This is a genomic window from Pseudoalteromonas rubra (genome assembly GCF_000967655.1).
In the GTDB taxonomy this organism is placed as follows: Bacteria; Pseudomonadota; Gammaproteobacteria; order Enterobacterales; family Alteromonadaceae; genus Pseudoalteromonas; species Pseudoalteromonas rubra_A.
Genome location: NZ_JXYA01000031.1, coordinates 57,672 through 114,171 on the forward strand (window position 1 = coordinate 57,672; position 56,500 = coordinate 114,171).

The following is a 56,500-nucleotide window of genomic DNA, read 5'->3' on the forward strand; positions in this document are numbered from 1 at the left end:
AATCGCCACTTTCATCCAAGTAGTAGGTAGTTTTGTAGGGGTCTGGTAGACATGGCGATAAGTCGGTCATGACGGAAAGACCAATCACAAATGCCAGATGAGTATGTGGCTCAATAAACCCAGGCATTAGTGTCTTGCCCGCTAAATCCAGTTTACGTACGCCTTGTCCTGCCTGTTGTTCGAGTGTGTAGAGGTCGCCGAAGGCCTTAATAATGCCATCTTGTATCCATATCGCATCAGGGTATGGCTCTTGTGTTGCTGATTCATACGCCATAGTGACTATCTTTCCATTATGGATGATGTAGCTGTCAGAGCCCGACGGTTCGTTTTGTTCTGCGGTGCCATTACTCATACAGGCTGTTAAGAGTGGGGCAGTACAAGTGACTAGCAGTGCACTTTTGAGGTGCCTTAGCAGCGGCTGGGTTATAGAATGTAGTGTTAGTTTCATACTGTGATTTCCTTGTTTTACGTTCATTTAAACCTTGATGATTGACCCGGGATGGGGCCTTGCTGTGTGGTCATCAAGTCTGGTCGTAAGTTGGCAGAAATGACATTACATTTTATTACGTGGAGTGTGCATATAAGGCTGTCAGATTTTGCTATCACAGCCAATCTAGCAGGAACAGTGGGCAATCTGGACTATGTAAGTCTGTTGCACTATCTGAGGGGGCAAGCTGGTATCAAGTTCAGTGGTTTAAATCATCGAACTTTTACTTGCCTTTTCTGGTTTTGCTTGTCTTTTATTACTCTCTGATTCAGTCTTCTGGTCCGTCTAAAGTAAAGGTTAAATGCTTACGCATATCTTTGAGGATCACCCCTTTTTTCAGCATTGCGGCGCTCAGGCGCTTTTGCCATTTGAGTAAGTCGGACTTAGCAGCATTCAAAGTGGCTTGATCTTCAAATTGAAAACACAGAAGTAGGGATCCAGGAAAGAGGTGGTATTCCACATCAAACCAGCATTGCACCATGCCTGGGATTTCTGCGCGGGCTTGTTCTTCGATTGCATCGGCCACCGTGAGCACCAGTGCCTGTTGTTTTTGCTGAACTTTAGAGAGCTTTTTCATGAGGTTTCCAAATTTAAAGCCTGTATGGCGATAACCTCGAATTATACCTAACACTCTATTGGTAAAGAAAGTGAGAAGTAAGCCTGGCTGATGGAACCCGGGCGTTGCTGTCCGGGAATGAGCACCACCCAGCATGGTATTGATGATGAACTGAATATTTTTATTATCAGAGGAAGCATAACAATCAACATGAGTGTTGTGCGATAAATGTCCGATGTTGGTGCAATTAATCATCGATAAATGCTTGAGGTGCTTAGCCTGTCTCAGCAAGTTCACGTACTTCTGCTCTTGTGGGCGCTGCTGTTGCGTCGTAGTTGTTCAACTCAACACCGTCACCAAATACCTGGTTTAATAGCGCTTGATAGTCTTCAGGTGAACGCTCAGGAGAATATCTGAATAGTTCTTTGAGCGTTTCTCTTTCTATGCCTCGCGCATCTGCTTCGGCTAGCAGGGGCTGGCCAACGTCGACAAAGCCTTTTTCATCTCTGCTTGCCACTACCCGGCCATCAACGCTGAACACGCTGGTTTGTGGCGTCTGCTCAAACATCAATTTTCTACGGTAGTTTTCTTCGGCATTAATTTGGTCGGTCAGGTAATGGTCTCGATGGTTTTGCACCTGCTCACGCACAAAGCCTTCATAGGTTTCGCCATAGCGTAGCTCAAACACGTCGGCATTGGTTGGCCCTTTGCCCTCGGCGTAAAATTCGACGCGGGCATCGGGGAAGTGTTGGGCAACGAGTTGTTTTATTTTTTCAGGATTTTGACCGGCCTGATTGAAAATATCGGCCACAGAACCCTGACCATATATGGTACCGTCATAGCCTTGAGATGCGACCGCTTTGCCTTGTACAAAGATAATGGTACCCACATCTCGTTGCAGGCCTTTTTGGGTGTATTGTTGTTCCAGCTCTTCCGGGCTTCTTAAAGTGATATCAAAATCGGCCAGAAAATTGTGTTCATCAGAAAGCTTGGTAATGTCTTCTGGCTTGAGCAAATAGACCAGGTTGACCTGTCCGCGTACATCGAAGCCATTGTTTGGCGCATTTACCTGCTCTGACTGTTGTTCGGATTGCTGCTGTACATAATCCGTGCTTTGTGGCGTTTTAGCGGGTTTCTGATATGCGTTGTTTACCTGATAGGGATTGGATGTAACTTGCATGTTCAGCTCCTTTGATGAGGTTAGAGTGAACGACAAGTGTTCCAGCACTTGTCTTATCTATATCAAATACAGCAAGTTACATACCAGAAATGAGAGTGCGTAATGAAGCCGCTGCCGCACAATAATAAGGTTTTTATGGCATGAGTGTATGAGTGAAGAGGCAAGAGCTTGCCGCTTGGACGTTGCAGTCACGCTAGCGGCAAGCCTGTTGAGATTAGTCTTTTTGCTGTTTTAACAGCGCATCCAGCTTGGCTTCAACTCGCTCAATATCTTCGCGAGTTGCCAGTACTTGATCCGGTTTGCCTTCTTCTTCATGCATTACCTGCATGGCGTCGACTATGATACCAATAAAGAGGTTCAGTACTGCGAAGCTGGTAATAATGATAAAAGGTACGAAGAACAACCAGGATTGCGGGAACAGCTCCATGGTCGGGCGTACAATGCCCATAGACCAGCTCTCTAACGTCATCACCTGGAACAGGGTATAGGCAGAAGCGCCGATACTGCCAAACCACTCTTGCATATTTGGATCCGGATGCTGACCAAATAGTTTAGTGGTGAGTACGGCTGAAACGTAAAACACGATACCGAGTACGCCAATGACCGATGCCATCCCCGGCAGTGAGTGACCAAGCGCACCAATTACCCGACGCATTTGTGGTACGACTGAGAACAGCCGTAGCACCCGCAGGATCCGAAAAGCACGCAACACGGAGAGTGGGCCACTGGATGGAGCCCAGGAAACGGCAACAATGATTAAGTCAAACCAATTCCACCCCGACTTGAAGAATTTAAGGCGATATACCATCAGCTTAAGTATTAACTCGATGGTAAAAATTATCAGAATAACCAAATCAATTTTATGCAGGACTGCGGCATTAGCTTTACCAAACTGAGTGGTTTCCAAGCCTAACGTGAAGGCATTGAATAAAATGACAGCAATCAAAAAGTTCTGAAACCATCGGGCTTCGACAATCGCCGTCAGTTTCGACATAAAGGAGTTAGAAGATGTCATGGTTCTTTTTTAGGTAATTTTCAGAGTGAAATATGATGTCGGGAAATTGCGATTTTTTCAAGGTTTGTGGTGCTTGCTAGCACACAAAACTATTTCAACCCGGCTTAACATAAATTGAGCCCTAATTAGGTATATTTTGAAATTTGAAATGGGTGTCTTCGTTATTGTTCCGATTTTTTCAAGGTTTGTGGCGCTGCCGGCGCACAAAACTATTTCAGCCCGGCTTTACATAAATTGAGCCCTAATTAGGTGTGTTTTGAAATTTGAAATGGGTGTCTTCGATTTCTTCGTTCATGTGTTCGGTGATCTCAGGCCTAGCTTTATAACAACCTGTGTACAATTTAGGTAGATTTTGACATGGGTGTCTTCGTTTTTTGTTCTTTTTCGTTTTTTGTTCTTCGTTTTTTGTTCGTTTTTTTCGTGTCGAGACAGCCTCTGTACGTAATGAAGTGTACTAATAACAATTCACTTAGAACTTCGTTACTATAGAACTGCTGATATTGACGATTAAATCAACAGGATAGTTTCTTGATGAATTTGCAATTTAAACTTGTTACGCGCCTTTTCCTTTGTGTTTTGGCAATCAATCTGGCCGCCTGCGGTGGCAGCTCGAATTCAGGCTCTGCACAGCAAGGCTTGTCTGGACAACCCGCACAGCCGTTTTTGCCGGGTGAGCGATTGCAGCTGGAGGCGTTTTCTTCGAGCTATACCGGTGTATCGTATCCGCTGAGGGTTTATCTGCCGCAAAATCGCATTGCCAATAAACGTTATCCGGTGATTTATGTATTAGATGCAGAGTGGCGTTTTGACACCATTGCCGATAGTCTGGACGATAATAAAATGGCGGTGATCTTGGTCGGAGTAGAAAATTATGTCGATGAAGGTTATAAGCACCGGGAGGCTTATTCACAGTGGCCGTTGGCACAAGACTACTTTGATTTTATTCGCAAAGAGCTGGCAGTAGAGATAGAAGCTCGCTACCCGGTGGAGCAATCCGACAGGACAATTATGGGCCATTCCTATACAGGGTTGTTTGTTGGTCTGGCATTATTAATGGACGATCCGCAGCAGCCTTTTTTTCATCGTCATGTCTCGTTTGATGGCAGCTTTTGGGCACATACCGAGACTACCTCTCAGTTGATAGATGACAGACGAGGGCAGAGTTCAACATTAAAGAGCCGCACTATTTTAGTCGGAGCCAATGGCAAAGTTGGTAATGTGCTCTATGTACGCGAGTTTGATGAGCAACTTACACGTGCCAATTTTGCTCAGCTAGATACGACCTACCTGGAATACAAACAAGAACATATTCCGGTCGTCGCATATTCTGTGGATGAGGTGCTGAATGCTTTATATCGGGAGTAATCATCATGCTTACCTTAGGCGAGGCTATTGAGTAATCAGTTGGTACTAATTGCTTGTTTATCTGTGGTTTATCTAAACCTATCTTGCTATTATTGGGTTTATGGTGTTCCCAAGTTGGGTCCTTGGTTGCGTAAGCCAAGGCAGAGCGTGATGCAATATTATCAAAGCAAAATTGAACTCAATAATTTTAATTAAGGAAAATTATGAAAACTTCAGCAATCACATTGTCGGCTCTATTGTTCGCGGGAGCTGCAAATGCAGCGACGGCAGAGGACTTTGGCGCGACTCAGGATCTGCTTATCAACGAAGACGTAAAAACGTTACACATCGTTGATATCAATGCCGATAACAGAAAAGACCTGGTTTGGGTAACCAGTACTGGAGCGGTGAAATATAAGCTGAAAAACAACGATGGGCTGGCTTCACTGGAATCTTTACCGGGCACCCGTTGGCGTTTAGAGTACAATCATCGTAATGAAGTGAAGTTTATCAACTTTACTGTTCAGGGTGGTGTACTTGAAACGCACGACGACAAGTTTTATAGCATTTCAGACATAACTATGAGTAATACTGGCACACTGGACTTCTGTACACCGCTAAGTTACGGCTTAGATAAAACGGGTTGTCAGTGGCAATACAGTGTCACCGAAATTTTACCGAATGTGATGAAAGGCGTAGATAAGCGTTTAAATGCCACTTGGGTTGCGTATAAACTGGTGAACTAACCCAGTATAACCCGCAGGCTTGCAGCAGTGAGTATGCTGCAAGCTATGCTGTGATCTTTGTCCTTTCTTAATACTCTTTTTTAGTATTTCACCCTGCGGTAGTCTTACATAATGAATCCATCGGACTGGTGGCGTAACCTCATTGTATTGATGTAGCCGGACACTAACCTGATATTGAGTTGCCAACCCTAACACAGTTGATTTAACCTGCCCAGCCAGTCTGCAGGCGTTTTAGCTTGAGTAAGGGTCTTGTCATCATCATCGCCAACTCTGTGACTCCGACCGCCAGTAAAGTGGCACTGAATTTGAAAATCAAAAACGGTGTGAAGGCCAATATCATGGCCATGTTGATCAAACAAAGTACGGAAACCAGCCACACCATTGCAACTTTTTGTACCTGAGTTTTGTTTGCTTCTAATGCGTTCAGCATAATTATCTCCTGATTGTTAGTTGTTTGAGTTTTTCTACATGAGGGTTAGTCGGGGTGACAGGGCGGTTATTACAAAAAATTCTTTCTTTTAGTGACTATGTTTTACCTTTTTGATTGGTAATGGTTTTTTCTTATTTCGAAATGAACCAAAGCGGCGCTAGAAAAAATAATGAGATTTTTGTAATGAACTAAGAATTGGCCCGACTAACAGGACAGGATTAACCTAAAAAACATTTTGAAAAGTTTAAAATGATTGTCAGCAGAATTACACCTTTGGTCTCCTAAAGTTATGGGAGCATTTGATAAGTTCAATCTATTGATAGAAAAAGACTTAACAGATAGGCTCTAAATCCATCGATATTGGTATTGAGCAACGAGAAATAGCCCAACTTGTGATCAATGCCGATTTACCCCGACGAGTACAGACAAGTTTATTGTAAGTGGAGCAGTATACAGTGACTGAGCAAATCAAGGAGCAGGACAGGCAGCAAGTTGTTGAAGCGTTCTGGCCGCAGATCAGGCGTGCGGCAAAGGGCTATGAGCGACGCGCTGCGCTGTGTGAAGAACTGTCACAGGATATGGCCTTTGCACTGTGGCGGGCGCTGAACAAGTTTGATGGACAATGCAAATTAAACACTTATGTATACCGAGTGATCCATAACGTGGCGGTTGACCACATTCGCAAACACAGCAAGCAAAATGAAGATGAGCTGGCTGATGAGCATGCCCACAGTCCGGATTCACCCGAGTCAAATATGCAAAAACAGCAGCAACAGCAACGGCTGGAGAGGGCCATCCATCAGCTTCCTTTGAGTCTCAGACAGGTGATGATGCTCAAGCTTGAGGGCATAGACACGGCCGAGATCAGCGACGTTTTGGGGATCAGTGAAGCCAACGTGGGGATCAGGCTACACCGTGCCAAAACACAACTTACCGAACAATTGATGGAGAAATATTAATGGATAATCAAGAGTTTTCGGACTTAGCGCAGCTGTGGCAGTCAACGCCTGCATCACCACCACCAGCATTAGAGCAGTGTATACAGCGCCATAGAAAGCAACGGCTTGGGCTCTTTGCGGGGATTGCCATCGAAACTCTGATCATGCTGCTAGTGAGTGCCTGGTTTGTACTGGCTTTATTTGAGCCAGCCCCTTTGGTGACACAACTTTGGCTTGGCTTTGGCTGCGTGTGGGGCGCGAGCATGTATACACTGGTGAATAGGAGTCGCATTACCAGTTTACGCATATTGAAAAATCAGCAGCTATCACAAGCACTGGAGGCACATCAGCAGCTGCTCAGACAAGAGATCTGGCGCTGGGACCTGAGCATAAAAGCCACTTTGCTATTTGCGCTGGTGCTCGTGCTTTTTATTCTGGTTCAGTACGCAATGAGCTCGGTATTTTTGTCTAACGGCTTGTTAGGTTTGCTGGTCGTGGCCATCCTGTTACCTGTGTTTAAGGCCAAAAAACGCCGGGCAGGAGAGGTATTAAAAACTTTGAGTGAGTAATCACTCAGTGTGCCTTGTTGTGTATCTCAAAGGTGTATAGCAGCTCCTTTGGCCAATTTCGTGGAGCTGCGATATTGTAACCTACTTTTGTTTAATTAACTTTGGCTGGGCGTTTACGTACCTGTGTCGACATTTAGTCGCTGGCTTCATAAACAAATAGGTCGACGGGCACGTCGGGAATAAACGCCACATTGACGGTTTTTTCCTTTTTAAAGCCAAACTTTGACAGTACTTTTTTAGAGGCTTGGTTATCAGGGTGAATGCACCCTACCAAACGGGTACAGTGTTTTTCTTCCAGTGCCCAGTCCAGGACGGCTTTTACAGCTTCGCTTGCCAGTCCTTTGCCCCAAAACGCGGGTAAAAACCGGTATCCAATTTCAATTTCATCGATCTCATCCATATACTTTAAACCGCAAAAACCAATGAGCTGATTAGATTGTATTGTCAATACACGCCAGCCTGCCAAAACCGGTTTCCCGGTAGTCATTAAGAGGGTGGGCTTTTAAGTAGTTTTCTGCGTCTGTTAAATGTTTAAACGGTGCATTACCGACATATCGAATGATCCGGGGCACAGAGCCGAGCAGGTACATATCGGGTGCGTCTGTTAATTCAAAAGGCCTTAAAATCATTCTGTCGGTTTCTAACGTTTTTATCATGGGAGTTCTAATTTATGTGTTTTATTATTATTTTTTATCACTAATTCGCTCGGCCTGCTGAAAAACTTAAAGTGAATAAGTCGCAGCAATCACATGTTAGGTTCGTAATACCAAAACAGTGTAGATACCCCGCTGCTCGGTTGCGCTAAACCTGGCTGGATGCTTCTGCACTTTCTCTGTCCATGTTTAGTTTGATGCGTTGATTTTGCGAGTTTGCCAATTCTGCTGATTGAATTGTTGTGGCTATCAGATTTTCAAACAATGCGAGCTGCCCTGCGGGTATCAATTGATTTTGTATGGCTTTTCGCTTGTTTGAATCAAACAGCCGCTCGGCCAGCCAACCAATTAAATACATCAGTGAAAGACAGCCACCAGCCGTTGCTATATTGCCTTCTATTACGAGCGGTGTGTCCTGAACATCTCCACCCAAACTTTGCAGGGCAGTCTTAGCGTCTGGGTTTGTTGTCAAAGGCTTACCTTTTAGTAAACCAAGCTCGTGAAGAATAAATGAACCTGCACAAATCGAACCAATTAGCTGCTTTTTTGGGTCAAGGTTCAACGCCGACATAAACTCTGTATTCTTCATTGCCGCTGGAATACCGCGCTTGCCACTTGTGATAAGCACGGCATCTTGATCCGCCACCGCACAAATGTGTCCGTCGGTTTTGACTTTCATACCAAGGTGGGAGCGATGTTCAGGTTGAGTGCCAAGTATGCTAACCGTCCAGCTATCGGCTGTGCGACCTAACAAGTCATACATCAAAAAGAAGTCCACATCCGTGAAATCATCAAACAAAACAATCCCAACTTTATACATCATACTTGCTCCCTTGCTGCGCTTTGTTACGTGTTACTGACCAGGCCACTCTTATCAAGCAAGCCGAGGAGACTAAAATACCCGTGAACGGTACTTTAAACCAATCTTTTTTTGCCAACAGGCAATAACTAACGCTCACAATTGATGGCAAGGAGATTTCCCGGGACACCCACCGCAGCATAGATACATAGCGCTCGGTATTTTCAGGTTTGGCTGCATGATTAACTGAGGATTTCCCGGGACACCCACCCCAGCATAGATACATAGCGTTCAGTATTCTTAGGTTTGGCAGCATGATTAACTGTGTCTAAGGCCAATTGGCATCGAGTTCAGGGGAGATTTTCCGAGACACCCACAAGGAGATTTCCCGGAGATTTTCTGGGACACCCACCGCAGCATAGATACATAGCGCTCAGTACTCTTAGGTTTGGCAGCATGATTATCTGTGTCTAAGGCCAGTGGGCATCGAGTTCAGCGGATGTGGCAAACCCATAGTGAACTGCGCCTTACTCAGCACCACGCACAGCAAACACAAACTCGCTGCCTTCGCCGAGTCGACTGTTGACCTTAATGTCTGACTTGAGCAGCTGTAATAATCTGGCAGTAATTGCCAGGCCGAGTCCGGCATGGGTTTTTTTGCAGCCTTTGCTGTTACTGGCTTGATAACGTGCTTCAAAGATATACGGCAGCTCTTTTTGGCTGATCCCAACTCCGGTGTCCTGCACCGCAATGTCGAAGCTGCCAGCTTTGGGCGTCACAACAATGGTAATAGAGCCACCAGCGGGGGTATGACGCAGCGCGTTTTCCAGCAGGTTACTTAGTACTCTTTCCAGCTTGGCGATATCTGAGTAGACCACAAAGTCGCATTCGGTGGGGGTTACTTGCAATGCTATTTCAGCCTGTTGCGCCCTGAGTGCAAATTTGGCAAGCACGTCGTAAATAAGCTCCCCCATATTGAAGGTTTCAAAGTGCACCTGGGTTTGCCCGGACTCCAGATGAGCCAGCTCAAAAATTTGGTCGATAAGGTTTTTCAGTTGTGTGCAGTTTTTTAAAGCGATATCCATGTAGCGCTGCATGTCGCCCGATGTGTCGCATTGGCGCTCAACCAGCTCCAGATAGCCCTGTAAAGAGGCCAGAGGCGTGCGCAGGTCGTGCGATAGGTGTGCCAGTAGCTGGCGGCGTTGTTCATCTACCGCTGTCAGCTGTGACATTTGCTGATTGATGGTTTGTAGCATGGCGTTGATGCCGTTGCCCAGCCGATGAATTTCATTGTTGTGTTGTTGCCAGCTCAGCAGTGGCACCTGCTGAATATCAAATTTGTGCTGCTCCGTACTGCGAATATACTGAGTCAGGCGCTTCAAGGGCTGAGTCATAAAGCGGAATAACAGGAGCAAAGTAATAAACAGCAGAAGCAGAAAAACGCCCAGCCACACAGCTTGTTTGACCAGTTGATCAGAGCTGTTAAGTTGCGCCACTATGGAGTCGTAAATAGAGGAGCCAATAATGACATACAGGTAGCCCTGTAATTTTTGTTCGTTGTACACCGGGGCAACAGAAAATATTTTTTTGCCGTCAGGCGAGCGAGGATCGTCTCCATATACTGGCAGCCTGGTGGGCGTTTTAATCAGTTGCACCAGAGGGCTCAGATCAATTGACGCGCGCTTGACTGCGCCGGGTTTGGCCGAGTAAGTCAGCAACTTGCCGCCGGGGTCAACAAAATAAAACTCAAACGCCGGGCCCAGCACCATCAAAGTATGAAACAGGTTTTCCAGCGCTTCATAGTCATAGACGCCTTGTTGTAGCAGTGGGTTATCCTGGGCCAGGTGCGCCGCCAGACCAATGTGCAGTTGTTGCTCCGCCTGAGCGCGCGAGACCGAAGAGAGGTTTTGCGTCCACCAGACGAACACCGAAACGATGAGCATAAACATGGCCGTGATTGTAAGCGCCAGACGGTGATAAAGAGACAGTGTCATTGCATTTCCTGCTGAAGTGGTTTGGCATTAAGCTTGTAGCCTACGCCCCACACGGTTTCTATGATGGTGTGCTCGGTGATCTGCTCAAACTTATTGCGAATGCGATTGATATGGGAGTTGACTGTGTGCTCATAGCCAAGATGATCATAGCCCCAGACCGACTCCAGCAGCTGAGCCCGGGAAAACACCTGATTGGGATGACGGGCAAAAAACAGCACTAAATCAAATTCCGTGGCAGTGAGGTCTACCGGCGTTTGTCTGAGCGTCAGTTCATGAAAGTGCGGATCAATTTGCAGCTGACCAATTACCACCGGGCTGGCTGTATTTTCAGTTTGTGGTTGTGGCTCGTGCAGCAGTTTGATGTGTCTGAGCTGTGCCTTCACTCTGGCCTGAAACTCTCTGTAACTAAATGGCTTACAGATGTAGTCATCAGCGCCCATTTCGAGGCCAATGATGCGGTCCATTTCACTGCTTTTTGAGGTCATCATGATCACACTGATTTTGGGGTAACGGGTTTTAATCTCCCGACACAGTGTCAGGCCGTCGACTTCTGGCAGCATAATATCGAGTATCACAATGGCATAATGCTGGTGGGTCAGTTGTGGCATAACCTTGTCTCCACTGGCAAGGTGATCAACGTCGAGAGCTAACTCGTTCAGATGAACGCGTAGCAGATCGGCAATATCGGCATCGTCTTCAACGATAAGCACTTTTTGCTGCATAGCAGGTCTCCGCACCGGTATGGATTACCGGCTGTTGTTGCTCCATCACCACAACGGTCACGGAGCGGCTCGGAGACTACTTGGTTCTGGTTATGGTAACCGTCATCAATGGATTGTTGAATTTATGGCTGCTCGTCAGTACCGACGTTGTCAGCCCGTCGTCGACGCCAACCACACCCGGGTGCATGGCTACCTTGTTTAACGCTTCTCTTTCGGCACTAAACCCTGTGCCACCATCGGCCGGACCAGGGATCGTACCCTGAGCTTCACTATTGGCTTCTGTGCCTGCGTCATAGGCATGTGTCGTGTAGGTCATCGCCTGACCAACAGTCATTGCAGACACATCCAGAGCATTAAGACCGGTAAAGCCGTCGTTTGTATTCACCATCATGGAAATCAATGACAATTTTTGCCCATCCAGGGAGTCATGGGTCAGAGTCAGCTCGGTTTTTTGCCCCGGCGCTAAAGGCGCCGCAGCAGAGGTCTGGCTTTGCACTACATCCAGTGCGAGCAAACCACTGTTGTCGCCGCCTTCAGCCAATACTTCTAATGCATCGCTTGCAGGGGTACCCAGTTGCCAGAACTGACCTTCCTGATGCAGCGCAACACCAATAGGCGATAACGGCTGAGCGTAAGTCAGGTTTGTTGCTGTGATCATTAACTCCACTGTGGTTGGCGTGGGGTCGGTCGGATCCGTTGGGTCCGTTGGATCAGTTGGGTCCGGGTCCGCAGGATCTGGATCAGCAGGAGCCGGCTCATCAACCATGCTCATATCATCATCGGGCATTGTGATAGGCATGTTATCGTCGTTATCGCTGCCACAGGCGGCCAGTACTAAGCAAGCCGCAGGCAGGGTGAGTCTGAATAATTTCATGGCAGGCCCCTTACTTAACGGTTACGGTAACTTTGGCAACGGGGTTCAACCAGCGGTGCACGGTATTATGCAGGTCGCTCTTGCCGCCGGTTATCTCATCATCGCCCAGATTGCCGCGATGAATATGTACGTGAGTATTTTCTTCCATCTCAGTCACGCCCATCCCCTGAGTACCTGGTGCAACGCCAGGCGATGCGGGTATCCCTGGTGTGCCCGGTGCACCTGAGCCCTCTACAACCAACTCATTATTTGCTTCAGTGCCTGCATCATAGGCGTTCAGGTAGATATGATATGTGCCCGGCGTGGTCGGGATTGGCCAGCTGTTCAGACCGACAAAGCCATCATTGGTGGGCAACATCATCGCCACAATAGACAAGCGGTCATTACCTGCGTCGGTTTCCAGGCTGGTCATGGTCGAGGTCACTGGTGCAAGCAGGCCGCCAGCCGGATTCTCCATAGTGTTTGCATTGATGCCTGTGAGTATGTCACTCAAGCCAGTCAGCGATCCGCCTTCTGCCATAGCGGCAAGTGCGTCTGACGCTTTTTCGCCAGCCTGAAACACCATGGCGTCGCTGGTATGCGCGCTCACCAGTAAAGGGGTGAAGTAGATCCCTTGCGTCAGATTAGTGACTTTCACATCAAGTGATGCCGCGCTGGTTGTACCGGATGCGAATAATATGCCTGTGATGAGGGGGAGGATGCGTGTTTTCATAATTTACTCTTGTTGTTTGGATTTGACCCTGACAAGCATGCAGGTAAATTATTGAGGAAGGCTCGCGTAGTTATCACGAAATCATCACAAGAGCGTGACGTTTTATTCCCGGGCATTGTTGCTTGCCAAAACGGGCTTGTGTACGACTCTGTTCTTTTGAGTTTTCAGCGAGTTTTTTTCACTCAGTTGTTAGAGTGTGGCCCTGAGCAGCCATAGGCATAAAGTAAGTCAGACTCTGACTGGTGCGTATTTAAACTGTGATTGGTTGAGAAGGAAAAGCGAAGCGCATGTGACAGGAGGTGATATAGAGCAGGGAGTGATCATAAGCCCGCTTTTTAGCGGGCAAGGGCTTTATCGGGTGATTAGCACGCCCGCGATGTTAGTGTGCCCGGACAGCGATGATCTGACCAACAGTAGTAAGTTTGTTCTACACCACCGGCTACTTGCGGTGTCATGTTTGCAGGTACGCCTGCTTTGTCGTTAGATAGGGCTTTCATTGGTTTCTTTTTTAGTTTTAGTAACATGATTATCTCCTTTGATAGTTACATCTAGTAACCTAGCACAGGATGGAAGTGAAAATAAAGTAAAATATTTACTTTATTTTTATATCAAAATTAAATTATTTCCTGTCTTAAGTAATCGTCGTGATCTGACACAGGTAGTCGGCCAGGTTTGAATGTCATCAAGACAGAGTTAGCATGGGCGTGGTGGGGTACTGTTTATGGCTGTACACGGCACAAAGAAAAAGGGTGCGCACAAGGGTGTAAAGCCACCCTTGTGCGCCTTTGTCCATACCGGAGCTTAGTCGTGCAGTAACAGTTGCTCAAGGTCGCGATGCAGTACGTCGTCATCTCCCAGGTTCAGCTCAATCAGGCGCTTGAGGTGGGTCACACTGTCAAGATCTATCTGATTGCAGTGCACGCCAAGGTGGCCTTCTTCTATATGACGAACCTGAACCTCCATTGCGATTTGAATATCGCTTTGTGGCAGGGCAAAGCGCAAACTGGCTGGCTCATCCTTGAGGGGCACATACCCCACAGGTAACGTCAACAGCGCGCCATTGAGTGACAGGTCAATCACTTCGCACTTGTAATCGCCACTGGCCGTCATAAGCAGGGCCGGGTTAGAAAACAGTACGCGTGAAAATCGTCTACGTTCTTTCATCGGTATTCTCTTAGCTTGTTTCTCTATAGCTTAGCCAGTTTTTTGCCGACTCTCCACTTTGCAGAGCAAATTCCAGTTCAGAGCAGGTATAAAAAAGCCCCGAAAATCAGGGCTTTTATCTGGCGCTATGGGTTATCAGCCAATTTTCTTGTATTTAATACGCTTTGGCTCAGCGGCTTCGGCGCCATAGGTCTTTTTCAGCCACTCTTCGTATTCGGTGTAGTTACCGTCGAAGAAGTTCACCTGACCTTCGTCACGGTAATCCAGAATGTGTGTCGCTATCCGGTCGAGGAACCAGCGGTCGTGCGAGATACACATAACGCAGCCCGGGAATTCCAGAATGGCGTTTTCCAGTGCTCGCAGGGTTTCTACATCCAGGTCGTTGGTAGGCTCATCCAGCAAGATCACGTTACCACCTGCTTTGAGCAGTTTAGCCAGGTGCAGTCGGTTGCGCTCACCACCGGAAAGCTCTTTTACGAACTTCTGCTGGTCGTTACCCTTGAAGTTAAAGCGGCCCACATAAGCACGGCTGGGTACTTCAAAGTTGCCAATTTTCAGGATGTCCTGACCGTCTGACACTTCCTGGAATACGGTATTATTGCCGTCCATGTCATCACGGAACTGCTCAACGGTGGCCAGCTGCACGGTCTCACCCAGTACAATCTCACCGCTGTCTGGCTGGTGTTGGCCGCTTAACATTCTGAACAGCGTCGACTTACCAGCACCGTTGGCACCAATGATCCCAACGATTGCGCCTTTTGGTACCGAGAAGCTCAAGTTGTCGATCAGGACGCGGTCGCCAAAGCTCTTGGTCAGGTTGTTCACTTCAATGACCTGATCGCCCAGACGCGGACCCGGTGGAATAAACAGCTCGTTGGTTTCGTTACGCTTCTGATAATCCGACTGCTGCAACTCGCTAAACTGTGCCATACGGGCTTTTGATTTAGCCTGACGGCCTTTCGGATTAGAGCGAACCCACTCAAGTTCTTTCTCAATCGACTTCTGGCGTGCTTTTTCAGACTTCTCTTCTTGCTTCAGACGCGCATCTTTTTGCTCCAGCCATGAAGAGTAGTTGCCTTCCCATGGAATACCATGGCCACGGTCCAGTTCGAGGATCCAACCCGCAACATTGTCGAGGAAGTAACGGTCGTGGGTAATGGCAACCACAGTGCCTTCGTAATCGTGTAAGAAGCGCTCTAACCAGGCAACCGACTCGGCATCCAGGTGGTTGGTCGGTTCGTCCAGTAACAGCATGTCTGGTTTTTCAAGTAACAGACGACAAATTGCAACCCGGCGACGTTCACCCCCTGACAGGTGCTCAATTTTAGCATCCCACTCCGGTAAGCGCAGTGCATCGGCAGCACGCTCCAGGGCGTTGTCCAGATTGTGACCATCATGGGCCTGAATAATCGCTTCCAGTTCGCCTTGTTCTTTGGCCAGAGCATCGAAGTCGGCGTCTTCCATTGCGTACTCGGCGTAAACTTCGTCCAGGCGGCTCAGTGCGCGTTTTACTTCACCCACTGCTTCTTCAATGGTTTCGCGCACAGTTTTGCTTTCATCCAGCACTGGCTCCTGCGGCAGGTAACCAATTTTGGTGCCAGGTTGTGGACGTGCTTCTCCTTCAAACTCGGTATCGACCCCGGCCATAATGCGTAACAGGGTTGATTTACCCGCACCATTTAGACCGAGCACACCGATTTTGGCACCCGGAAAAAAGCACAGAGAAATATCTTTTAAGATTGTGCGTTTGGGTGGCACTACTTTGCTCACCCGCGACATTGTATAGATATATTGAGCCATGAATTTTGCTTCTCTTTGTTTAGATGTGGTTATTTTAGTGAATGCGGTGCATGGGGGCAATGTTTGTCTGGCATACTGCATTAAAGAAGCAATCTATTGTTGTTATATTTACTTTTGTTATTTTATGTTTCAACTTGTTTTCGTCTGGTGGCTTTATTACTCAATCTTGAATTCAACTTGCTTGATTTTTTTAACTTTATAATTGTTAGGGCATTATTGACCTGTTTTGAATCGGGGGAACGGGTATTATGTGTCTAAGCTTGATAAAGCTACGACATGGAGTTGTAAACATGTGATGCGATATTTGCACCAGTGCACATCACGTCCAGTGGGTGTACCACTCAATGAATTGGGACAGCAAACCGCCCATTTTTAGCGTACTAACACCCGGTCCGCTCTCGCATCAACTCAATAACCCAAAAAATGACAGTGACGAAAGACGCCAGGGATGACACAGCATGCTAGTGGCTGTCTGTCAGGGAGCGTTCTGTTTAACAAATGACTTCACAGTATAAGGAAAACGATGAAGCAATTTATGCACGCACAGTCGCGGCTTACACCGCAACGAAAAACGCCTTTGGGTGCCGATATTCTTCGCTTTGCCCGGCGTCTTCGAGGTTATACGCAGGCCGAATCGGCTGCGCACTATGGTGTTGAGGAGCGTACATTAAGGCGTTGGGAAAACAAAGAGTACAGCCCCAGATGGAACGATGTAGTCGGTCTGGTGGAGGATGTGTACTCGCTCGATATTTTAGAAGTAATAGGAAAGATCAATGATGATGACACAACCAACCATTAAGCAGCTGCGCACCGCGTTAAAGCGCTGGGGTCGATTCTGGCGTACCAAAGAGCTGGGTAAAGGGTTTAGCCGTCAGGCTGTGACCGAACGGGTAGGTGATTCTGGTGCAGGCTACATCAGCAGCGACATGATGACGGTGCCTGAAGAAATTGAAACACTGACACAGTGCATTGCCAGGTTGCGACCTGAATGTATTCGGGCGCTGCGAGGCAAGTATCTGGTTGAGGGGGATATTGCCCTGGTTGCTAAAACTCTGGGATTTGACTCCAAACGGTCGATGGAGTTTTGGCTGGTGAAAGCAGAAAGAAGCCTGCTCCAGAGCTTATGTCATCCATAAGGAGCAAGTATGACCATTATGAACACGGTTGAGCAGTTAAAGAAGCATGAAGGGTTTCGCCGTTTCCCTTACTACTGCACAGCGGGCAAGCTGACCATAGGGTATGGCAGAAATCTGGAACAGAACGGCATCGCAGAGGAAGAAGCGGAACAGTTGCTGGCACAGGATGTGGCCAATGCACAGGCCGGCGTGCGGCGCCGCATAGACACAGTGCACTGCAACGAGGCCAGGCAGGCCGTACTGACCAATATGGCGTTTAATTTGGGGATGCAGGGATTGCTGGGCTTCAAAAAGATGCTTGAGGCAGTGCAAAGTGGCGATTTTGAGCGTGCTGCACTGGAAATGCTGGACAGCCGCTGGGCTCGCCAGGTGCCAGAGCGGGCGCAGGAGCTGGCTCAGCAAATGCTCAGTGGCCAGTGGCAGTCTTAAATTGCTGGGGGTAACTATGAATGAGGAGGTGGCCAAACCATGCAAGCCGATCAATGGCAAATGAAAAAGGAGCTGAATCTGGCTCATATCCTGACCACCATTGCATTGGTGGTGTCGGGCATTTTATATCTAAACGATCTGGATAAACGGATCACCACAAACTCACAGGAGCTGGCACATTTAAAGCAGATCCGCAAAGAGGACCAGAAGCGCATCGAAAAGCGTCTGGATTCTATCGACAAAAAACTCGACGCCCTGTTGAGTGCAAAACGCAATAACGGCTAGCTAAGGGCACAGTCGATGCAGCACATCTGCATCAGGTTGCACCGCCAAAGCATTCTGCCTCGTCCTTTTAATGACTGAATTGACCTGAACAATCTTGTCCGGGCGGGACGATTTTGCCTGAGGAATTGACTTATGAATACCGCGATTGACTTATCACGCCTGGCTCCCCCAGCGGTGATAGAAACACTAAATTACGACGAAATCCGCCAAGCGCTCATAAGCGCTATCACCGAACGCCTGCCGGAACACACGCTATTGGCGTCTGATCCGGCAGTCAAAGTCCTGGAGGTTGCCGCTTATCGGGAATTACTGTTAAGGCAAAGAGTTAACGACGCTGCCCAGGCTGTGATGCTGGCCTTTGCGGCAGGAAGCAACCTGGATCACTTGGGTGCCCTGTTTGGTGTTGTCCGCTCGCAAGGGGAGAGCGATGAACGTTACCGCGCCCGCATTCCCCTGTCATTAGAAAGCCACAGTATGGCTGGCACCAATGGGGCTTATCAGTTTCAGGCGATGTCGGCTGACCCGCGAGTGCGGGATGTGCATGTGGCCTCAAATACGCCGGGTGTGGTGGAGGTCACGGTGCTCACTGAGTTGGGGGCAGATCGGACGGCGGTGCAGGCTGCGGTGTCGGCACATCTTAACCATGAAGATGTTCGGCCACTGACAGATCAGGTGCAGGTAACGGTTACACGGCCAACCAATGTGGTGGTTGATGCACATATCTACCTCAATCCGGGTGTGAATGAGGCTCAGGTCAGGCTGGCAATTGATACGGCTATGGACGATTTCAACCGCGCACATACCCGCCTGGGCAAAGAGATCCCACATTCAGCCATTATCGATATGTTGCACCAGGGCGGGGTGCGCAAAATCAAGCTCTTGTCGCCCTCGGATGACATAACGCCTGAGGCAACACAGGCCGTGAGTTTGTCACTGCAACTGTCGTTTTTATAGGAGGGGCAATGACTGCGACAACACAATTATTGCCGCCCGGCGCAAGCGTACTGGAACGTGGCTTGAGCGAAGTAACACAGTGCACCGAGCGTGGGGTTGTGCCAGAGCAGATAGCCAAACTGTGGGATCCACAAAGCTGCCCGGAATCATTGTTGCCCTGGCTGGCCTGGGCGCTGTCGGTGGATGAGTGGGATGAAAGCTGGCCGAGCGAGACCAAGCGGGCATTGATCGCCCGCTCAGTGCCTATCCATAAGCATAAAGGAACAGTGGGCTCGGTTAAGCGGGCACTGTCCTCACTCGGTCTGGAGCTGGAGTTTTTCGAGTGGTTTGAGGATACCGATGATGTCTACCTGGCTCCTTACCTAAGCAAGGAGCCGCATACCTTTGTGTTTATCGCCTGGGCCAATGCACTGCCTTACACCAGCCGGGCTATCAAGCTGGACCAGACGCTGTACGACGCCATTTATCGGGTGACTAACCAGACCAAGCCACAAAAGGCCCATTTTGATTTTCTGGTTGGGATGAAAATGGCCAGTGGTGCGGCGGCAGGCGCAATCGTTCACCCGATCACACACAAGCGGATGTATGCGGCGGTGGAGCCCTGTATTGGCGACAAAGCCAAACAGCGAAGCAGCCAGGCTGGTTTGTCTGTGGCGGCTAACCTGTCGCGCAGCCGCTATCAGGTGCTCAGGCACCGAAGCGGGGTGGATAAACTGCGCCACCGTACCGCACATGGTGAGTTGCCGATGGCCGCCAATTTATCGCGCACGCGCTATCAGGTGCTCAGACAGGTTATCGAGAGCGCCAAAGTGCGCCGCTGTCACTGGCGCGGTGCGCTGGATCAGACACTGAGCATTACCCGCAAACCGCTTCAGGTGGTTCGTTTCAGGGGACTTACGGATCAGCGTATTCCCGATCATTTTATTAATAGTACCAGTTGCGCTGCGCCCTTGCTGCACATCAGCCGCCGTCGGGTGAGTGCTGTGCGTTGCTATGGCACGCTCGGCGCACCTGCATAAAGGAGTTAGGACTAATGAGTATTTTGTTACAGCCCGTGATCACCTCGGCGGGCTTATCGGCGCTGTTCAGGGCGCAACAAGGCGGCTTTAAGGCCAAGATCAGCAAAGTGGGCCTGGGCAGCGGCAGCTATCAGCCACATGAAGGGATCACCCGCTTGCAGGATGAAAAGTACAGGCTGGACCTGGCCAGTGCTAAAACCCTGGCTGATGATAAACAGCTTCATCTGACCGTGCGCGATGCCGAGCAGGTGGAGGGAGACGGGTTTTTCGTCAACGAAATTGGCTTTTACACCGAGGAAGAAGTGAATGGAGAGATCCAGTATGTGTTGTTCGCTGTGTACTCTTCCGATGAACCTATTGCTTATAAATCCAATGATATTGAGCTATTGCTGGCGTTCGACTTAACCCTGACAGGGGTGCCTGCCGACTCGATCACTGTGATCGATCAGGGCGTGGAGTTCAATATTTTGGTGGCCCCGGAGCTGGCCAAGATGGGCGCAGCGCAAATTGGCAACATGAACCGCCATCTTAAGCTGAAATTTGCACTGATGGACAACGGGGTGCTGTAAGCATCCGCTCAGCGCACCAAAGGAAGCAAAACAATGACAGAACATAACCCGTTCGCAAAAAATGCGCCGCAGCGCGCACAACAGCTGGCCGAGGAAGCCATTAAACTGCTCAAACAGGCCAAAGCACTGCAGCATCAGGCGCAGGTGGATGCCGCCCGGATACAGGGATATCAGCAGCACAGCGATGGCCTGGCTTTTCAGTTTCTGGCTGCCTGCGCGGAATACGGCGAACACAGTCCACAAGCGGGTAAAGCCCGTGAGCACTGGCTGGGGGCGCGTAACGCCATTAAAGCCCAGTTTCCAAGAACCTAATTTTATTTAACTTTTTAATTCCAATTTTAAATGGAGAAAACTATGGCATTAGAACACGATATTGCCAGCCTGGTTGAAGCCTCTGAAGCGCTGACCAGCACGGTAGATAACAAAATCCAGAGTATTGATAGCGCGCTCAGTGCAGCACTCAGTGCAAGTGAGACAAAAGCAAACCAGCACCTTGCAAAAGTAGATGCGCAGCTGAGTAGGTACACGGAGTCTCAGTCGCATTTTCGGGTGACAAAGAACCAGGCATTAGTCCCTAAAGAAGACGGCTCGTTTCCCAAAGATTGGAGTGCGGGCTATCTAAAGCAAGCTAGGTTGGTTGAAACCGTAGAAACGGGCGTTGAGCCGCAGAACAGAACTGATCTTGCGCGCGAGTTTTTACGCGCAATTGGTTCAGATACCAAGTACTTTGCCAAAAACTTTAATATCTGGGAAATGGAGTATCTGCCTTATCGAAACGTGACCAACGAGAACGGAGACACGGTTAAAACCTATTCCTACATGATGTATCAGTATCTGCGTCGTCCTACCTACGTGACTTGTGCGGCGGTAGTAAAGCACATTCGTGGTGCGGTTCCAACCGCATTTTGGTGCAGTGGTTTAGAAGCAAATGCACCGGCTAAGGTATGCGGTGGTGGCATATCCCATAGTAATCGAAACTTATATACACATTGCCATCCCTATATCCATGGTAAAGACCTCGACTTGTCTGAAACAACGGTGATCCAGATCGCATTACCTGCGGTGGTAACGGGCAATGTGCCAATTGCGAACGCCTGGGGCCAGTTCCCTTATCTGGGAGACAGTGCAGTGTCTGCCTATGAGCATCAACCAACCCCAACTTTACCCTAGGAGTGAAACATGGCACAACTTATCGTGAATAATCAGGTCGTAGAGCAATTCCTTGACCCCTTTACACCACCGGCCGTGGTTGCCCAGTTTGTGGAAGAAAACTACGGTCAGCACAGCGAGTATGCAATTGAGCTAAGCGACTCAGAACAGCAATTGAAGGATCGTGTTCAGATCCGTAGCGAGCTGGAAAAGCAAGTAGCCGATACTCAGTCTTTGCTTGGCACAACGTCGGACACCACCCATCTGTTGCTCAATGAACTCAGTGTGTTTGTGAATAAACTGGCTGCGGCACGCACGCTGGATGAGGTCATTGGCTCGGCTACTGACATCCAAACTGCCATTGGTGATATTGGAGGCCAGGTGGCAACAGGTGAGCTGACCTTCCCATATCAGACTAAAGGTCTGGCGTCGGTTAAACAGGAAATACTGGAGCGTGCCAACGGTGTAAACAACCTGCTTAGTGACTAATCACCTTACCACCTTCAGGGCTTCATGCCTGAATACCTGATTTCCTCAGGTATTCCTTTTTAAACGTATTGATTAAAAATCAAATCCTATCGGAGAGAACGATGGCATTAGAGCATGATATTGCCAGCCTGGTTGAAGCGTCTGAAGCGCTGGCCAGCACAGTAGATAATCAAATTGAGAGTATTAATAACACCGTCAGTAGCAAAATGACGGAAGTAAACAGCTTTGTTGCACAGCAAAAGGCCCGAGTGGATAGTTCACTGGATGATTTAACGGTCATCGGTGACGGGGGCTTAGGCACTTTGTCAATGGGCATAGCACATTTCTTTACAAGTGGCTCAGGACCCACGAAAGTGCATTTGCGTTTGCCGCTGAACGTTAAAACACATGATGAGATGTTTCACCTCAAAGTGCGCGGTTATGCTTACCATGAAGGCAAGGTTGTGGATGCAACCTTTGTTGGCTATTCCTACGCGCGTATTGGAGAGTTAATAAAAAAGCAAGCAATAGGAAGCCACTTACCGACTTTGTATGTCGGTAGTGATGACCATGTTTATTGTCGTTTGTCATTTACACACAAACATTTCTTAACCTTCAGTGTTGACGCAATGAGAGTGGGTAACGGCCGGTTGCTCAAAGCGGGTGATATTGAAGTGATTGAGTCTGATGCTGAGCAAGTACAAGGAGGACATGATGCTGAATGAAAATATAACTGAAAAACCACAGCTGGTGGATCATGATGGGGTAGAGCAGGCAAAGAATACCTTGCGTAATAAAATTAACTATTTTGTTGCGGATAGTGCCTCACTGACCGGCACGGCCACCGATATTGCCCACGTTTTACTGCATGAACTGAGCGGCTTTGTCAATAAACTGTCAGAAGCCCGTGATATGGACGAGGTTAACGCGTCGGTTGTGTCTATGAAACAAGCCATTGGTGATATAGAAACCAAAGTTGGCAACAATGAGTTGCGCTTCCCTTATCAGGTCAAAGGATTGGACGTAGTGAAAGAAGAGGTGATTGAGCGCGCGAATGGTGTTAGTGAGCTGCTGTAAGTTGCCTATATTCTAGCGTTTTCTTTCCTTTTACCTGCTTGTTTTCACCTATTTTATCGGAGCTGCTATGTCTCTGACCAACTTCAGTGCCTTCGACCTGGCACGATTGCCAACCCCGGCGTTAATTGAACCTTTGAGCTTCGACGACATTAAATCTGCCATACTGGCGGATTTTAAGCAGCGCTATGGTGAGGCGATGCTGGATTATGCCAGCGACCCGGCTGTTAAGCTGATAGAAACCTTTGCCTATCGTGAGATGTTACTGCGCCAGCGCATTAACGAGGCGGCAGAGTCGGTGTTGCTGGCCAAAGCCAGCAGCGCTGAGCTGGACTATCTCGGCGCGCGTTTTGGTGTGGAGCGCGTGGTGATTTCGCCGGGTGATGCTGCTGCCTCGCCGGCTGTACCATCGAGTTACGAAGCGGATGAACGATACCGTGAGCGGATCCGGCTGGCACTGGAGGGCTTCAGCACGGCCGGTCCTCTCGGCGCCTATGTGTTTCATGCAATGAAAGCATCGCCACTGGTGCGGGATGTCTATGTGTCAGCACCGGAGTTTGAACGAGCAGATATAGCTGACTCGACAGAAGCGTTTGTGCTGAATTGCCGGTATAACGCCGGGCTGGTTGACCCTATGCCCGGCGATGTTGCAGTGACAATCCTCAGTGATGAAGGCTCCGGGCTGGCATCGACTGCTTTACTGAACACGGTTCAGGCCTATCTCAATCAGGATGAGATCCGGCCGTTAACCGATCGGGTGCGGGTGAAGCCTGCAACAATCAAACCCTTTACCATTGACGCTCGTTTGTATCTGTATCCGGGCATGGATGGTGATGCCATTGTGCAGCAAGCTAAAGAAGTGACTGCGCGGTGGCTTGATGAACACCGTCAGCTCGGCCATGATATTTCCCTGTCTGCCTTGTATGCAGTATTGCATCGCGAGGGCGTGCAACGGGTTGAACTGCTGGAGCCTCAGTGGGATATCACCGTTGGCCAGGATGAAGCCGCCTATTGCTCCGCGATTGAGGTGAATATCGGAGGCGAGCATGTCTGAATCCTTGCTGCCTAACCAGGCAACCAAACTGGAGCAGACCCTGGACAGGGTGGCAGCGCGCATCGAGCAGGTCCCGGTGCCGCTTGCCACCTTATGGGATCCCTGGCATTGCCCGGCACATTTTCTGCCCTGGCTGGCCGATGGCCTGAGTGTAGATAGCTGGGACAGTCGCTGGCCTGAACAGATACAGCGTCAGGTCATCGCGGACAGTGTGCCGAATCACAGGATCAAAGGCACCGTCGGTGCCATCAAACAGTCACTCAGCAGTCTGAATGTCAGTGTTGAGCTACACGAGTGGTGGCAAACTGGCGGTGTGCCGCACAGTGCTGAGTTACTGGCACTGGCCCATGACAACCTGGACCCACAGGGCAACACTTTACTTACGCCAAAACTTCAGGCTCAGCTGTGGCAAAACGTCGCTGCAACCAAACCCTGTCGTAGCCAGATCCAGTTTAGTGTTGGCGTGACGCAAACTCAGACGCTGGGTCTGGCTTCGGGCGCAAACTCACTGAGCGCTCAGACAGGGCAATGGTCTGAGCATTACGATTTTTCTTTTTCACCTTCATCAACACACCTGTCAGGGGCTGGTCAGTCTCTGTCAGTATCCACCCCCTGTTTTCGTCAGACTGCGCAGGTGCAACTGAACAGCGGCGTGTGGATGGCTGACGGGATGGCGATTACACAGCTGCAACAGGTCATGATGACAACTGTTTAGGCTACCTATGAGTATCTATACACCCATTATTACCCAGGCGGGGATCAATGCCGCCGTGAATGCCCAGACCCATGGTATTCAGCTTGAGATTGGGCGCATCGGCGTGGGCGACAAAGGCTATGTGCCAACCCGCACCCAGACACGTCTGCAAAATGAACGTAACAATGTGCCGGTCACCGATGGCCGGGTGGTTGGTGACGGCCAGTTTCATCTGTCCGGTGTGTTCACTGACGATAAGGAATATGCCGTTCGCGAAGTGGGCTTTTATCTCAACGACCACTCCGACGATGCACGCAAAACCTTGTTTGCAATCTGGTCTCACCCTGAAAACGTCTTATTTTATCAGACTCCGGTTGCCCGGGTGGTGCAGGGCTTTGACCTGACAGTCACGGCGGTGCCTTATGAGCATTTAACCGTCAATACCAGCGGTGATCTGAATCTCTTTTATGCACCAGAATTCCTGGCGATGACCCAGGCGCAAACCAATATGGCGATTGCCCAGGTGCAGTCAAATCATCGACAAATTCAATTTAACGATCGCTTACTGAAACTGGGAGTTTAAAATGAGCAGTACAGACAACAAATCTATGGAGCAACGGATCTCTGAGCTGCAACAAACCAACAGTGAACTCGTGAGTGCCAACAACGCTCTGACGGCAACGGTCACTGGCAAAATGGGCGAAATTAATACCGCACTGAATGAAGCCAGAACCGAAGTGACCAGTAAGCTGGCGCAGGCGAGCAATACAGTCAATAGCTATGTGTCGGATGCACGCCAGGAAATGCCCTTTATTCGCCTGACCAAAAATCAGTTTGGTCACCTGACGACAGATGGCAAATTGGCTGATCACACTATCAACCCTAATGTTGATATCAGCTTCGAGGAATATCGCACGATCGAAACCGATATACCGTGGGCCAGCAGGGACGATGAAGAGAAGGAAATATTAACCGCCATGGGCATGGCCGGGTACAGGCATATGAAGCCTGCTCCGATTAGAATCATTAAAATGCGCTGGCAGGATCTTGTTGTAGATCCAGAAAAAGAGGCCTATGCGTTCTATCAGATCATACATGGCTCTAACAAAGTGACGGTTGCTTGCTATGCCAAACTGCTGTCTGGCTCGGCGTATGGCAATGGTTTTAATGGTCTCACGAACGAATGGGGTCTGTGTGGTAATCATTATGGTGGTAACCCCGGCGCTTATGTACACAGCCATCCTATTTTAAACAGTCCCAGCGGCGAAGTTTTGTTTGCCTGGTATGGCGCCGTGGCGGGGTTTGCACCATTAGACCGCAATAACCCTAAATGGGGCTATTTCCCGCATATTGCGTCTGCCCATGGTGAAGACATTTCAGTGTAAGGAGAATCGCGAATGAAAATTTATGTGAATGAGCGCCTGGTGGCGCTGCATGGTGGCATGGTATCGCAGCAGCAGGCAGTAGATATCGCTAGATCTGCAATGGAAGAGCCGGTCAACCCCGATGAGGTCAAGCGGGTCTGTACGACCTGGTGTGAGGTTCGTCAACAGCGAGATAATGCACTGGCTGACAGTGACTTTACTCAGGTTACAGACAGTCCACTTAGTAATGAGCAGCAACAGCTCTGGGCAACTTATCGTCAGACATTGCGCAACCTGCCGGAAACATTTGAAACGCCCGAGCAGGTGATATGGCCACAACGGCCTGCCTAACGGTTTTTAATTGCACAGGCCAAAGAATAAACAAGGAGAGAAGTTAATGAGCACTTCTAATTCACTGTCGCTTGACCAAAGGATAGCGGCATTACAACAAGCCAATGGCGAACTGGTGGCGGCCAATAATACCCTCACCGGCGAAGTAACGGCAAAAATGGGCGCAATTAACGCCACGGTTGCTGGTGCTGAGGCACGTATGGATCAGGCTATCGCTAACCTGGCTGCCAGTCATTCGGATATGCGGATCAATTATTATGATGGGGTTGTACACTCCAAAACATCTCTGGGGATTGAAGCAGACCCGGATCAGCCGCATATGTCCAAATGGAAACGTATACCAGTGACTGGCATTGGCTATCACCAGTATCCGATTAATGGTGCGCTTACCAAGTTACATCTGAAACATGGTTTAAGCTTTGATGGCGGTTATCACAAAGACTCGCCTACATATGATAGTGACTGGAGCCGCACTTTTATGCAGTTTGTGCTGACCAATGAGGAGGCATCCAGCGAGCAGATCAATGCAGAGTTGGAGCGTCTGGGCACGACTCTTTACCCAACAGGGTCATGGACTGACAATGCCATTATGGTGACAATTCCGTTCCTAAAAATTGCTGAACTGCACCCTTACACAAAGCTATTTGTGCGCTTCGTTAACCGCCCAAGTGCTCTGTTTTCAAGTGGTAAACAGCCACAGAATATCGTCGAGTTTGGTGGCAATGCCAAATTCGCGGTTGATCGCGTTGTTAACTATCCGCACATCAAAGTATAGGAGCACAGACATGGAGCAATTTCCGACCCCAGAAGCACATCAGGCAATGCTGGCAAGCCTGGAAAAGCAAGTCAAGCGAGGTCAAATTACACAACGGGTAGCAGATAATGAGTCTTTGCTGGGCACCACATCAGATACGGTACACCTGCTGCTGGTTGAGTTTGCCAATCTGGTTAAAGCAATCTCAAGTGCACAGTCGCTTGAAGATCTTAAATCAGCGGCACAAAGCAGTGCACAACTGCTGGGCACCATCAGTGACAAAGTCTCGGCAGGTGAGCTGCAATTTCCTTATCAGGGCAAAGGCACTGAGGCGGTATTGCAAGAGATCCAGCAACGTGCTCAGGGCATTAGTAATATTTTGCAAGATCCCCCTAAATAGGTCACTTTTGACCGGTTTTCTGCCCATAAAATCAGTAAGATACACCTAAGCTTGAGAAACTTAAGTCAAGCAACCAGGTAAACGGTTACTTTGTAAGTAAAGCATCCGCAAGTTAAAAACCACCGGCTCGTATTTCGACTGGTGGTTTTTTTATGCCTGGTCAACGGTGGCTTACTCTGTGGCATTTAAACCGGTCAGAATTGACCGTTTTTAATTCCATAAAATCAGTAAGATAAACCTAAGCTTGAGAAAGCTAACAGAGATTAAAACAGACTTCCCGTGATAAACCCGATGCGGTGCTGCACTGATGCAGAGCCAAATCGGGTTTTTTTATTCCTTTTTGTAAAGACCGAGGATGAGATGAGCCAATTTGCAACACCAGACCTGTCTCGGGTGCCTTTACCGGACCTGCTGCAGGATGTGGATTTCGAGCAACAGTTTAGTGAAATCAAACAGCGTTTTTTGGCGTCTCACCCTCAGTATGCCGATGCCCTTAAGCTGGAAAGCGATCCGCTGACGGCTTTACTACAAACACTGGCCTATCAGCAGGTGTTAAACACTCAGCAGACAAATGAGGCGGTTCGGGGTGTGATGCTGTCAACCGCCAGTAGTGCGGATTTGGATGCCATTGCATCGCGCTACAACCTGCTGCGCGGCGAGGGTGAAAGTGATGCCCGGTTTCGCCAGCGTATTCAGCTGGCCTTCGACGGGTTAAACACCGCGGGCAGCGCCTCGGCCTATACCTTTCATACTTTGTCGCTCGACCCGGCCATTCGGGATGTGACGGTGCACAGTCCGGCGCCGTGTGAGATCACCCTGACTATTTTGAGCAACGAAGGGGGCGGTACGCCCACGCAGGCGTTGCTCGACAAGGTGGGTAAACATTTTGCTGCCCAGGGATGGGAGCACCAGGGTGCCTCGCAAGTGAGACCACTCGGAGACAGAGTAACTGTACATAGCGCACAAATTGTGCCCTTTACGGTTAACGCCCAGCTGATTGTGTTACCCGGACCGTCTGCCGAAGCTATCCGTCAGGCGGCCGAGGACGCATTACAAGCTTACCTGACAAGTCGCTGGGCACTGGGGAAAAAAGTGACCCGCGCTGGTTTATTCGCGGCGCTGCACCGTGAAGGAGTAGATGAAGTGAACTTGCTGTCTCCCGCCAACAATGTATCCGTCACACAGACTCAGTCGGCCTGGTGTGAGCATACGCAAGTGACTGTGGTGGTCAAAGATGAATGAATTATTGCCAACCAATGCATCGGCGCTGAGCCGGGCGATAGCGGACGAGATGGCAAGACCTGAGCGGGTACGCGCATTACTGCTAGATACACTGGATATCAGCAACAGGAGCCAGGCGCAGCGCCAGCGCCTTGCCACACAGTGGCGGTTAAATAGCACGACCGACATCGCCTTTGTCAGTGCGGATATCAGTCTGCTACTGACCTTGCTGTGGGATCAGGCGATTTGCCCGGCGCCTAAGCTTGCAGAGCTTGCCCGGGCACTCAAGATCCCTAACTGGCACCACTACCTGGATGAACAAGCACAGCGCCGGGCGCTGCAGGATGCCTGTATTTTACAGGATATCCGCTTGCTGCTTCGTGCGCTTTGGGATCCCATGCTCTGTCCTGAGCCTTTGTTACCCTGGCTGGCCTGGGCGATGTCAGTGGATGAATGGGATGAAGCCTGGTCAGAAACACTCAAACGCCAGGTTATCCGTGATGCCTTTGCGGTGCACCAGTACAAGGGCACCCCTTACGCGCTGCAAAAAGCGCTCGACAGTTTAAACATTGCTACTGAGATCAAGGAGTGGTGGCAGTCCGAAGGAGCGGACACCCCTTCAGGTGAGGTCATGCCGCCCGGGACGATTAAAGTCTGGGCACTGGTGAATCAGAATTTGGACGACCATCAGCAAGGACTGCTGACTCCCCTGATGCTGAAAAAAATCCGCCGGGTGATCAATGCCGTTAAGCGCGGCACTATTCATGTGGATTTAAAGCTGGGTATCGCACTGAGCGAATCCGTGGCCCCTTTTGGAGCTGCACAATCGGCGCTTAATCTTATCGACTATAAAGCCACGGGTTTGGGGGTGACGCCAGACTCGACACAGGGAGCTGTGGCTACAGCCGCAGCGGGGCACTTACTTAATTGTCAGCGCTGGCGTACAGAGGGCGAGGGGATCACTCCGGATCCGAGCGAGGGGGTAATGGCAGCGCATGCACAGCTGCAATCCTTAAATACTGCCAGCCTGAAGGCCGAAAGCTCGGGTGTGACGCCCGATTCTATGGTCGGCGCACTGGCGCTGTCTTCAGGACTAGATGCGCTGAATATTCAATCTTTTCATTTCCAAGGAGTGACGTAATGTCAGCATTAACCTTGCAATTTACTCAGGTGGGGCTGGATGCGCTGTTGTCGGCGCGTGCCAGAGGCTTTAAGGGGCAAATCAGCCATATGGCCTTTGGCGATGCAAGCTACACCCCGTCTAAAAATCAAACCACGCTGCGTTCTCAAAAAGAGTTGGTGGAAATTGCCGATTCGGATTACACCGACGGCGAAAGCAGCAGCCTGAAAGTGGCCGCCAAATTCGAAGCGCCGCTGGAATACGCCATTGGTGAAATTGGCGTGTTTCTGGATTCCGGCGAAAAGCTGGCAAATGGTCAGCCCAAGCTGATTTTACTGGGCGTGTATTCTAAACCCAACACCACGCTTGGGTATCGCACGCCAGACGTCAAAGTGTTGCAGTGGCTCACTCTGAGTCTGACCCAGCTGCCCTCCGACAGTGTTGAAGTCAAACTCGGTGTCGATAACCTCAACCTGATCCTTGACAACGAACTGGCCGAGCTGACCCTGGCTCAGATTGATACCATGCATCGTCAGATCAATCAGGAATGGCGCTTAGTGGCGCTGGAACAGGCGTAATATAGGACTTTTTAAGGATTTAATATGTCAACAGACAATACCACTGAATTACTCACCCAGGTGGCCGTACGTGCTAATGCCCTGTGCCAGAGTGTGCAAGATCATGCCGGTAATATCAACGCCACGGTGAATGCCAAAAAGGCCGAACTGGATGTAGCAAAACAACAGGCGCAGGCGGATATACAAAATTATATTGCCGATGCACGCGCTGAGCAGTCCCATATTTTGCTAAGCCGAAACCAGCAGATGGAGCCGCTGGGTAGTAATGCGATTAAAGGATTTACCACTACAGGGCTTGAGTCCTTTGAAGTTGTCAAGGAGGCAACGATATATGGTCAGGTAGGCAAACATGATGAAGACCATACCGGAGGCGGGGTCGCTACAAGTTTTAGGGATAATGTTTACAGAGGCTATGTCAACAAGAAGTTCCATATTCTCAGAGTTAAATGGAAAACGAGTCCAGGTAAAACAGTGCGATTAGATAATACCTATTCTCATGGGTACGATCAGGGTACGCTCACTAAAGGCTGCTATATCAAAGTAATAGAAGGGCAACTGGCAGGAGACCTACAGCCTGTGACTGAGTTTAATGACGGGTGGAAGCTCCATGCTTACCGGCAAAAAGCAAATTCGTCAACCGGTGGCTTTTACGCCCCGCACACCGCGCTGTCATTTTCGTCTGAGACGGGAGAGGCTTTGATCTGTCTATATGGTTCAGTGTCTGGGTATGTAAACCTGGAAGGTAATGCATGGGGCTGCTATCCGGAATTTGCAAGGCCCAGTGATATTGAAAGCCTGACTGGCAGTATCGCGACCCTGAATTCACGAGTGAATGAACTCGAAACCCCTACAGCCTAATACGTAAGCAAGGATCAACACATGCAATTAATCCACAACGATACTGTACTGGCGACTTTGGGTGAGCTGATGAATGAGGCCCAGATCCGCCATTTTCTGTCAATGAATGAGATAGATGTGCCGTTTGAGGCACTGACTTTTCGTTTTGAGCACGAAGAAGCACTGGAATATCGCCGACTTTCTTACCTGCGTGAGTCAGACCCACTCTACATGGAATGGCAATTCGACCAGACAGAGGCGGCTAAACAAGCTTGGCTTGATAAAGTGGCCGAGATTAAAGCGCGCTTTCCTTTACCGCAGACACCTGTCTCTGAGGATTAAGCCTGAACGCAGGCACAAATGATACGTGCCTTGTTCTTTTTTCCCTGACCCGGTCAGAATTGACCGGTTTTACCTACGGGAAATCAGTAAGATATACCTAAGCTTGAGAAAGTTAGCTCAAGACTTCGGATTCTTCCCCTGGGCGTCATGCACGCCTTTTTATTACCTGAATTATACAGCGGCACAGGGTTGCCGATTCTAAGCCTGCCACTCCTCGGCAAGGCTCACAGGAGACACTATGTCAACGGACAATAAAACCACGACTGAGCGGCTCAGTGATGTGGCCGTACGGGCCAATGCACTGTGTCAGACGGTGGCACAACAGAGCGATAATATAAATACCAGTTTGCAGCAGGCCAAAGCAGAGTTTGATGACTGGAAGGGATCTTTCACAGAGGTCGTAAATGGACTCTTAGTGCACAAAGAAGGCCGTAATAAGCGTTTTTCCTTTGCGCAGGTCTTGGATAATGGTGGATATGATGAAAGAGGCCAGGGACCTCATCCAGACTTTCGGGCATGCGCTAATCCGAAAGAACCTTATTATATAAACTTGCTAGAGTTTGTTGCTGGTGCAAATGGCTGGTTCGGTAACTACGGTGACCGTTTCCGTTGCGAATTTATTATGTCACACAGAGGAATGTACAGCACCAGTGATCATATTGTGATTACTGGTACGTCGTTCGAAGATTGTGTATCTGGCCGTGTTGAAATCAAGAATATCACGGAACATACACAGAATGGTCACTTAGCTCTGTTTGTTTCCGAGCCAAACGAAAACCGCGAACAAGAGCTTAACCCTAAAATAGATGATTATAGCAACTCGTTTCCATTCAACTTTAGGGCGGTAAATCAGGGCTTTGGTCCGGGCGTTGCCAGAATAACATTCAAGGTCGACCCTAAGTTTCATTGTGGCGCCTACAGAGCATTGTCGGTTCAATGCGAGTATTCATCGGATAGAGCGCGACCAAGTAACATGCGGGTAAGTCATGAACAACCATCCTGGAACCAATTTTAGGGGGGAATGTGCGCTGCAAATAACAGGCTATCAATTGCTCATTTAAAAGCAATGGCACGTTGCCTGATAAACAGGTAGCACTTTTTAGAGTAAGTGGTGGGAGGTTGTTGAATTTTACTAAGCGCTACAGCCAGCCCCTTAACCACTGATGTGATATCGCTAACAGTCAAGATACTGCTGAATTTTCAGAAACTGGGGGCTATCGCCTAGTCAGTGAAACTGACTCCTGAACTACACCTTCGGGCACGTCGCCCGCCCTGACTCACGGATTGTCTTCGAGTCTTTTTAATCTAAGAGCAAGTCTATGCAACGAACGACCTTAATCACCCAGGTGCTTGAGCGCCTGACAGCGTCCCTGGCACAGGTGGCTCAGGTGGATTACCTAATCCCGAGCCAGGTGGCCCCGGACCTGACCCAGCATGCGCAACTGACGGTAACGCCGACACAGGAGCGTCAGGCCAGCGAGCTGCAAAGTAAAGGCACCGACAAAGGTGTTAGCTATGGACCGGCGTACAACAAAAACCTCAGCCCGAACCTGCTTGACAGGCGGGTGCTGAGTGTGCAGCTCGATATTGAGTTGCTCGATGGCGATAAAGCCAGGCTGCTGGAAAGGCTGGATGAGGTACTCAGCGTAGGCGAAGCTGCGATGCTGGCGGACGACGTGCCCACCCACTGGCAACATTTTATTGCCGAGCAAACGACGTTTGACTTTACTCAGCAAGATGAAGCCATTAAGGCCCGGCTGCAAGTGAACTGGACCTTCTATTATCAGGTGGAATACCCAGAACTACCAGGTACCGCCATCACTGAAGTGTATCTGGGACAAAAGGGCTATGAGCACAAGTTGATTTACAGCAGTGACGCATCAAGCGCGGAGGTAGTATGAGACCCGACCCCATGCAGTCCGAACTGGCGGTCTCTGACTTACAGCATCGCTTAAGCAAGCTGATCACGCTGGGTACGGTGCACGAAGTCGATTATGAGACTGCCCGTGTCAAAGTCAAAATAGGTGACTGGATCACGGCAAAGCTGCCCTGGCTGGCCGATATGGCCGCGCACAATATGAGCTGGCGAGCACCTGAAATAGGCGAGCAGGTTGTGGTGCTGGCACCGTGCGGCGACACCGCGCAGGGCGTGGTGCTGGGCAGCGTTTACAGTGCTGCGGCCGATCATCATAAACCCGATCATGTATTGGGGGCGGGTGAGGGAGAAAGCTACCCCGCGGCGAGTAGCCGAGAGCATGTGCATCGCACCCGCTATCAGGACGGCGCTTTGGTGGAGTATGACACCGAGCGCCATATCTATCATTTGTATGTGCCGAATCGTGATGGCAATGAACAGGCTCAGATCCACATTCATTCTGCCAGAGATATTCGGCTTCACTGCGAAAATGATGCGCATATCCAGTGCGACCGCGATGCACAGGTGAATGTATTGCGAGATGCGAATATTACCGTTGACAACAATGCTACGTTGAGTGCGGGTAATGAACTTAACCTGACAGCCAAGCAAAGCACGCTGAATATCAACGCTGAACAAGGTGAACTGAATATTAAAGCTGAGCAGGGAGAGCTCAATATCGAAGCCTTACAGAGCGGCCTGAACGTATTGGCGCAGCAGGGAGCACTGACAGTCAAGGCCAGCCAGGGCGCATTAACCCTTGAGGGCAATACGGTATCTGTTAAGTCCACGGGCGGCCCCTTGGAGGTTGACGCGGGTGGTGCTGACCTGTTGCTTAAAGGCGGCAAGATTAAGGCAAGTTAATAACAGGAGGTAAGGATGGCAGATGTCAGCATTAAGGGAGATAAAGCCGGGGGCGAAGCACATGACGCCAGTTTTGACCCCGGAAAAGTAGAGCTCCTGGATCCTGATCGTAAATTTACCGTCAATGGCGATCCGGTCATCCTGGTTGATGACCTGGTGATGGGGCACTGGGATAAGAGCAAACAAACCCCTCACCCTCCAGGCACAGTCATTGAGGGCAGTAAACTCTTCACGCTGGGTGATAAAGCAATTGCCCGGGTGGGTGATAAAACCTCTTGCGGTGCATTACTTACTGGGGGAGATAGCAAGCTGGATATCAATTCATAAGGAGTAATAAGCATGGCGGGGATGGATGCACAAACAGGCAAGCCGCTGAGCGGGTTGACGCATCTCAGACAAAGTATTCGCGATATCGTGACCACGCCTTTGGGCAGTCGGGTCATGCGCCGCAACTACGGCTGCGGTCTGTATGAGCTGGTCGACCGTCCATTTTCACATTCGCTGGTGGGCGACATCACTATGGTGATATCCAATGCGCTGGAATTGTGGGAGCCCAGGTTTCGCCTTGAAGGCGTGGCGGTGCACCCGGCAGGTAATGGCAAGTTGTCTATTACCATTGAGGGGTTATACCTCATTAGCGGACAACCGGTGACCATAGAAGGGATCCAGTTCTAATTTTTTAACCATTTTCATTCTAATCATTATCAACTTAAGCCACAGGTAAGGGCGGAGCCATCCGCACCCCTGTGGCTTTTTTATTAGCTAATTGACATACCTTTAAAGGAGATAACTATGTCTGAATTTCTACACGGTGTAGAAGTAATCGAGGCGCAGTCTGGTACTCGCCCAGTTAAAACCGTTAAAAGCTCTGTAATTGGAGTCATTGGTACAGCCCCCCTTGCTGATACTACTGCGTTTCCGGCCAATACACCGGTATTGATCGCAGGTAAGCGCGCAGATGCCATGAAGTTGGTTGATACCAAAGGCGCAGCCTATCAGACGTTGTTGGATGAGGCGAAAACCAAGGCAGGTGACTTAGCAAAACAAGAAACCAGCGCTGAGTATCTGGCGGCTGTTGAAGCGTTCAAGGCGGCAAATGGCAAAGATGCTGACTATGTGCTGTCTGCTGAAGAAAAAACCGCTATTCAGGACAAGGTCGAAGAGCAAGCGCGTAACGCTGTCACAGACATTGATGATGCGAAAAAAGGCAGCCTGCTGCGCGCCATTGATGGTATTTTTGACCAGGCCGGTGCTGCGGTTGTGGTTATCCGTGTTGAAGGCGCAGATGACAGTGCTGCGACTACCGCCATGGTTGGCAGCGACACTCAGCCAAAGGCGATTGAAGCATTCCTGGGCTCAGAGTCTGTATTAGGTGTGACACCGCGTATTCTGGTAGCACCTGGATTCAGTCATCAAAAAGCCGTGGCAGATGAGCTTATTGCGGTTGCAGAGCGCTTACGTGCTGTGGTTATCGCGGATGGTCCAAATGATAGCGACCAGAAAGCGGCGGAATACCGTAATGAGTTTGGCTCGCGCCGTCTTTTCCTGGTTGACCCTCAGGTCAATGTACTAAAAGGCGACAAGCTGCAGGCTGAGCCGGCCAGTGCCCGTGTTGCAGGTTTGATTGCCAAATCTGACAATGACCGTGGTTTCTGGTGGAGCCCGAGTAACACCGTTATCAATGGCATTGCCGGTACCGCTCGTCCGGTTGACTTCCAGCTGGGCGACCCGCTTGCCAGTGCAAACCAGCTTAACAGCAAAGATGTGGCGACCATCATTCGTCAAAATGGCTTCAAGCTGTGGGGTAACCGCACGTGTTCAAGCGACCCTAAATGGGCATTCCTGTCAGTGGTACGTACCGCAGACATGATCAACGATTCACTGCAACGCGCGCACATGTGGGCCGTTGACCGCAATATCACCAAAACTTACATCGAAGATGTGACGCAAAGTGTTCAGTCATACCTGGACAACCTGAAGGCACAGGGCGCAATTCTGGGCGGTGAGATCTGGGCAGATGAAGAGCAAAACACACCGGAAAACATTCAGGCCGGCAAAGTGTTCTTTAGCTTTGACTTTACACCACCTACGCCTGCTGAGCACATCACCTTCAAGAGCATCATGACAAACAACTACCTAGAGGAAATCGTATAATGGCAATGTCTCCTAAAATCCTTAAAAAATTCAAACTGTTCGTAGATGGTAAAGGCTACCTGGGCATTGCGGACGAGCTTACGTTACCAAAAGTAACCGTGAAAACCCGTGAAGTGACTTCTGGCTTCCAGGCGCCAATCGAGCTGGATGTGGGCCAACTGGAAAAGCTGGAAGGCACGGTGACTTTGCTTGAGTACAACGCCGACATGATGAAGCTACTGGGCGACTGGAGTAGTGCAACGACACCACTGACAGCGCGCGGTGCGATTCAGGCACAGGGCGATTCGCCGGTACCGGTCGTGGTTACTTTGGAAGGCTTCTTCAAAGAAGTCGACATGGGTAACTGGAAAGACGGTGAAGAAGCCAAGCTGACACTGCAATATGCGGTACAAAAGTACAAGCTTCAGATTGGTCCGGACACCATCTACGAAATCGACCTATACAACGATGTGCGTAAGATCAACGGCAAAGACCACATGGAACTGCTGCGTAACGCCATTGGCGCTTAAGCACTAACTCGCAATAACAATAAATAGGAGCAAAAGCATGAAAGAAATCATTACCCTGGCATTTCCAATCACGGTTGATGGGCATGAGTATGCCGAACTAACAATGAGACGACCTAAAGTACGTGACCGGTTAATGGTGGATAAGGCAGATATCAGCGAGTCGGAAAGTGAAATTCGTTACTTCTCCAATTTGTGTGAAGTCTCGCCGGATATCATCGAAGAGCTTGACTGGAGCGACTTTGTGAAGCTCAGAGAAACCTTACAGGCTTTTCTCGTATCCCGCCCAGGCGCTTAAGAGCCATGGTCGTGGCCCTGGCCAAATACACAGGTTGGGGCCTGGCTGAGCTTAACGCGTTAACCGAAGACGAGTTAATCGACTGGTTTGAGGCAGCGGTTGACTACAAACGCGCAACCACTCCCTCCTGACTCGTGGGCGGGTTAGGGCTGGCGGGCAATTCACACCCGTCAGCCTTTATAGGTAAGTGCTCCATATCAGAGCGCTTACCTATAAAGCACCTTTTCGCTTTCCAAAATTTCTTCATCCCGATACGGACCGAAACCCTCATGCTGTGCGCCTGAGGCGGCTGCCGTGTCTGTCATTTTTGTCTTGGCGTGCGTGCCATTTTTCTAGTCATTCTCAGGTAATATTATGAAGCAACAGGGATCTGTCGACCATCTTCGTTCCCCCGCCGGGGCCGAAAACAAAGTTAAATATCGCCTCCCACACAGCGGGAGTACAGCGAAGCGACTGGCCAAACTGGGTGATGCGCTTAAAGAGTTAAAAGCACACAGTCACGCCAGTACCCAATCCGTCAACCAGCTGTTGAATGCCATGTCGCAACTCAATGCCATGGCGCTGCTGGACCCAAACGAAGCCAATTTACAGGCCCAGCTTAGGCAATTTTTTAAGCCGGCTGCGAAAGAGCAGGCAGCAGATGCCGGGGCGACCCCAGATACGCTTGAGGCGGAACAGAGCGAGGTCTTTGAGCACTCAGATCAGTTAGTGCAGGCCATAGATAAGCTGACGTCGGCGATTACCAGTCTGGATTTGTCGCCGGCTGTTGTGGTTAATAGCGCCCATGAGGCAGCTTCAGTGCCACAGCCAATAGCGACTGCTGCGCAATTTGTTACACCGCAATCAAGTGCACCGCAACAGGCCACACACCTTGAAGTCAATGGTGCAGCGGCTGCTCCGTCTGCATCCGTTGCAGGTCCGCTTAGTACGCAGCAAAACACGGTTTCGGTTGCACCTGCAACGGGGGCATCTGCAGAGCTTGGGCAGTTAACGGCACTGGCCCCGCAGCTGGGTGAGGCATCTGGCCTGCCCACTGTGGTCGCGCAATTTAAAGCGACCCTGCCGGCGCTGCAACAGCTGGATCTGGGCGGTATGCTGGCGGGCGATTTGCAGGCAATCCAGGCCGCATTGCCGGTGTTGCTGGATGTGGCAGATATACCCGGATTGCAAAAAACACTGGCGGCTGAGTTGCCAGCGATGGCGCAACTGGACCTGGCGGGTGTGTTACAGGGCGATCTGCAATCTTTGCTCGAAGTCACGCCAGGTGTGTTGACTGAGCTGGGTCTGGATGGTGCCTCAGGTGCCGTAACCCGGGCACTTCCCGCACTCAAACAGCTGGATATGGCCGGGATTGTCAGTGGCGACCTGAGCTCATTGCTGGATCAGGCACCACAGGTCTTCAGTGCCCTGGATATGCCGGGTGCAGCCCGCAGCATGGCCAATATCCTGCCTGCGCTACAGAAAATTGATGCGCAAGGCGTATTGAGCGGGGATTTAACCTCTTTGGTTGAAACCGCGCCTGAGCTGTTCAATGCCTTTGGTATGAACGAGGTGGCCACAGTTTTTGAGCAACATTCAGGGCTTATCCAGAAGCTGGATGTGAAAGGCCTGATGAATGGCGACTTGTCTTCGTTAAGTGAGGTAGTGCCAGAGGTCTTTGAGGCGCTGAACATGCCTGGCGCAGCGCAGGCGATGCAAAAAGCCATGCCGGTGTTTGCCAAGCTGGATCCGGCGGCCCTGGTGGAGGGCGATCTCAGCAGCTTGTTGCATGCGACGCCTGAGGTGATGCGTGCCTTTGAGCTGGATGAGGTCGCTGATAAATTCCAGGCGGCGATCCCTGGCCTGACGAAACTGGACATGAAGGGCATTGCACAGGGCGACTTGTCGAGCCTCATGAGTGCTGCGCCTGAGCTGGCTGACGCGTTGCAACTGGGCGATGCCGGGCAGCTGATAGGTGCAGCGTTGCCTGCTTTACAGAAATTTGATGTTGACGGCTTACTGGCCGGTGATCTGTCTTCGCTGGTCGAAGCCGGCCCAGAATTACTCCATGGCTTGGGCATGGGCGATGCGGCAAATTTATTGCAGCAACATGCCTCTGTGGTACAAAAGCTGGATGTTAAAGGCCTGATGAATGGCGACCTGACATCGCTGGGGCAGGCGGCACCTGAGTTGTTTAAGTCCCTGAACATGCCAGGGGCTGCACAGGTGATGGAAAAAGCCATGCCGATGCTGGGTAAACTCGATGCAGCGGCCATGATGAAGGGCGACCTCAGCAGTTTGCTTGATGTGGCACCTGAGTTGTTCGATGTACTTGAGCTGAGCGATGTCGGGAGCGTCATGCAGTCCGCGTTACCAGCGCTGCAAAAGTTTGACCTGGACGGTCTGATGAGCGGCGACTTGTCTTCTTTGGCACAGGCCGGCCCGGAGCTGCTCAATGCCTTTGGTATGAAAGATGCCGCCTCTTTATTACAGCAACATTCAGGCATTTTTGAACAGCTCGATATTAAAGGGGTAATGGACGGTGATCTGTCCTCTTTGGTTGACATTGCACCGGATGTGTTTAGCGCACTGGGTATGAGTGATGCTGCCGCCTTTATTCAGCAACATGAAGCGGTGTTTAAGCAACTGGATGTACCCGGTCTTTTGCAAGGCGACTTGTCCTCTTTAGGGGATGCGGCGTCTCAGTGGCTCAGTGATTCTGGCTTGTTTGGCGACAGCAGCGAAGAAGGGGCGCAGGCAGGCGACGCGCAGGGTGAGCCAGATCAGAGCGATGTGGCATCAGACTCGGAATATGCAGACTCTGAGGATGCGGCTTACGAAGAATTTGATGAGTATGACTTGCTTGATGAAGCCGAGCAGGACGACGAACAAAAAGACCAGGATAAGAAGAAAAAAGACAAAAAGAACAAGAAAAAGCCAGGTAAAGGCCGTAATAAAGGCAAAAAGGGCAAAGGCAAGGGCGCTAAAGGCAAAGGAAAAGGCGCGAAAGGGAAAGGTAACACACGCAAGGACGTATCAGCGCGGCCAGGCAAGACGCGTGCTAAACCCGGCAAATCTCATCCAAAGCCCAAGCCTAAACCTAAACCCAAACAGAGTAAGCTTGGCAATGTCATGCGTCAGCTCGATAAAGGCAGTCAGAGTCCACAAAAAATGACGGCCAACAGCCCTAAAAACGCCAAGCTTGGTCAGTTTGCAGGGAAAAAAGGTGGTTTTCTGAGTCGTCTGCCCGGGGCCAAACTATTTGGCAAGATGGCTGCGCCTTTGAGTGCAGTCATGGGCGCAGTTGATGTCGCGACGACACTGTCTGACGATACCTTGACCGCGCAGCAGAAAACCCAACAGCTAGGCACTGCGGTGGGTGGTGCCGGGGGAGCCTGGGCCGGAGCTGCTGCAGGCGCCGCGTTGGGCTCCGTCATTCCGGGTATTGGAACGGCCGTTGGAGGCCTGATCGGCGGGGGGCGGGGCGCCATGGGTGGAGAGTCTGTTGGTGGCTGGTTAGGAGACAAGCTCGGTGGCTGGTTTGAGGATGACCCCGAACCTGAGCTAAGTACAGACATGGTCTCTGAAGAAGTTGAGGAAGCGGCAATTGCGACTTCCGAGCTTCATCCGGAGCCTGTAACGCCCGAGCAATCAGACATCAAGCCGGGAGATTTGGCTAATCAGGCAAGCAGCAATGCGCTGCTTCAGGATCTTGCGGTGCCACTTGGCCCGGTGGTGTCGATGACATCCAAGCGCTTTGGTGAGGGCAAGTCGACCACTGAGCCTGCATCGACAGAGACGGAGCTGGCTGGCAAAACGCCAGGTGGTTCGCTGAGTGAAATTGGCAGCAATGCGCTGCTTCAGGGTCTAGCTGGACCCCTTGGTCCGGTGATGTCGCTGACATCCAAGCGCTTTGGTGAAGACAAGTCGACCACTGAGCCTGCAGCGACAGAGGCGGAGCTGGCTGGCAAAACGCCAGGAGGCTCGCTGAGCGAGATTGGCAGCAATGCGCTGCTTCAGGGTCTTGCAGGGCCACTTGGTTCGGTGATGTCGCTGACATCCAAGCTCTTTGGTGAGGGCAAGTCGACTACTGAGCCTGCATCGACAGAGGCGGAGCTGGCTGGCAAAGCGCCAAGTGGCTCGCTGAGCGAGGTTGGCAGCAATGCGCTGCTTCAGGGTCTAGCAGGGCCACTCGGCCCGGTGATGTCGCTGACATCCAAGCTCTTTGGTGAAGGCAAGTCGACCACTGGGCCAGCAGCAACAGAGGCTGAACTGGCTGGCAAAGCGCCAAGTGGCTCGCTGAGCGAGGTTGGCAGCAATGCGCTGCTTCAGGGTCTAGCAGGGCCACTTGGCCCGATGATGTCCTTATTCGCTCAGCGTCAGGCAAGACAAGAAACGGGTAAAGCCAACGTGCGCTCAGCTAAGTCGATTAAAAGCCGCTTGTCGGGTCAGGTCGCCAAAGCGTTCAATGGTCGAGGTGCTGATGCGCCGTTAACCGCAAAATCCCAAAAAAATACGACTGTTCTGCAATCTGAACTACCTGGTTTTAAATTGCCTGTGGCAGCGAATGACTCCGAATTCCAGGCACAACAAAGTCAGTTGAAAACGCCAGTGGACGGTGTGTTAGGCGCACTGGGTATAACCGCAGGGCCACTTGGCGCGGCGCTGCAACTAGCACAAGGGGGTCAGTCACAACCTGCCTCAGGCGGTGCAGCTCAATCTGGCCCAGGTGGCAGCCTGGTCTCGAAGGTGCTGGGGATGGCACTGGGTCCTGTGGGTGGCGCTGCGACAAGTTTATTGGGTGGCTGGTTCAACCAAGGTGCCGGACAGGAAGGAGCTGAGGGCTTGCATGATCTTGTGTTACCCGATTCACCAGCGACGAATTCTGATGGCGCAAGTAGCGTGTTTACTCAGGCTGAAGGCTTTATCAAAAACCAGTTTATTAACCCCTTTAATCTGGTTGCAGGTACGGCTTCGGCTTATGCAGGGTTGAAAGGTCAGCCACGCAGTCCTGCGCATAAGGTTGCCAAAGTCGGCAACCTGGCGGGGGACGCACTGAACTACCATACCCTTTGGCAGGCGGCCAATGATGATGCTCTGAGTGGCTCGCAAAAAGCGGGTGTGATTGGCGGTACGCTGGGCGGCATGTTTTCAGCCAAGGCCGTGAGCGGGTTGATGGAAAAAAGCCGCAACCCCTGGCTCAAGATGGCAGCACCGCTGGCCGGGTTTGCGACCAATGCACTGGTGGGCTCACAAGTAAGCAGTTGGTTTGGTGATGAACCAAAGGCGAACGCCAAAGGTAATGTCACCGCTCAGACTGCGCCGCCGTTTGACCCGGATGCACTGTGGCATTTGTCAGACTCCGAAGCGGTGCGCAGCGCGTCTGAGTCTTCACATCTTGCATCCGATAACCGCAGCGCACAGGTGACGGTGAACGCCAATATTACAGTCAATGCTCGCAGTGGCGAACAGGCGCAAGACATTGCGATTCAGGTCAAGCAGCTACTGGAACAACAGCAACAGCAGGCCATTTTGGACCTCAATGCTGGCTATTTCAATCATGTGGCTTGATAGCCCAATCCACAATTCAGGTGAACTATGAGTAATACCAATCATGCCAGACACATGATGCAGCTGGGCAGCTATAAGTTCTCGGTCAGCTCGGCTGCATTTAATAAGTTGAAATACGACACACAATACCGCTGGAAGAGCCTGGAGGCACCAACGGATGACAACAGCCCGTTAATGCAGTTTATCGGCGTGGGTGAGCAAACGCTTGACCTGGAGGGGACTATTTTCCCGCAAATGGTAGACAACGGGCTTAAACAACTGGACTACATGCGAGAAGAGGCCGCCAAGGGGCAGCCTTTAACGCTGGGTTATGTGGAGCAAAGTGGCAACACCAGTCCCAGTGTGGGACGAGTGCTGGGTAAGTGGATCATCAACAGCATCAGTGAAACGCGCACTTTGTTTTTTAACGACGGTATTCCACGTGAAATTCAATTTTCTATGCGACTGGGTCGCTATCAGGCGATCCTCAGAGAGCCCGAGTAGGAGGTATCATGAAAGGCGTAAGTTATGTAACGCGCGATGGTGATTGTTTGGATCTGATCTGCTATCGCCATTACGGACAAAGCTCAGGTACGGTGGAAAAGGTGCTGGGGGCTAATACCGGCTTAGCCGGGCTCGGTGCGATTTACCCGGCTGGCATTGAGATTTTTCTGCCGGAGTTGCCCAAGCCTAAGACCAAACATGTGATTAATATTTGGGATTAGTTATGAACCAGCAACCCTATTTTTCTATCAAAGCCAATGGCAATGAAATTACCCAAAGACTGAAAGATCGGATCGTTGAGGTCGAGGTAACGCAGCGAACGGGTTTGCTCAGTGATGTGTGTAAGGTGCGGTTTGATAACCTGGAAGAGTTTCCTATCCAGCTGCCAGAGCCGGGAAACGTGCTGGAAATCGCGATGGGGTACAAAGATGGTACGCCGGATACCCATGCTGCGCTTACCCCGGTGGGCAAGTTTGATGTCGGGGCATACGAACTCACAGGGCCTGCCAGAGCATTGACTTTATATGGCAACAGCATCATGTGGGATGTCGACTTTAAGTCGCCCCGGTTTCGTTCCTGGCCGCAGCAAGGCAGTGAAACGCCCGTCACATTGGGAGATTTGGTGGCGCAAATTGCCTCTGAATATGGCTTACAAAGTGGGGTCAGTGATGCATTGCGTAGTATTACTTTGCCACATCTGGAGCAAAGCGAAAGCGACATGCAGTTGCTCACGCGTCTTGCTTTGCGCTACGACGCCGTGATGAAAGTGGCAGCCGGTAAACTGCTGTTTGTGACCAAAGGAAGTGGGCAGTCGTTGTCCGGTCAAACCGTTACCTCGGCTACGCTGAGTAAAAACCAAATTATACACTGGGCCAGAGTGAGTAATCATTATCACCTGGTGGGGGCCGTACAAGGCTTCTACCACGACTCAGACCAGGCGCAGCGGATGTCAGTGCAGGCCGGCAGTGGCGCGCCTGTGATTAAGCTGCCTTACCTTTATCCGGATGAAGCCAGTGCACAAGCGGCTGCCGATAGTCAGCTGACGCGTCTTAAGCGCGCCCATGGCGCGGTTCAACTTACTGTGCCCGGCAATCCAGAGATTGTTGCCGGAGCATTAATCTCGGTTGATAGCTCAGTGGATCACCTTGAAGGCGACTTTTTTATCACTGAGGTCACTCATCGGCTGACATCAACGGGGTACATTAGCCTGATCAAGGCAGAGCAACCCAATTAGTCCTGCCATCGCATCGCCCTGATGCGAGTAAGTCCTTTCTCCATGCCTTTCCAATCAGCACCATGTGAATCTTTTGGGGTTCGCATGGTGTCATGTCAATAAAGCCCGGGTCTTGTTCAGTTACGCTGCAAATAGATCAGAACAGCTCTATATCTGCGCTGTTGGTGCTGGCTGCTCGGTCATCGAGGAGTGTTATGAGCTGGGTGAGTTGCCGTTCTACCTCTTTACCAGACTGTAGTTTGGTGTCCGCCGACGCTCTTGCCGCCAGGATCATGGTGAGAAGCTGTTGCTCGGCCTCTTCAGATAATTCGTTATCTATACTCAAAGTGCAAAACAAAGATTCCAGCTGTGTCTCTAAATCGTCAATCAGGCCCACAATGCCGTTTTTTATGTTGGTATTTTGGGTTTTAAACTGGCGGATGGTTTGACGCAACTGCTGCTCCAGCAACACCCGGTTGATACACTGTTCCATACCATCCATCACATAGGCGAGATAATCTCGCATTGTGCCCGCCATTTCTGGATCTTCAGGCATATTTTTTACCAGTAAGGAGGCACGGCGCCAGTTAAACGCCGCCCTGTGCTTACCAAATGCCATGATCCGGCTTGCCCCGTGTAATGACTCCAGCAAAGCCGCATCGATATTTTTAACCACCCCGTCATCAAAAAAGCAGGGGCTGGTGTTGTGACTTCGAACGATCAAAGAGCATTTCAGGCCAAATCCGCGCGTCACGCTAAAAACGGACTGGGCCAGGTGTTCCAACTCGTGGCAATGAAAGCTATCCCGATAAAACCCCATCACAATTCCCAATGAAGAGAGCGCCGATAAGGCTTTGACTGCCACGTCGTCCGCGTCATCGGGTTTAGCGGCGCGCGCCTGATGCGATTTAAGCAGGGCAGACACTTTGATGTGCAGCTCTTGTTCGTCTACCGGTTTGGCGATAAAGTCGTTGCCGCCGGCATCATAGGCTTTTAAGCGCTCCTCTAACGAGTTGAGGTTCGAGAAAAACAAAATAGGCATGGTGTGCCCGGCGAGCCTGATTTTATAGGCCGCTTCATAGCCATTCATGCGCGGCATCTGAATGTCCATCAGAATAAGGCTCGGCGGGCGTGAATCGACCAGCTTAAGTGCCGCTTCGCCGTCTTGTGCGACTTCTATCTGGTACTGTGATGACAGCATATGTGTATGATATTCTATAACAAATTCGTCATCATCAACGATCAGGATTGTCTCCATTCAGCCCACCAGTTTAGTTAATTTCGTTGTGACTGATAGGTGCAATATGCCGCTATTTTCTTCGTTCAGCCACCAAGTTCTCAATTCAAGACTAGAATACAAAAAGAAACTTTACCAATGACCTAGTGGATGGGGAAATCCGTGAAACTTTTGTTGTTAGCACTGGTGTTTACACTGATTGCCGGGTGCTCTGATGCAGCGCGCACACCGCTGCGGGTCGGCTTTAATCTTTGGCCAGGCTACGAGACACTCTATCTGGCTAAGCAAAAAGGCCTGTTGGAAGAGAATATCAAGTTGGTTGAGCTCTTATCTGCCACCGATACCATGGATGCATTTCGCCACGGTCGCATCGAGGTGGCAGCGCTGACACTTGATGAAGCCTTACTGCTGGTTGCTGAGGGGATTGCACTCAAAATTGTCTTGATCATGGACATATCAAACGGCGCCGATGCGGTGGTCGTGCGTGAATCTGTCTCTGAATTAGCACAGCTTAAAGGCAAGCGCATTGCCTATGAACAAACCGCTGTTGGTGCCTTGATGCTGCATGAAACATTGGCAGCGGCACAATTGAGCATGACGGATATTGATGCGGTGCATTTACCTGTTAATCAGCATTTTAGGGCCTTTCAGTCACGCGCAGTGGATGCGGTAGTAACATTTGAACCCGTCACAACTCAGCTTGTGAATCAGAGTCATAAAATTATTTTTGATAGCGCGCAGATCCCAGGCAAAATCGTTGATGTGCTGGTGGTGAGAGCAGCGCACCTTGCCTCTCATCATGAGGCTATACAGGCATTGGTTTCGGCCCAATTTGCAACCCTGGCATACATAGAACAAGACCCGGAAAACGCCGCACAGCTAATGTCTCCCCGGCTTGGGCTGCAACCGAATGAACTCTTGACGGCGCTCGGCGGTATTGCACTGGCCGATGCTCCGACCAATCGCGCCTTGCTGGTGGGCAAAGGTACAGATCCACCGCTGTATTCAACAGTAGAGCGGCTGTTGTCTGTGCTGGTAGAGCAAAAGATGATTGACGACGTGGCCGATGTGCACGGTCTGGTTGATGCGAGGTTTGTACTGCAATGAGGCAACCGGGTTTACCAACGTCGCTGGCATTTTGGGTGCCAGTGGGTGTGCTGCTGTTGTGTCTGGCTGTACTGAGCCTGAGTACTATGGTGATTTACACCGGTAGCCGGGATGCCTCATATTCAAACCATCAGTCACATGCTAATTATTTGCTGATGACGTTGAAACGTCATGTAGAAGTAAACCTGAGCTCGGACAGGCCCGAAGAAATTCGCCATGATTTATCTGTTATTGGCACGGTGCCGGAAGTCATCAGCATTGTGGTTGCGGATCATACCGGGCGAATATTATTCAGCAATCAGTTTGCCGAGGTTGGCAAATCCGTACAGGACATTGCAAGCCGCGGCTCCCGTGAGGCGGTTAAGGCCGCCCGGAGCAGCAACATGCCGCTGCTCACCTTTTCTGCTGACCACGCACAACTTGAGGCATTTCAGAGCTTTGCCTTGCCCTCAAGTACAGAGCTGCGTTCTTCCCGCCGTGGCATTATTTATCTGCATTATAATCTCAGGCTGAGTGAACAGGCCTTGTGGCGCAATATTCGGTTCAATCTGGCACTTATGTGGATAGGCTGTGGGGTTTTGATCCTGATGGTTATGGTATTGCTCAAAAAGCGGGTCATTGCGCCTTTGGGTGATCTGGCCAGGCAAGCCACCTTACTTGCTGATGGAACTTATACGCACCAGGCCGTGAAGTCCGGTTTCAAGGAAATTGCGACGCTGACCGAGACCTTTAACTGGGCCGCCAGCGCCATTCGTGAACATATTGCCCTGTTGGACAATAACCAGCGTGAGCTTGAGTCCCGCGTTAAATTACGTACTGCGGAGCTACAAAGTGCCAACCTCAATTATGAACAGGCGCAAAAAATGGCGCGACTGGGCCGCTGGGAACTGGACGATGGCCTGATGCATTTTTCACACGAAGCATACGACATAGTCGGAGCGAACCCATCACAACCGGTGAGCATACGCACTTTATTTGGCCACTCAGAAGACGTGGCAGAGCCTGCGATGCGAGCTATCTTAGACGAGCAAAAGACTCACCACGATTTTAGTTATGAATTGCATTATAAAGAAGGCGCAAGACGGTTTGTCCGTCTGGTGGCTGAGCGTTGTCAGGACAGTATTACCGGGCGCAGTAAGGTGGTCGGGATTGTCCAGGATATCTCAGAGCAGATGCGTAAGGAGCACTCACTGATAGAAAACCAGGCCATGACCCGCGCAATCATAGATACTGCCGCCGATGCCATTATCGTGATCAATACGCGTGGAGAGGTGCAGGAATTTAGCCCGGCTGCGGTCGAGATGTTTGGTTATGAGCCCGCAGAGGTGCTGGGTAACAATCTAAAAATGTTGATGCCTGAGCCAGATCGAAGCCAACATGACCAGTACATGCAGGATTATTTCGCCACCGGGGTCAAAAAGGTCATAGACAATAAACGCGAGGTGACCGCCAGGAATAAAAATGGGGCATGCTTTCCCATTGATCTGGCCGTGGCCGAAACCCAGGTTGGAGACATTACCTACTTTACTGCCATTATTCGCGATATTACGGAGCGCAAAGACGCCGAGAAAAAGCTCCTTGAAGCCATGCAGGCGGCGCAAAGTGCCACCCGGGCCAAATCGGAGTTTCTGGCCAACATGTCTCATGAGATTCGCACGCCCATGCATGCCATAACCGGGCTGACGCACCTGGCGATGAAAATCGATGCGCCCCCCAAAATGCGCAACTACCTGAACAAGATCCAATATGCGGCAGACAGCTTGCTACTGATCTTGAACGACATTCTGGATATCTCAAAAATTGAAGCCGGTAAACTGAGCCTGGAGTCGGTACCGTTTCGCCCGGCTAAGGTGATGGATCATGCCTGCGAATTAATCGCACCTAGGGTGGAGCAAAAGCAACTGACCTTTGAGGTGCAGTGTGCGGAGGGTTTGCCTGAGGTACTGATGGGCGATCCCCTGCGCCTTGGCCAGGTGTTACTCAACCTGTTGAGCAATGCCGTTAAGTTTACTCCCCGCTATGGCAAAGTCTCGTTGCAGCTTGCCGTTCAGGCACGCGGTGAATCCTGTGTGCAGCTCTTATTCACAGTCTCGGATTCTGGCATTGGGATCTCCCGGGCGCAGTTGCAAACGTTATTTTCACCGTTTACACAGGCTGATACCTCAACCACCCGGCAATTTGGTGGCACAGGTCTGGGACTGGCGATTTGTAAAAACCTGGTCCGTCTGATGGGGGGCAAAATCTGGTGCGAAAGTGAAGTGGGGCAGGGGGCTCAGTTTATGATTACGGCTGAGTTTGATATTGCGCTTGAGCAGGATGAACCCGTGCCGCAATCTGGTCGATTTGATGAAACAGAACTTTTTCAGGCCCTGTCGGGCGCTGTGGTGTTGTTAGTTGAGGACAACGACATTAACCGCGAAATCGCTCAGGAGATCTTGCAGGATGCGGGCATGGAGGTGATCACGGCGGTGCATGGTAAAGAAGCCATAGAGCGTTTGTGTGAAAATCCGGTAGACCTGGTTTTAATGGACTGTCAGATGCCGGTGATGGATGGCTACACGGCAACCCGGGAGATCCGCAACATGCCAGAATGCGGGCAAGTGCCGATTATCGCCCTGAGTGCCAATGTGATGCAGCACGACCTGCAACAAATCAAAGCCTGCGGGATGGACGACCATATTGCCAAGCCTATTAACGTTGAGCTGGCATATCAGAAGATCTACCAGTGGCTGCATCGCAAGGCACTCAGGCAGGGTGTGGTGCAGGACAACACGCCATTGCCCAGTGCGCCACCGCCCTTTGTATCAGAGGCGCCCGCCGTCCAGCCAGAACCAGCGTCCTGTGAATTACTTGATTTTGCTCAGGGGCTTAAACACGTTAATGGTAACGCTGCCTTTTATCGTAAAATGTCCGACAAGTTTATCGCAGCTCAGCGTGGGTTTTGCGCATCTCTGACGCAGGTCTTGCAGGCGCAGGACATAGAGGGGGCCATCAGAATGGCGCACACACTGAAAGGCCAGGCGGGTTATCTGGGGTTATTGCGCTGTGCTGAGCTGGCCGCACAGCTGGAGCGGGCGATTGCGAGTCAGGCACCAGAGCTGGGGCAACAGATACAGACACTTGATGATGTTTTGCAGCGTTCCTGCGCATTGTTGAAGGCGGCATTTGCAGAATGATTGATTTGGACGGCTAAACATCTAGAAGTTGAAATTTATTCCCATTACGTCATAATGTCGCTGGAAAGCGGATCTGTTTAATAAGGTCCAGTCACTGAGGGGAATACCATGCCAATCACAGTCACCGATGATTTACCTGCCATCAGCCATTTGCGCCACGAAAATGTCTTCGTGATACCACAAAGTCGCGCCAGCACGCAGGAGATCCGGCCAATGCGGCTGGCCATACTGAACCTGATGCCCAACAAGGTGGAAACCGAAGTTCAGTTTATTCGTCTGCTGGCTAACACGCCCTTGCAGGTGAACGTGGATCTGCTGCGCCTGGACACCCACCGCAGCTCCGACAATTCCGAGCAGCATTTGAATATGTTTTACCGTTATTTTTCGGATGTCCGAGAAGAAAACTACGATGCGCTGATTGTCACCGGTGCGCCATTAGCACATCTTGAATACGAAGAAGTGACTTACTGGGAAGAGTTACAGGCATTTTTTGACTGGGCCGAACACCATGTAACCTCAACACTATTCTCCTGCTGGGCGGCACATGCCGGCCTGTTTCATCATCATGGCCTGAAGCGGGAACTTAAAAAAGACAAGCTGTGCGGGGTGTTCCGCCACCACTGCTACTTTGAACATGGTGCACTAACCCGTGGCTTTGACGATGAGTTTTTGGTGCCCCATTCCCGTTATGGTCATATTGAGGCCAGTAAAATCGATGCCTGTGAGGAGCTGGTGACGCTGGCGGGCTCTGAGCGAGTTGGGGCATACCTGGTCAAAAATGTATCGGGTAGTCAGGTTTATATTACCGGGCACCCGGAATACGACGCCGATACCTTGAGCAAAGAATATTTCCGCGATTGCGAAAAAGGCCCGGATGCGCCCAAGCCGGAAAATTATTTTCCCGCAGATGATGTGACCGCCAAGCCATCCAAGACATGGCAAAGCCATGCCTTTTTGTTATTCTCCAACTGGTTAAACTACTATGTTTACCAGACCACACCGTACGATATTAATCTGGTTAGCCAGGATGTAAGGACTAACAATTATGCCGAATAAACAAGTCACTACCGCGATTGACGGCGCAGCCATTGCCGATGCACTTAAAACGGCCATGCAACAGCGTATTTTGATCCTCGACGGTGCTATGGGCACCATGATCCAAAAACACAAATTTGAGGAAGAGGACTATCGGGGCGAGCGTTTTAAAGACTGGCATGTCCTTATCAAAGGTAATAACGACCTGTTAAGCCTCACGCAGCCTGAGGTGATCCGTCAGATCCACCGTGAATATCTTGAAGCCGGTGCGGACATTATTGAAACCAATACCTTTAATGCCACTACCATCTCGATGGAAGATTACGATATGGCGAGTCTGAGCCGCGAGATTAACGTCGAATCGGCCCGCCTGGCACGGGCTGTGTGTGATGAGTTTACCGCTAAAGACCCGAGTAAACCGCGTTATGTGGCGGGTGTTTTGGGGCCAACCTCAAAAACCTGTTCGATTTCACCGGATGTGAACGATCCGGGTTATCGCAATGTCTCGTTTGACCAGCTGGTGGCGGCCTATATTGAGTCGACCGAAGCCCTGATTGAAGGCGGTGCACACCTGATTTTGATTGAAACCATCTTCGATACGCTGAATGCCAAAGCGGCGGCGTATGGAGTGGAAGAAGCTTTTGAGCGCACCGGTATTACCCTGCCTGTGATGATCTCTGGCACCATTACCGATGCATCAGGCCGAACACTATCAGGCCAGACAACCGAAGCCTTTTACAATTCTATTCGTCATATCAAACCGATTTCGATTGGGCTGAACTGCGCACTGGGACCGGATCTGTTGCGTGCCTATGTTGAAGAATTATCGCGGGTGTGCGAAACCTATACGTCGGTGCACCCTAATGCGGGTCTGCCGAACGAGTTTGGCGAGTACGACCTGGAAACCCCTGAAATGGCAAAAGAAATCATTGACTGGGGTAAAGAAGGATTTATTAATATTGTGGGTGGTTGCTGTGGTACAACACCCGAGCATATTCGCGCTTTTGTAAAAGGGCTGGAGCAGGTGGCACCGCGCACTTTGCCTGAGCTTGAAGTAAGAATGCGCCTGGCGGGCCTTGAAGCCTGTAATCTGAATTAGGAAGTACTGATATGACGCAATCTACAGCCATTTTTACTAACGTTGGTGAAAGAACCAACGTGACCGGCTCGGCGCGTTTTAAGCGCTTGATCCTGGAAGAAGATTACGAAGCCGCGCTGGATGTGGCACGCAGCCAGGTGGAAAACGGCGCCCAGGTGATCGACATCAACATGGATGAGGCCATGCTGGACTCTAAAGCTGCCATGGTTAAGTTCCTGAACCTGATTGCTTCAGAGCCGGATATTTCCCGCGTGCCAATCATGGTCGACTCTTCTAAATGGGAAGTAATTGAAGCTGGCCTGAAGTGTATTCAGGGCAAGGCCATTGTTAACTCAATCTCACTCAAAGAGGGCCGCGAGCCATTTGAGCGCCAGGCGAAGATCATTAAGCGCTTTGGTGCGGCTGTGGTGGTGATGGCGTTCGACGAAACGGGCCAGGCCGAAACCGCCGACCGCAAGTTTGAGATCTGTGAGCGTTCTTATCGCATTCTGGTGGATGAACTGGGTTTTCCGCCTGAAGACATTATTTTTGACCCCAATATCTTTGCTGTGGCAACGGGGATTGAAGAGCACGACAACTACGCCGTCGAGTTTATTGAAGGTACGCGACGCATCAAGCAAAATCTGCCGCACTGTAAAGTGTCGGGCGGGGTGTCGAATGTGTCTTTCTCGTTCCGCGGTAACAACCCGGTGCGTGAAGCCATTCACTCGGTGTTTTTATATCACGCCATTCAGGCCGGTATGGACATGGGCATTGTCAACGCGGGTCAGCTGACGGTTTACGATGATATTCCCGATGAACTGCGCAAGGCGGTTGAGGATGTGGTCCTCAACACTGACCCCGGTGCCGGTGAGCGTCTGGTCGAGATTGCGCCAAATTACTCGGGGATGGCACAGGCTGAGAAAGCAGAAGATCAGGAATGGCGTAGCTGGCCTGTGGCCAAACGCCTGGAGCATGCGCTGGTTAAAGGCATTACTGAATTTATTGAAGAAGATACCGAAGCCTGTCGTCAGCAGTTTGATAAACCCATTGAAGTGATCGAAGGCCCACTGATGGATGGCATGAATGTGGTCGGCGACTTATTTGGTGCCGGTAAAATGTTCCTGCCTCAGGTGGTTAAATCGGCACGCGTGATGAAGCGGGCGGTGGCTTATCTGGACCCCTACATTGAGGCAGAAAAACAGGCCGGTCAGAGTAATGGCAAAATCATCATGGCGACGGTAAAGGGGGATGTACACGATATAGGTAAAAATATTGTGGGTGTGGTGCTGCAATGTAATAACTACGAAGTCGTGGACTTGGGTGTAATGGTGCCGGCAGAGAAAATTCTGCAAACGGCCATAGATGAAAATGCCGATGCCATTGGTTTATCGGGTTTGATCACCCCTTCGCTCGATGAAATGGTGCACGTTGCGAAAGAGATGACCCGTCGTGGGTTTGAGATCCCATTGCTGATCGGCGGCGCAACCACCTCTAAAGCGCATACGGCGGTGAAGATTGAACCGCAATACGACAAGGGTGTGGTGTATGTGAACAATGCTAGTCGCGCAGTGGGCGTGGTTTCCAGTTTACTGAGTGCCACTCAAAAGTCAGGCTTTTTAGAAAAAACCGCCAGTGAATACGTTAAGGTACGCGACCAGCAGGCGCGTAAAAAGCCCCGCTCAAAGCCTGTCACTTTGGCCCGCGCGCGCGACAATGCGGTTAAGCTCGACTGGGACAATTACACGCCACCGGTCCCCAAAAAGCTGGGTATCACTGAGTTTAAAGACGTCAGCATTGCTACCTTGCGCGAGTATATCGACTGGACACCCTTTTTCATGACCTGGACGCTGGCAGGCAAATACCCGCGTATTCTGGAAGATGAAGTGGTGGGTGAGGAAGCGAAAAAACTTTTTGCCGACGCCAATGCTATGCTCGACGAGCTGAGCGCCAAAGGCAGTTTACAACCGCTGGGCGTAATTGGCCTGTTCCCGGCAAACCGGGTGGGTGATGACATTGAAATCTATCGCGATGAAAGCCGTGATGAAGTGCTGCTGAAGTCTTGTCAGCTGCGCCAGCAAACCGAAAAAACCGACTTTCCAAACTATTGTCTGGCAGATTACATCGCGCCGAAAGGCACGCCAGATTATTTTGGGGCCTTTGCGGTCACCGGTGGTCTGGAAGAGGACGATTTAGCCGAGGTGTTTGAGCAGCAGCAGGACGATTACAACAAAATCATGGTGAAAGCCGTGGCAGATCGTCTGGCCGAGGCCTTTGCAGAATACCTGCATGAGCAGGTGCGTAAGCAATACTGGGGCTTTGCTGAGGATGAAAAGCTCAGTAATGAGGAGCTTATTCGCGAGAACTACCAGGGGATCCGTCCTGCACCGGGTTATCCGGCGTGTCCTGAGCATACCGAGAAAGACAAAATCTGGCAGTTGCTGGATGTAGAAAACCGCATTGGCATGAAGCTCACCAGCTCTTATGCCATGTGGCCGGGCGCGGCGGTATCTGGCTGGTACTTCTCCCATCCGGACTCCAAGTACTTTGCCGTGGCAGCCATTCAGCAGGATCAGGTTGAAGACTATGCCAATCGCAGCAATATGACGCTGGCAGAAGCTGAGCGCTGGCTTTCTCCCAACCTAGGGTATGAGCCCCAGTCGTGATATTATATACAGGGTGTCAAAGTGGCACCCTTTCTTTTTTAGGTAAAAAGTTCGCAAGTTTTGCTTGCATTAATCAACTTTTGCGATATTATTGCTCTCTTGCTTTAAATAACCTCTGATTTAAAGCGTCATAGAAGTAATGCCCTCTTGCCCTGATCCAGTAAGCCCGCATTAAAAATTACAAGTAGAGCTTATTATAGTCAGGCGATATACCACTGCAGTTACCCCAGCCGGGGACGTTGTGAATGCAGATATTTAGATCGCCAGTACCATTTCCTTTGAAGCGCACGTCGGTTGCAGACTCAAAAGTGTCGAAAAACTGATCGCAGATTTTTTCAGGTTTGGTATCAAACTGTCATAAAGCTCGTTTATTGTCTAAAGCGATAGCCGCCAGGCTGCGCATTATAAAAGTGAGTTTTATTATGTCTTATACATACAACGGAACAGAGATCCGTGTTGAGCAACCGATTCGCTCAATTTCGGTGAACAAATCAAAAGTCGTTTTTGCTGATGGCACAGGCCGCAAACAAACGCAATTTTCAAGTGGCAGCGAAGCCCGTCACTTTCTTAACTGGTTGACGCGTGCTTGCTAAGTAAAGCAAGCCCTTCAACTCAGACACAGCGCCGAGGTAACTGACAAGTTACGTCGGCGTTTTGCTTTTTTACGTTGCACTTATTGCTGTTCTAATGTACTTTCCCGTAGTTTTCATGGGGACGTTTCGCCATGAAAACGTCAATAATGTGAAAACGAAAGCATAACGATTAGGAAGCCAATAATGGACTCGACTTCTACCCCAGCTGCTGCCGAAGCAGCCAGCCACTCAACACCATCCCAACTGCAATTTACCGGTAACGGCAAAGAATACTTTGGTATATGGATTGTCAATATGTTACTGACGCTGGTAACACTGGGTATTTACTCAGCGTGGGCGACGGTACGGACTAAACAATACTTTTACGGTCATACCCTGTTAGACGGGCACAGGTTTGACTATCTCGCAACACCAATTCAGATACTCAAAGGCCGCTTGCTCGCCGTAGGCTTGTTTGTGATCTACAGTGTGGTGTCGAGTTACTTTCCGCTTGTGGGCGCGATAATGGCATTTGCACTGGTATTGCTGGTGCCCTGGATGATCAATCAGGGGCTTAAATTCAGCATGCGCATGACCCGTTACCGCAATATTCGTTTTGCTTTTAAGGGCAATCTGGGCGAGGCGATGGTGAACTTTGTGGTGCTGCCATTTGTCAGTATTTTTACCTTATATCTTTTGATGCCCTGGGTGCTCAAGCGCATTGATGCCTATATTCACAGTAATATTCGTTACGGCGATAAGCCAGTACAAGTGCAGCTTGAGGGCAAAGAATACTATGCCGCCGCATTGCTGGTGATGTTACTGGGCATCCTTGTGATGATGTTGCTGGGTCTGGCATTCAAAC

The 56,500-nt window shown here is 50.3% G+C and carries 64 protein-coding genes (2 of these 64 only partly in view); 48 read left to right on the plus strand and 16 right to left on the minus strand.

Translation table 11 applies throughout. From position 1 onward, the window contains the following. From TW77_RS13875 to TW77_RS13890, 4 genes are all read right to left on the minus strand, one after another. On the minus strand, nt 1–448 hold the start of the coding sequence (locus tag TW77_RS13875; RefSeq protein ID WP_046005579.1) for an amidohydrolase family protein. 1,859 nt of this gene lie to the left of the window's left edge; the window shows 448 of its 2,307 coding nt (coding positions 1–448); the start codon lies at nt 446–448; the stop codon falls past the left edge of the window. 307 nt (nt 449–755) lie between these two features. Further along, nucleotides 756–1,064, minus strand: a complete 309-nt coding sequence (locus tag TW77_RS13880; protein ID WP_046005580.1) for a hypothetical protein — start codon at nt 1,062–1,064, stop codon at nt 756–758. A 253-nt stretch (nt 1,065–1,317) separates the two neighbouring features. Next, nucleotides 1,318–2,223, minus strand: coding sequence for a hypothetical protein (locus TW77_RS13885; RefSeq protein ID WP_046005581.1), 906 nt, complete (start codon nt 2,221–2,223; stop codon nt 1,318–1,320). 214 nt (nt 2,224–2,437) lie between these two features. Continuing rightward, nucleotides 2,438–3,217: an ion transporter gene (locus TW77_RS13890; protein WP_240479496.1), complete on the minus strand. Its 780-nt coding sequence runs from the start codon at nt 3,215–3,217 to the stop codon at nt 2,438–2,440. Nucleotides 3,218–3,769: 552 nt separating this feature from the next. On the opposite strand from TW77_RS13890, the gene TW77_RS13895 reads away from it, so the two are divergent. Together TW77_RS13895 and TW77_RS13900 are read left to right on the plus strand one after the other, a co-directional pair. Next, nucleotides 3,770–4,603 (plus strand): alpha/beta hydrolase, encoded by an 834-nt coding sequence (locus tag TW77_RS13895; protein ID WP_046005583.1) that lies wholly within the window; start codon nt 3,770–3,772, stop codon nt 4,601–4,603. Between the two features lie 203 nt (nt 4,604–4,806). Further along, a complete protein-coding gene (locus TW77_RS13900; protein ID WP_046005584.1) occupies nt 4,807–5,328 on the plus strand; it encodes a hypothetical protein in 522 nt (173 codons plus the stop codon). A 202-nt stretch (nt 5,329–5,530) separates the two neighbouring features. On the opposite strand, the gene TW77_RS13905 is transcribed toward TW77_RS13900, so the two are convergent. Continuing rightward, a complete protein-coding gene (locus TW77_RS13905) occupies nt 5,531–5,758 on the minus strand; it encodes a hypothetical protein (RefSeq protein ID WP_046005585.1) in 228 nt (75 codons plus the stop codon). A gap of 455 nt (nt 5,759–6,213) precedes the next feature. Here TW77_RS13905 and TW77_RS13910 point away from each other — a divergent pair, with 455 nt between their 5' ends. Next, nucleotides 6,214–6,717, plus strand: coding sequence for an RNA polymerase sigma factor (locus TW77_RS13910; RefSeq protein WP_162197958.1), 504 nt, complete (start codon nt 6,214–6,216; stop codon nt 6,715–6,717). Next, nucleotides 6,717–7,265 (plus strand): hypothetical protein, encoded by a 549-nt coding sequence (locus TW77_RS13915; RefSeq protein ID WP_046005587.1) that lies wholly within the window; start codon nt 6,717–6,719, stop codon nt 7,263–7,265. The genes TW77_RS13910 and TW77_RS13915 overlap by 1 nt, the downstream gene beginning before the upstream one ends. A gap of 133 nt (nt 7,266–7,398) precedes the next feature. Here TW77_RS13915 and TW77_RS24315 read toward each other — a convergent pair whose 3' ends face one another. The 10 genes from TW77_RS24315 to ettA form a co-directional block, all read right to left on the minus strand. Further along, the gene (locus TW77_RS24315) at nt 7,399–7,665 is read right to left on the minus strand and encodes a GNAT family N-acetyltransferase (RefSeq protein WP_052713187.1); all 267 of its coding nucleotides are present in this window, start codon (nt 7,663–7,665) and stop codon (nt 7,399–7,401) included. 31 nt (nt 7,666–7,696) lie between these two features. Continuing rightward, nucleotides 7,697–7,921, minus strand: coding sequence for a GNAT family N-acetyltransferase (locus TW77_RS25410; RefSeq protein ID WP_052713188.1), 225 nt, complete (start codon nt 7,919–7,921; stop codon nt 7,697–7,699). 145 nt (nt 7,922–8,066) lie between these two features. Continuing rightward, nucleotides 8,067–8,741, minus strand: a complete 675-nt coding sequence (locus TW77_RS13925) for a DJ-1/PfpI family protein (protein ID WP_240479497.1) — start codon at nt 8,739–8,741, stop codon at nt 8,067–8,069. A 503-nt stretch (nt 8,742–9,244) separates the two neighbouring features. Next, nucleotides 9,245–10,711 (minus strand): sensor histidine kinase, encoded by a 1,467-nt coding sequence (locus TW77_RS13930; RefSeq protein WP_046005588.1) that lies wholly within the window; start codon nt 10,709–10,711, stop codon nt 9,245–9,247. Then, nucleotides 10,708–11,433: a response regulator transcription factor gene (locus TW77_RS13935; protein WP_046005589.1), complete on the minus strand. Its 726-nt coding sequence runs from the start codon at nt 11,431–11,433 to the stop codon at nt 10,708–10,710. Before TW77_RS13935 ends, TW77_RS13930 begins: the two co-directional genes overlap by 4 nt. Nucleotides 11,434–11,509: 76 nt before the next feature. Next, nucleotides 11,510–12,307 carry a spondin domain-containing protein gene (locus TW77_RS13940; protein ID WP_046005590.1) on the minus strand — a complete coding sequence of 266 codons (798 nt, stop codon included), beginning with the start codon at nt 12,305–12,307 and terminating at the stop codon, nt 11,510–11,512. Between the two features lie 10 nt (nt 12,308–12,317). Further along, nucleotides 12,318–13,019 (minus strand): spondin domain-containing protein, encoded by a 702-nt coding sequence (locus tag TW77_RS13945; protein ID WP_046005591.1) that lies wholly within the window; start codon nt 13,017–13,019, stop codon nt 12,318–12,320. Nucleotides 13,020–13,381: 362 nt separating this feature from the next. Then, a complete protein-coding gene (locus TW77_RS25195) occupies nt 13,382–13,543 on the minus strand; it encodes a hypothetical protein (RefSeq protein WP_156158674.1) in 162 nt (53 codons plus the stop codon). Nucleotides 13,544–13,820: 277 nt separating this feature from the next. Beyond that, a complete protein-coding gene (locus tag TW77_RS13950; protein ID WP_046005592.1) occupies nt 13,821–14,183 on the minus strand; it encodes a PilZ domain-containing protein in 363 nt (120 codons plus the stop codon). 135 nt (nt 14,184–14,318) lie between these two features. Further along, nucleotides 14,319–15,983: an energy-dependent translational throttle protein EttA gene (ettA, locus tag TW77_RS13955; RefSeq protein WP_046005593.1), complete on the minus strand. Its 1,665-nt coding sequence runs from the start codon at nt 15,981–15,983 to the stop codon at nt 14,319–14,321. Between the two features lie 523 nt (nt 15,984–16,506). Here ettA and TW77_RS13960 point away from each other — a divergent pair. From TW77_RS13960 to TW77_RS14135, 37 genes are all read left to right on the plus strand, one after another. Beyond that, nucleotides 16,507–16,782: a helix-turn-helix domain-containing protein gene (locus tag TW77_RS13960; RefSeq protein WP_046005594.1), complete on the plus strand. Its 276-nt coding sequence runs from the start codon at nt 16,507–16,509 to the stop codon at nt 16,780–16,782. Continuing rightward, entirely contained in the window at nt 16,757–17,119 is a 363-nt protein-coding gene (locus TW77_RS13965; protein WP_046005595.1) for a hypothetical protein, read from the plus strand. Before TW77_RS13960 ends, TW77_RS13965 begins: the two co-directional genes overlap by 26 nt. Before the next feature lie 9 nt (nt 17,120–17,128). Further along, nucleotides 17,129–17,548, plus strand: a complete 420-nt coding sequence (locus tag TW77_RS13970) for a glycoside hydrolase family protein (protein WP_046005596.1) — start codon at nt 17,129–17,131, stop codon at nt 17,546–17,548. A 39-nt stretch (nt 17,549–17,587) separates the two neighbouring features. Next, a complete protein-coding gene (locus tag TW77_RS13975) occupies nt 17,588–17,833 on the plus strand; it encodes a hypothetical protein (protein ID WP_046005597.1) in 246 nt (81 codons plus the stop codon). A 132-nt stretch (nt 17,834–17,965) separates the two neighbouring features. Further along, entirely contained in the window at nt 17,966–18,787 is an 822-nt protein-coding gene (locus TW77_RS13980) for a baseplate assembly protein (protein ID WP_046005598.1), read from the plus strand. Nucleotides 18,788–18,795: 8 nt separating this feature from the next. Further along, nucleotides 18,796–19,806 carry a phage tail protein I gene (locus TW77_RS24830; RefSeq protein ID WP_082078931.1) on the plus strand — a complete coding sequence of 337 codons (1,011 nt, stop codon included), beginning with the start codon at nt 18,796–18,798 and terminating at the stop codon, nt 19,804–19,806. Between the two features lie 14 nt (nt 19,807–19,820). After that, nucleotides 19,821–20,375, plus strand: coding sequence for a phage tail protein (locus TW77_RS13990; protein ID WP_046005599.1), 555 nt, complete (start codon nt 19,821–19,823; stop codon nt 20,373–20,375). A 33-nt stretch (nt 20,376–20,408) separates the two neighbouring features. Continuing rightward, nucleotides 20,409–20,687 (plus strand): hypothetical protein, encoded by a 279-nt coding sequence (locus TW77_RS13995; RefSeq protein WP_052713189.1) that lies wholly within the window; start codon nt 20,409–20,411, stop codon nt 20,685–20,687. 42 nt (nt 20,688–20,729) lie between these two features. Then, nucleotides 20,730–21,545 carry a hypothetical protein gene (locus TW77_RS14000; RefSeq protein ID WP_046005600.1) on the plus strand — a complete coding sequence of 272 codons (816 nt, stop codon included), beginning with the start codon at nt 20,730–20,732 and terminating at the stop codon, nt 21,543–21,545. Between the two features lie 9 nt (nt 21,546–21,554). Beyond that, the gene (locus TW77_RS14005; RefSeq protein WP_046005601.1) at nt 21,555–22,013 is read left to right on the plus strand and encodes a hypothetical protein; all 459 of its coding nucleotides are present in this window, start codon (nt 21,555–21,557) and stop codon (nt 22,011–22,013) included. A 101-nt stretch (nt 22,014–22,114) separates the two neighbouring features. Continuing rightward, nucleotides 22,115–22,717: a hypothetical protein gene (locus TW77_RS14010; protein ID WP_046005602.1), complete on the plus strand. Its 603-nt coding sequence runs from the start codon at nt 22,115–22,117 to the stop codon at nt 22,715–22,717. Then, nucleotides 22,704–23,069 (plus strand): hypothetical protein, encoded by a 366-nt coding sequence (locus TW77_RS14015; protein ID WP_162197960.1) that lies wholly within the window; start codon nt 22,704–22,706, stop codon nt 23,067–23,069. Before TW77_RS14010 ends, TW77_RS14015 begins: the two co-directional genes overlap by 14 nt. Before the next feature lie 67 nt (nt 23,070–23,136). Beyond that, nucleotides 23,137–24,120: a baseplate assembly protein gene (locus tag TW77_RS14020; protein ID WP_046005603.1), complete on the plus strand. Its 984-nt coding sequence runs from the start codon at nt 23,137–23,139 to the stop codon at nt 24,118–24,120. Continuing rightward, the gene (locus tag TW77_RS14025) at nt 24,113–24,835 is read left to right on the plus strand and encodes a phage tail protein I (RefSeq protein WP_052713191.1); all 723 of its coding nucleotides are present in this window, start codon (nt 24,113–24,115) and stop codon (nt 24,833–24,835) included. Before TW77_RS14020 ends, TW77_RS14025 begins: the two co-directional genes overlap by 8 nt. A gap of 7 nt (nt 24,836–24,842) precedes the next feature. Continuing rightward, nucleotides 24,843–25,397 (plus strand): phage tail protein, encoded by a 555-nt coding sequence (locus TW77_RS14030; RefSeq protein WP_046005604.1) that lies wholly within the window; start codon nt 24,843–24,845, stop codon nt 25,395–25,397. A gap of 1 nt (nt 25,398) precedes the next feature. Then, nucleotides 25,399–26,199, plus strand: a complete 801-nt coding sequence (locus tag TW77_RS14035) for a hypothetical protein (protein WP_046005605.1) — start codon at nt 25,399–25,401, stop codon at nt 26,197–26,199. A gap of 12 nt (nt 26,200–26,211) precedes the next feature. Then, complete coding sequence (locus tag TW77_RS14040) at nt 26,212–26,529, plus strand: tail fiber assembly protein (RefSeq protein WP_052713192.1); 318 nt, start codon at nt 26,212–26,214, stop codon at nt 26,527–26,529. 46 nt (nt 26,530–26,575) lie between these two features. Beyond that, the gene (locus TW77_RS14045; RefSeq protein WP_046005606.1) at nt 26,576–27,304 is read left to right on the plus strand and encodes a hypothetical protein; all 729 of its coding nucleotides are present in this window, start codon (nt 26,576–26,578) and stop codon (nt 27,302–27,304) included. 10 nt (nt 27,305–27,314) lie between these two features. Further along, the gene (locus tag TW77_RS14050; protein ID WP_046005607.1) at nt 27,315–27,683 is read left to right on the plus strand and encodes a hypothetical protein; all 369 of its coding nucleotides are present in this window, start codon (nt 27,315–27,317) and stop codon (nt 27,681–27,683) included. A 360-nt stretch (nt 27,684–28,043) separates the two neighbouring features. Continuing rightward, nucleotides 28,044–28,925, plus strand: coding sequence for a baseplate assembly protein (locus TW77_RS14055; RefSeq protein WP_046005608.1), 882 nt, complete (start codon nt 28,044–28,046; stop codon nt 28,923–28,925). Then, nucleotides 28,918–30,045 (plus strand): phage tail protein I, encoded by a 1,128-nt coding sequence (locus TW77_RS14060; protein ID WP_046005609.1) that lies wholly within the window; start codon nt 28,918–28,920, stop codon nt 30,043–30,045. The genes TW77_RS14055 and TW77_RS14060 overlap by 8 nt, the downstream gene beginning before the upstream one ends. Beyond that, a complete protein-coding gene (locus TW77_RS14065) occupies nt 30,045–30,602 on the plus strand; it encodes a hypothetical protein (protein WP_046005610.1) in 558 nt (185 codons plus the stop codon). Before TW77_RS14060 ends, TW77_RS14065 begins: the two co-directional genes overlap by 1 nt. A 24-nt stretch (nt 30,603–30,626) precedes the next feature. Next, a complete protein-coding gene (locus TW77_RS14070) occupies nt 30,627–31,460 on the plus strand; it encodes a hypothetical protein (RefSeq protein WP_052713193.1) in 834 nt (277 codons plus the stop codon). A gap of 21 nt (nt 31,461–31,481) precedes the next feature. Continuing rightward, complete coding sequence (locus tag TW77_RS14075) at nt 31,482–31,781, plus strand: hypothetical protein (RefSeq protein WP_046005611.1); 300 nt, start codon at nt 31,482–31,484, stop codon at nt 31,779–31,781. Nucleotides 31,782–32,019: 238 nt separating this feature from the next. Next, nucleotides 32,020–32,796 (plus strand): hypothetical protein, encoded by a 777-nt coding sequence (locus TW77_RS14080; RefSeq protein WP_046005612.1) that lies wholly within the window; start codon nt 32,020–32,022, stop codon nt 32,794–32,796. A 304-nt stretch (nt 32,797–33,100) separates the two neighbouring features. Beyond that, nucleotides 33,101–33,682, plus strand: a complete 582-nt coding sequence (locus TW77_RS14085; RefSeq protein WP_046005613.1) for a hypothetical protein — start codon at nt 33,101–33,103, stop codon at nt 33,680–33,682. Beyond that, complete coding sequence (locus TW77_RS24325) at nt 33,679–34,560, plus strand: phage baseplate assembly protein V (protein ID WP_052713194.1); 882 nt, start codon at nt 33,679–33,681, stop codon at nt 34,558–34,560. Before TW77_RS14085 ends, TW77_RS24325 begins: the two co-directional genes overlap by 4 nt. Nucleotides 34,561–34,575: 15 nt before the next feature. After that, nucleotides 34,576–34,887 (plus strand): PAAR domain-containing protein, encoded by a 312-nt coding sequence (locus TW77_RS14095; RefSeq protein ID WP_046005614.1) that lies wholly within the window; start codon nt 34,576–34,578, stop codon nt 34,885–34,887. A 12-nt stretch (nt 34,888–34,899) separates the two neighbouring features. Beyond that, nucleotides 34,900–35,235, plus strand: coding sequence for a GPW/gp25 family protein (locus TW77_RS14100; RefSeq protein ID WP_046005615.1), 336 nt, complete (start codon nt 34,900–34,902; stop codon nt 35,233–35,235). 117 nt (nt 35,236–35,352) lie between these two features. Further along, nucleotides 35,353–36,714, plus strand: coding sequence for a phage tail sheath subtilisin-like domain-containing protein (locus TW77_RS14105; RefSeq protein ID WP_046005616.1), 1,362 nt, complete (start codon nt 35,353–35,355; stop codon nt 36,712–36,714). Then, complete coding sequence (locus TW77_RS14110) at nt 36,714–37,223, plus strand: phage major tail tube protein (protein WP_052713195.1); 510 nt, start codon at nt 36,714–36,716, stop codon at nt 37,221–37,223. The genes TW77_RS14105 and TW77_RS14110 overlap by 1 nt, the downstream gene beginning before the upstream one ends. Nucleotides 37,224–37,260: 37 nt before the next feature. Next, the gene (locus tag TW77_RS14115; protein WP_010385143.1) at nt 37,261–37,518 is read left to right on the plus strand and encodes a phage tail assembly protein; all 258 of its coding nucleotides are present in this window, start codon (nt 37,261–37,263) and stop codon (nt 37,516–37,518) included. 5 nt (nt 37,519–37,523) lie between these two features. Continuing rightward, nucleotides 37,524–37,649: a hypothetical protein gene (locus TW77_RS25960; protein WP_268836137.1), complete on the plus strand. Its 126-nt coding sequence runs from the start codon at nt 37,524–37,526 to the stop codon at nt 37,647–37,649. Between the two features lie 223 nt (nt 37,650–37,872). Then, nucleotides 37,873–43,068 carry a hypothetical protein gene (locus tag TW77_RS14120; RefSeq protein WP_046005617.1) on the plus strand — a complete coding sequence of 1,732 codons (5,196 nt, stop codon included), beginning with the start codon at nt 37,873–37,875 and terminating at the stop codon, nt 43,066–43,068. A 27-nt stretch (nt 43,069–43,095) separates the two neighbouring features. After that, nucleotides 43,096–43,551, plus strand: a complete 456-nt coding sequence (locus TW77_RS14125) for a phage tail protein (RefSeq protein WP_046005618.1) — start codon at nt 43,096–43,098, stop codon at nt 43,549–43,551. Between the two features lie 8 nt (nt 43,552–43,559). Continuing rightward, complete coding sequence (locus TW77_RS14130) at nt 43,560–43,772, plus strand: tail protein X (protein WP_046005619.1); 213 nt, start codon at nt 43,560–43,562, stop codon at nt 43,770–43,772. A 2-nt stretch (nt 43,773–43,774) separates the two neighbouring features. Continuing rightward, a complete protein-coding gene (locus tag TW77_RS14135; RefSeq protein ID WP_046005620.1) occupies nt 43,775–44,785 on the plus strand; it encodes a phage late control D family protein in 1,011 nt (336 codons plus the stop codon). A gap of 136 nt (nt 44,786–44,921) precedes the next feature. Here TW77_RS14135 and TW77_RS14140 read toward each other — a convergent pair whose 3' ends face one another. Continuing rightward, a complete protein-coding gene (locus TW77_RS14140) occupies nt 44,922–46,022 on the minus strand; it encodes a response regulator (protein ID WP_046005621.1) in 1,101 nt (366 codons plus the stop codon). A gap of 141 nt (nt 46,023–46,163) precedes the next feature. On the opposite strand from TW77_RS14140, the gene TW77_RS14145 reads away from it, so the two are divergent. The 7 genes from TW77_RS14145 to TW77_RS14170 all read left to right on the plus strand — a co-directional run. Next, the gene (locus TW77_RS14145; protein WP_162197961.1) at nt 46,164–47,108 is read left to right on the plus strand and encodes an ABC transporter substrate-binding protein; all 945 of its coding nucleotides are present in this window, start codon (nt 46,164–46,166) and stop codon (nt 47,106–47,108) included. Then, nucleotides 47,105–50,284, plus strand: a complete 3,180-nt coding sequence (locus tag TW77_RS24330) for a PAS domain S-box protein (RefSeq protein ID WP_052713196.1) — start codon at nt 47,105–47,107, stop codon at nt 50,282–50,284. Before TW77_RS14145 ends, TW77_RS24330 begins: the two co-directional genes overlap by 4 nt. 108 nt (nt 50,285–50,392) lie before the next feature. Further along, a complete protein-coding gene (locus tag TW77_RS14155; protein WP_046005623.1) occupies nt 50,393–51,340 on the plus strand; it encodes a homoserine O-succinyltransferase in 948 nt (315 codons plus the stop codon). 55 nt (nt 51,341–51,395) lie between these two features. Further along, entirely contained in the window at nt 51,396–52,418 is a 1,023-nt protein-coding gene (locus TW77_RS14160; RefSeq protein ID WP_156158679.1) for a homocysteine S-methyltransferase family protein, read from the plus strand. An 11-nt stretch (nt 52,419–52,429) separates the two neighbouring features. Beyond that, nucleotides 52,430–55,063 carry a methionine synthase gene (gene metH, locus TW77_RS14165; RefSeq protein WP_046005625.1) on the plus strand — a complete coding sequence of 878 codons (2,634 nt, stop codon included), beginning with the start codon at nt 52,430–52,432 and terminating at the stop codon, nt 55,061–55,063. Between the two features lie 422 nt (nt 55,064–55,485). Continuing rightward, on the plus strand, nt 55,486–55,656 hold the full coding sequence (locus TW77_RS25585) for a hypothetical protein (RefSeq protein ID WP_164488164.1): 171 nt from the start codon (nt 55,486–55,488) through the stop codon (nt 55,654–55,656). 183 nt (nt 55,657–55,839) lie between these two features. After that, nucleotides 55,840–56,500, plus strand: the 5' portion of a protein-coding gene (locus TW77_RS14170; RefSeq protein ID WP_046005626.1) for a YjgN family protein. Its footprint extends 413 nt past the window's final position; only the first 661 of its 1,074 coding nucleotides appear in the window; the start codon lies at nt 55,840–55,842; the stop codon falls past the right edge of the window.

Coding starts and splice junctions, on each gene's coding strand:
- TW77_RS13960 (WP_046005594.1), top strand. CDS start 16,507: ATGAAGCAATTTATGCACGCACAGTCGCGGCTTACACCGCAACGAAAA.
- TW77_RS13965 (WP_046005595.1), top strand. CDS start 16,757: ATGATGATGACACAACCAACCATTAAGCAGCTGCGCACCGCGTTAAAG.
- TW77_RS14095 (WP_046005614.1), top strand. CDS start 34,576: ATGGCAGATGTCAGCATTAAGGGAGATAAAGCCGGGGGCGAAGCACAT.
- metH (WP_046005625.1), top strand. CDS start 52,430: ATGACGCAATCTACAGCCATTTTTACTAACGTTGGTGAAAGAACCAAC.
- TW77_RS13975 (WP_046005597.1), top strand. CDS start 17,588: ATGCAAGCCGATCAATGGCAAATGAAAAAGGAGCTGAATCTGGCTCAT.
- TW77_RS14140 (WP_046005621.1), bottom strand. CDS start 46,022: ATGGAGACAATCCTGATCGTTGATGATGACGAATTTGTTATAGAATAT.
- TW77_RS13905 (WP_046005585.1), bottom strand. CDS start 5,758: ATGCTGAACGCATTAGAAGCAAACAAAACTCAGGTACAAAAAGTTGCA.
- TW77_RS14110 (WP_052713195.1), top strand. CDS start 36,714: ATGGCAATGTCTCCTAAAATCCTTAAAAAATTCAAACTGTTCGTAGAT.
- TW77_RS13950 (WP_046005592.1), bottom strand. CDS start 14,183: ATGAAAGAACGTAGACGATTTTCACGCGTACTGTTTTCTAACCCGGCC.
- TW77_RS14020 (WP_046005603.1), top strand. CDS start 23,137: ATGTCTCTGACCAACTTCAGTGCCTTCGACCTGGCACGATTGCCAACC.
- TW77_RS14060 (WP_046005609.1), top strand. CDS start 28,918: ATGAATGAATTATTGCCAACCAATGCATCGGCGCTGAGCCGGGCGATA.
- TW77_RS25195 (WP_156158674.1), bottom strand. CDS start 13,543: ATGTTACTAAAACTAAAAAAGAAACCAATGAAAGCCCTATCTAACGAC.
- TW77_RS13890 (WP_240479496.1), bottom strand. CDS start 3,217: ATGTCGAAACTGACGGCGATTGTCGAAGCCCGATGGTTTCAGAACTTT.
- TW77_RS13915 (WP_046005587.1), top strand. CDS start 6,717: ATGGATAATCAAGAGTTTTCGGACTTAGCGCAGCTGTGGCAGTCAACG.
- TW77_RS14015 (WP_162197960.1), top strand. CDS start 22,704: ATGATGCTGAATGAAAATATAACTGAAAAACCACAGCTGGTGGATCAT.
- TW77_RS25960 (WP_268836137.1), top strand. CDS start 37,524: ATGGTCGTGGCCCTGGCCAAATACACAGGTTGGGGCCTGGCTGAGCTT.
- TW77_RS13895 (WP_046005583.1), top strand. CDS start 3,770: ATGAATTTGCAATTTAAACTTGTTACGCGCCTTTTCCTTTGTGTTTTG.
- TW77_RS13900 (WP_046005584.1), top strand. CDS start 4,807: ATGAAAACTTCAGCAATCACATTGTCGGCTCTATTGTTCGCGGGAGCT.
- TW77_RS14075 (WP_046005611.1), top strand. CDS start 31,482: ATGCAATTAATCCACAACGATACTGTACTGGCGACTTTGGGTGAGCTG.
- TW77_RS14045 (WP_046005606.1), top strand. CDS start 26,576: ATGAGCACTTCTAATTCACTGTCGCTTGACCAAAGGATAGCGGCATTA.
- TW77_RS14160 (WP_156158679.1), top strand. CDS start 51,396: ATGCAACAGCGTATTTTGATCCTCGACGGTGCTATGGGCACCATGATC.
- ettA (WP_046005593.1), bottom strand. CDS start 15,983: ATGGCTCAATATATCTATACAATGTCGCGGGTGAGCAAAGTAGTGCCA.
- TW77_RS14000 (WP_046005600.1), top strand. CDS start 20,730: ATGGCATTAGAACACGATATTGCCAGCCTGGTTGAAGCCTCTGAAGCG.
- TW77_RS13880 (WP_046005580.1), bottom strand. CDS start 1,064: ATGAAAAAGCTCTCTAAAGTTCAGCAAAAACAACAGGCACTGGTGCTC.
- TW77_RS14120 (WP_046005617.1), top strand. CDS start 37,873: ATGAAGCAACAGGGATCTGTCGACCATCTTCGTTCCCCCGCCGGGGCC.
- TW77_RS13885 (WP_046005581.1), bottom strand. CDS start 2,223: ATGCAAGTTACATCCAATCCCTATCAGGTAAACAACGCATATCAGAAA.
- TW77_RS13935 (WP_046005589.1), bottom strand. CDS start 11,433: ATGCAGCAAAAAGTGCTTATCGTTGAAGACGATGCCGATATTGCCGAT.
- TW77_RS24330 (WP_052713196.1), top strand. CDS start 47,105: ATGAGGCAACCGGGTTTACCAACGTCGCTGGCATTTTGGGTGCCAGTG.
- TW77_RS25410 (WP_052713188.1), bottom strand. CDS start 7,921: ATGATAAAAACGTTAGAAACCGACAGAATGATTTTAAGGCCTTTTGAA.
- TW77_RS13995 (WP_052713189.1), top strand. CDS start 20,409: ATGACAGAACATAACCCGTTCGCAAAAAATGCGCCGCAGCGCGCACAA.
- TW77_RS13930 (WP_046005588.1), bottom strand. CDS start 10,711: ATGACACTGTCTCTTTATCACCGTCTGGCGCTTACAATCACGGCCATG.
- TW77_RS14125 (WP_046005618.1), top strand. CDS start 43,096: ATGAGTAATACCAATCATGCCAGACACATGATGCAGCTGGGCAGCTAT.
- TW77_RS14035 (WP_046005605.1), top strand. CDS start 25,399: ATGAGCAGTACAGACAACAAATCTATGGAGCAACGGATCTCTGAGCTG.
- TW77_RS13945 (WP_046005591.1), bottom strand. CDS start 13,019: ATGAAAACACGCATCCTCCCCCTCATCACAGGCATATTATTCGCATCC.
- TW77_RS14040 (WP_052713192.1), top strand. CDS start 26,212: ATGAAAATTTATGTGAATGAGCGCCTGGTGGCGCTGCATGGTGGCATG.
- TW77_RS14005 (WP_046005601.1), top strand. CDS start 21,555: ATGGCACAACTTATCGTGAATAATCAGGTCGTAGAGCAATTCCTTGAC.
- TW77_RS14080 (WP_046005612.1), top strand. CDS start 32,020: ATGTCAACGGACAATAAAACCACGACTGAGCGGCTCAGTGATGTGGCC.
- TW77_RS14050 (WP_046005607.1), top strand. CDS start 27,315: ATGGAGCAATTTCCGACCCCAGAAGCACATCAGGCAATGCTGGCAAGC.
- TW77_RS14065 (WP_046005610.1), top strand. CDS start 30,045: ATGTCAGCATTAACCTTGCAATTTACTCAGGTGGGGCTGGATGCGCTG.
- TW77_RS14130 (WP_046005619.1), top strand. CDS start 43,560: ATGAAAGGCGTAAGTTATGTAACGCGCGATGGTGATTGTTTGGATCTG.
- TW77_RS14055 (WP_046005608.1), top strand. CDS start 28,044: ATGAGCCAATTTGCAACACCAGACCTGTCTCGGGTGCCTTTACCGGAC.
- TW77_RS24830 (WP_082078931.1), top strand. CDS start 18,796: ATGACTGCGACAACACAATTATTGCCGCCCGGCGCAAGCGTACTGGAA.
- TW77_RS13990 (WP_046005599.1), top strand. CDS start 19,821: ATGAGTATTTTGTTACAGCCCGTGATCACCTCGGCGGGCTTATCGGCG.
- TW77_RS13980 (WP_046005598.1), top strand. CDS start 17,966: ATGAATACCGCGATTGACTTATCACGCCTGGCTCCCCCAGCGGTGATA.
- TW77_RS14010 (WP_046005602.1), top strand. CDS start 22,115: ATGGCATTAGAGCATGATATTGCCAGCCTGGTTGAAGCGTCTGAAGCG.
- TW77_RS14100 (WP_046005615.1), top strand. CDS start 34,900: ATGGCGGGGATGGATGCACAAACAGGCAAGCCGCTGAGCGGGTTGACG.
- TW77_RS13940 (WP_046005590.1), bottom strand. CDS start 12,307: ATGAAATTATTCAGACTCACCCTGCCTGCGGCTTGCTTAGTACTGGCC.
- TW77_RS14115 (WP_010385143.1), top strand. CDS start 37,261: ATGAAAGAAATCATTACCCTGGCATTTCCAATCACGGTTGATGGGCAT.
- TW77_RS14105 (WP_046005616.1), top strand. CDS start 35,353: ATGTCTGAATTTCTACACGGTGTAGAAGTAATCGAGGCGCAGTCTGGT.
- TW77_RS14030 (WP_046005604.1), top strand. CDS start 24,843: ATGAGTATCTATACACCCATTATTACCCAGGCGGGGATCAATGCCGCC.
- TW77_RS14085 (WP_046005613.1), top strand. CDS start 33,101: ATGCAACGAACGACCTTAATCACCCAGGTGCTTGAGCGCCTGACAGCG.
- TW77_RS24315 (WP_052713187.1), bottom strand. CDS start 7,665: ATGGATGAGATCGATGAAATTGAAATTGGATACCGGTTTTTACCCGCG.
- TW77_RS25585 (WP_164488164.1), top strand. CDS start 55,486: ATGTCTTATACATACAACGGAACAGAGATCCGTGTTGAGCAACCGATT.
- TW77_RS24325 (WP_052713194.1), top strand. CDS start 33,679: ATGAGACCCGACCCCATGCAGTCCGAACTGGCGGTCTCTGACTTACAG.
- TW77_RS14070 (WP_052713193.1), top strand. CDS start 30,627: ATGTCAACAGACAATACCACTGAATTACTCACCCAGGTGGCCGTACGT.
- TW77_RS14025 (WP_052713191.1), top strand. CDS start 24,113: ATGTCTGAATCCTTGCTGCCTAACCAGGCAACCAAACTGGAGCAGACC.
- TW77_RS14135 (WP_046005620.1), top strand. CDS start 43,775: ATGAACCAGCAACCCTATTTTTCTATCAAAGCCAATGGCAATGAAATT.
- TW77_RS13925 (WP_240479497.1), bottom strand. CDS start 8,741: ATGATGTATAAAGTTGGGATTGTTTTGTTTGATGATTTCACGGATGTG.
- TW77_RS14155 (WP_046005623.1), top strand. CDS start 50,393: ATGCCAATCACAGTCACCGATGATTTACCTGCCATCAGCCATTTGCGC.
- TW77_RS13970 (WP_046005596.1), top strand. CDS start 17,129: ATGACCATTATGAACACGGTTGAGCAGTTAAAGAAGCATGAAGGGTTT.